Source organism: Enterococcus sp. DIV0436a (assembly GCF_051711605.1).
Lineage (GTDB): Bacteria > Bacillota > Bacilli > Lactobacillales > Enterococcaceae > Enterococcus_B > Enterococcus_B faecium.
Map to the genome: position 1 here is coordinate 2,282,672 of NZ_JBIONA010000001.1, position 57,671 is coordinate 2,340,342.

Annotated in this window: 56 protein-coding genes, 1 tRNA gene, 1 pseudogene and 1 other annotated feature (2 of these 59 running past the window's edge); of the genes and pseudogenes, 15 read left to right on the forward strand and 43 right to left on the reverse strand. The window is 38.3% G+C overall.

Annotated elements, in window-relative coordinates:
• Positions 1-757, reverse strand: the 5' end (the start) of a protein-coding gene (gene metG / locus IGL15_RS11275; protein WP_002289325.1) for a methionine--tRNA ligase. Its footprint begins 1,253 nt before the window's first position; 757 of the gene's 2,010 nt are visible here — the first part of the coding sequence; it begins with the start codon at positions 755-757; its stop codon lies off the left edge, out of view.
• A gap of 267 nt (positions 758-1,024) precedes the next feature.
• Between metG and IGL15_RS11280 the strand changes: the two genes are divergently transcribed.
• Both IGL15_RS11280 and IGL15_RS11285 read left to right on the forward strand, forming a co-directional pair.
• Positions 1,025-1,303, forward strand: a complete 279-nt coding sequence (locus tag IGL15_RS11280; RefSeq protein ID WP_002289337.1) for a hypothetical protein — start codon at positions 1,025-1,027, stop codon at positions 1,301-1,303.
• A 96-nt stretch (positions 1,304-1,399) separates the two neighbouring features.
• Positions 1,400-2,221, forward strand: coding sequence for an NUDIX domain-containing protein (locus IGL15_RS11285; RefSeq protein ID WP_002293995.1), 822 nt, complete (start codon positions 1,400-1,402; stop codon positions 2,219-2,221).
• 283 nt (positions 2,222-2,504) lie between these two features.
• Here IGL15_RS11285 and IGL15_RS11290 read toward each other — a convergent pair whose 3' ends face one another.
• Genes IGL15_RS11290 through opp3b form a run of 5 tightly spaced genes read right to left on the reverse strand, consistent with a single transcriptional unit; the run spans position 2,505 to position 7,531 of the window.
• A complete protein-coding gene (locus tag IGL15_RS11290) occupies positions 2,505-3,515 on the reverse strand; it encodes an RNA-guided endonuclease TnpB family protein (protein WP_104765263.1) in 1,011 nt (336 codons plus the stop codon).
• 11 nt (positions 3,516-3,526) lie between these two features.
• Positions 3,527-4,480 (reverse strand): ABC transporter ATP-binding protein, encoded by a 954-nt coding sequence (locus IGL15_RS11295; RefSeq protein WP_086325024.1) that lies wholly within the window; start codon positions 4,478-4,480, stop codon positions 3,527-3,529.
• On the reverse strand, positions 4,470-5,540 hold the full coding sequence (locus IGL15_RS11300; RefSeq protein ID WP_002327647.1) for an ABC transporter ATP-binding protein: 1,071 nt from the start codon (positions 5,538-5,540) through the stop codon (positions 4,470-4,472). The genes IGL15_RS11295 and IGL15_RS11300 overlap by 11 nt, the downstream gene beginning before the upstream one ends.
• A gap of 5 nt (positions 5,541-5,545) precedes the next feature.
• Positions 5,546-6,589: an ABC transporter permease gene (locus IGL15_RS11305; RefSeq protein ID WP_002293994.1), complete on the reverse strand. Its 1,044-nt coding sequence runs from the start codon at positions 6,587-6,589 to the stop codon at positions 5,546-5,548.
• The gene (opp3b, locus tag IGL15_RS11310) at positions 6,590-7,531 is read right to left on the reverse strand and encodes an oligopeptide ABC transporter permease (RefSeq protein WP_002293573.1); all 942 of its coding nucleotides are present in this window, start codon (positions 7,529-7,531) and stop codon (positions 6,590-6,592) included. It lies immediately after the preceding gene.
• Positions 7,532-7,614: 83 nt separating this feature from the next.
• Here opp3b and IGL15_RS11315 point away from each other — a divergent pair, with 83 nt between their 5' ends.
• Positions 7,615-7,962: a DUF3899 domain-containing protein gene (locus IGL15_RS11315; protein ID WP_002293992.1), complete on the forward strand. Its 348-nt coding sequence runs from the start codon at positions 7,615-7,617 to the stop codon at positions 7,960-7,962.
• A gap of 69 nt (positions 7,963-8,031) precedes the next feature.
• On the opposite strand, the gene IGL15_RS11320 is transcribed toward IGL15_RS11315, so the two are convergent.
• Positions 8,032-9,696, reverse strand: a complete 1,665-nt coding sequence (locus IGL15_RS11320) for a peptide ABC transporter substrate-binding protein (protein WP_002299119.1) — start codon at positions 9,694-9,696, stop codon at positions 8,032-8,034.
• A gap of 178 nt (positions 9,697-9,874) precedes the next feature.
• Here IGL15_RS11320 and IGL15_RS11325 point away from each other — a divergent pair.
• Positions 9,875-9,949, forward strand: a pseudogene (locus tag IGL15_RS11325) (ribonuclease P); the annotation flags it as partial.
• A gap of 292 nt (positions 9,950-10,241) precedes the next feature.
• Here the strand turns inward: IGL15_RS11325 and IGL15_RS11330 are convergent.
• Positions 10,242-10,790 (reverse strand): aminoglycoside 6'-N-acetyltransferase, encoded by a 549-nt coding sequence (locus IGL15_RS11330; RefSeq protein WP_002293989.1) that lies wholly within the window; start codon positions 10,788-10,790, stop codon positions 10,242-10,244.
• Between the two features lie 551 nt (positions 10,791-11,341).
• On the opposite strand from IGL15_RS11330, the gene IGL15_RS11335 reads away from it, so the two are divergent.
• A complete protein-coding gene (locus IGL15_RS11335) occupies positions 11,342-12,445 on the forward strand; it encodes an iron-containing alcohol dehydrogenase family protein (protein WP_104765262.1) in 1,104 nt (367 codons plus the stop codon).
• 7 nt (positions 12,446-12,452) lie between these two features.
• Here the strand turns inward: IGL15_RS11335 and IGL15_RS11340 are convergent, their stop codons facing one another.
• From IGL15_RS11340 to IGL15_RS11370, 7 genes are all read right to left on the reverse strand, one after another.
• The gene (locus IGL15_RS11340; protein WP_104765261.1) at positions 12,453-12,647 is read right to left on the reverse strand and encodes a hypothetical protein; all 195 of its coding nucleotides are present in this window, start codon (positions 12,645-12,647) and stop codon (positions 12,453-12,455) included.
• Positions 12,637-13,704: a 23S rRNA (adenine(2503)-C(2))-methyltransferase RlmN gene (gene rlmN, locus IGL15_RS11345; protein ID WP_002293986.1), complete on the reverse strand. Its 1,068-nt coding sequence runs from the start codon at positions 13,702-13,704 to the stop codon at positions 12,637-12,639. The genes IGL15_RS11340 and rlmN overlap by 11 nt, the downstream gene beginning before the upstream one ends.
• A gap of 229 nt (positions 13,705-13,933) precedes the next feature.
• Positions 13,934-16,381 (reverse strand): DNA translocase FtsK, encoded by a 2,448-nt coding sequence (locus IGL15_RS11350; RefSeq protein ID WP_104765260.1) that lies wholly within the window; start codon positions 16,379-16,381, stop codon positions 13,934-13,936.
• 188 nt (positions 16,382-16,569) lie between these two features.
• Positions 16,570-18,006, reverse strand: a complete 1,437-nt coding sequence (locus IGL15_RS11355) for a glycoside hydrolase family 1 protein (protein ID WP_002289243.1) — start codon at positions 18,004-18,006, stop codon at positions 16,570-16,572.
• A 685-nt stretch (positions 18,007-18,691) separates the two neighbouring features.
• Positions 18,692-19,507: an amino acid ABC transporter substrate-binding protein gene (locus IGL15_RS11360; RefSeq protein ID WP_002289242.1), complete on the reverse strand. Its 816-nt coding sequence runs from the start codon at positions 19,505-19,507 to the stop codon at positions 18,692-18,694.
• 17 nt (positions 19,508-19,524) lie between these two features.
• Positions 19,525-20,160, reverse strand: coding sequence for an amino acid ABC transporter ATP-binding protein (locus IGL15_RS11365; RefSeq protein ID WP_104765285.1), 636 nt, complete (start codon positions 20,158-20,160; stop codon positions 19,525-19,527).
• A gap of 18 nt (positions 20,161-20,178) precedes the next feature.
• Positions 20,179-20,820: an amino acid ABC transporter permease gene (locus IGL15_RS11370; RefSeq protein WP_002289240.1), complete on the reverse strand. Its 642-nt coding sequence runs from the start codon at positions 20,818-20,820 to the stop codon at positions 20,179-20,181.
• Positions 20,821-20,975: 155 nt separating this feature from the next.
• Positions 20,976-21,210 (reverse strand) — a binding site (T-box leader).
• Positions 21,211-21,298: 88 nt separating this feature from the next.
• Between IGL15_RS11370 and IGL15_RS11375 the strand changes: the two genes are divergently transcribed.
• Complete coding sequence (locus IGL15_RS11375) at positions 21,299-21,784, forward strand: prolyl-tRNA synthetase associated domain-containing protein (RefSeq protein ID WP_010728102.1); 486 nt, start codon at positions 21,299-21,301, stop codon at positions 21,782-21,784.
• Between the two features lie 126 nt (positions 21,785-21,910).
• Here the strand turns inward: IGL15_RS11375 and IGL15_RS11380 are convergent, their stop codons facing one another.
• Positions 21,911-22,210: a bacteriocin immunity protein gene (locus IGL15_RS11380; protein WP_002291543.1), complete on the reverse strand. Its 300-nt coding sequence runs from the start codon at positions 22,208-22,210 to the stop codon at positions 21,911-21,913.
• 138 nt (positions 22,211-22,348) lie between these two features.
• Positions 22,349-22,421 (reverse strand) — tRNA-Thr (locus IGL15_RS11385).
• Between the two features lie 120 nt (positions 22,422-22,541).
• On the opposite strand from IGL15_RS11385, the gene IGL15_RS11390 reads away from it, so the two are divergent.
• Positions 22,542-22,784, forward strand: a complete 243-nt coding sequence (locus IGL15_RS11390) for a hypothetical protein (protein WP_002294094.1) — start codon at positions 22,542-22,544, stop codon at positions 22,782-22,784.
• A gap of 138 nt (positions 22,785-22,922) precedes the next feature.
• On the opposite strand, the gene upp is transcribed toward IGL15_RS11390, so the two are convergent.
• The 9 genes from upp to IGL15_RS11435 all read right to left on the reverse strand — a co-directional run bounded on the left by upp (position 22,923) and on the right by IGL15_RS11435 (position 30,496).
• A complete protein-coding gene (gene upp, locus IGL15_RS11395; protein WP_002291540.1) occupies positions 22,923-23,552 on the reverse strand; it encodes a uracil phosphoribosyltransferase in 630 nt (209 codons plus the stop codon).
• A gap of 133 nt (positions 23,553-23,685) precedes the next feature.
• Positions 23,686-24,633 (reverse strand): alpha/beta hydrolase, encoded by a 948-nt coding sequence (locus IGL15_RS11400; protein WP_086325027.1) that lies wholly within the window; start codon positions 24,631-24,633, stop codon positions 23,686-23,688.
• Between the two features lie 162 nt (positions 24,634-24,795).
• Positions 24,796-26,040: a serine hydroxymethyltransferase gene (gene glyA / locus IGL15_RS11405; protein ID WP_002300132.1), complete on the reverse strand. Its 1,245-nt coding sequence runs from the start codon at positions 26,038-26,040 to the stop codon at positions 24,796-24,798.
• Positions 26,041-26,214: 174 nt separating this feature from the next.
• Positions 26,215-27,240, reverse strand: a complete 1,026-nt coding sequence (locus tag IGL15_RS11410; protein WP_086325029.1) for an L-threonylcarbamoyladenylate synthase — start codon at positions 27,238-27,240, stop codon at positions 26,215-26,217.
• Between the two features lie 21 nt (positions 27,241-27,261).
• Positions 27,262-27,441: a hypothetical protein gene (locus IGL15_RS11415; RefSeq protein WP_002300130.1), complete on the reverse strand. Its 180-nt coding sequence runs from the start codon at positions 27,439-27,441 to the stop codon at positions 27,262-27,264.
• Complete coding sequence (gene prmC / locus IGL15_RS11420; protein WP_086325030.1) at positions 27,434-28,273, reverse strand: peptide chain release factor N(5)-glutamine methyltransferase; 840 nt, start codon at positions 28,271-28,273, stop codon at positions 27,434-27,436. The genes IGL15_RS11415 and prmC overlap by 8 nt, the downstream gene beginning before the upstream one ends.
• Positions 28,266-29,339, reverse strand: a complete 1,074-nt coding sequence (gene prfA, locus IGL15_RS11425; RefSeq protein ID WP_104765284.1) for a peptide chain release factor 1 — start codon at positions 29,337-29,339, stop codon at positions 28,266-28,268. Before prfA ends, prmC begins: the two co-directional genes overlap by 8 nt.
• A 2-nt stretch (positions 29,340-29,341) precedes the next feature.
• Positions 29,342-29,926, reverse strand: a complete 585-nt coding sequence (locus IGL15_RS11430; RefSeq protein WP_002289675.1) for a thymidine kinase — start codon at positions 29,924-29,926, stop codon at positions 29,342-29,344.
• A gap of 105 nt (positions 29,927-30,031) precedes the next feature.
• Complete coding sequence (locus IGL15_RS11435; RefSeq protein WP_002307216.1) at positions 30,032-30,496, reverse strand: GNAT family N-acetyltransferase; 465 nt, start codon at positions 30,494-30,496, stop codon at positions 30,032-30,034.
• Positions 30,497-30,600: 104 nt separating this feature from the next.
• On the opposite strand from IGL15_RS11435, the gene IGL15_RS11440 reads away from it, so the two are divergent.
• Positions 30,601-31,203 carry a class I SAM-dependent methyltransferase gene (locus IGL15_RS11440; protein WP_104765283.1) on the forward strand — a complete coding sequence of 201 codons (603 nt, stop codon included), beginning with the start codon at positions 30,601-30,603 and terminating at the stop codon, positions 31,201-31,203.
• 103 nt (positions 31,204-31,306) lie between these two features.
• Here the strand turns inward: IGL15_RS11440 and lepB are convergent, their stop codons facing one another.
• From lepB to IGL15_RS11460, 4 genes are all read right to left on the reverse strand, one after another.
• Positions 31,307-31,876 (reverse strand): signal peptidase I, encoded by a 570-nt coding sequence (gene lepB / locus IGL15_RS11445; RefSeq protein WP_002294105.1) that lies wholly within the window; start codon positions 31,874-31,876, stop codon positions 31,307-31,309.
• A gap of 229 nt (positions 31,877-32,105) precedes the next feature.
• Positions 32,106-32,873 carry a DUF6681 family protein gene (locus tag IGL15_RS11450; protein ID WP_002302142.1) on the reverse strand — a complete coding sequence of 256 codons (768 nt, stop codon included), beginning with the start codon at positions 32,871-32,873 and terminating at the stop codon, positions 32,106-32,108.
• Positions 32,870-33,349 carry a hypothetical protein gene (locus IGL15_RS11455; protein ID WP_002294107.1) on the reverse strand — a complete coding sequence of 160 codons (480 nt, stop codon included), beginning with the start codon at positions 33,347-33,349 and terminating at the stop codon, positions 32,870-32,872. The genes IGL15_RS11450 and IGL15_RS11455 overlap by 4 nt, the downstream gene beginning before the upstream one ends.
• 124 nt (positions 33,350-33,473) lie before the next feature.
• A complete protein-coding gene (locus IGL15_RS11460) occupies positions 33,474-34,211 on the reverse strand; it encodes an epoxyqueuosine reductase QueH (RefSeq protein ID WP_002287242.1) in 738 nt (245 codons plus the stop codon).
• Positions 34,212-34,371: 160 nt separating this feature from the next.
• Between IGL15_RS11460 and IGL15_RS11465 the strand changes: the two genes are divergently transcribed.
• The 3 genes from IGL15_RS11465 to IGL15_RS11475 all read left to right on the forward strand — a co-directional run bounded on the left by IGL15_RS11465 (position 34,372) and on the right by IGL15_RS11475 (position 38,038).
• On the forward strand, positions 34,372-35,772 hold the full coding sequence (locus tag IGL15_RS11465; RefSeq protein ID WP_002307209.1) for a TrkH family potassium uptake protein: 1,401 nt from the start codon (positions 34,372-34,374) through the stop codon (positions 35,770-35,772).
• A 222-nt stretch (positions 35,773-35,994) separates the two neighbouring features.
• Positions 35,995-37,347: a Mur ligase family protein gene (locus tag IGL15_RS11470; RefSeq protein WP_104765282.1), complete on the forward strand. Its 1,353-nt coding sequence runs from the start codon at positions 35,995-35,997 to the stop codon at positions 37,345-37,347.
• Entirely contained in the window at positions 37,340-38,038 is a 699-nt protein-coding gene (locus tag IGL15_RS11475; RefSeq protein WP_002287245.1) for a type 1 glutamine amidotransferase, read from the forward strand. The genes IGL15_RS11470 and IGL15_RS11475 overlap by 8 nt, the downstream gene beginning before the upstream one ends.
• Positions 38,039-38,099: 61 nt before the next feature.
• On the opposite strand, the gene IGL15_RS11480 is transcribed toward IGL15_RS11475, so the two are convergent.
• The 3 genes from IGL15_RS11480 to IGL15_RS11490 are packed head-to-tail and all read right to left on the reverse strand — an operon-like array spanning position 38,100 to position 41,482.
• A complete protein-coding gene (locus tag IGL15_RS11480) occupies positions 38,100-39,251 on the reverse strand; it encodes a mannitol-1-phosphate 5-dehydrogenase (protein ID WP_002287246.1) in 1,152 nt (383 codons plus the stop codon).
• Positions 39,252-39,263: 12 nt separating this feature from the next.
• The gene (locus tag IGL15_RS11485; RefSeq protein ID WP_104765281.1) at positions 39,264-39,701 is read right to left on the reverse strand and encodes a PTS sugar transporter subunit IIA; all 438 of its coding nucleotides are present in this window, start codon (positions 39,699-39,701) and stop codon (positions 39,264-39,266) included.
• A gap of 14 nt (positions 39,702-39,715) precedes the next feature.
• Entirely contained in the window at positions 39,716-41,482 is a 1,767-nt protein-coding gene (locus IGL15_RS11490) for a PTS mannitol-specific transporter subunit IIBC (RefSeq protein WP_104765280.1), read from the reverse strand.
• Between the two features lie 263 nt (positions 41,483-41,745).
• On the opposite strand from IGL15_RS11490, the gene IGL15_RS11495 reads away from it, so the two are divergent.
• Together IGL15_RS11495 and IGL15_RS11500 are read left to right on the forward strand one after the other, a co-directional pair.
• Positions 41,746-42,423, forward strand: coding sequence for an ATP-binding cassette domain-containing protein (locus IGL15_RS11495; protein ID WP_104765279.1), 678 nt, complete (start codon positions 41,746-41,748; stop codon positions 42,421-42,423).
• 2 nt (positions 42,424-42,425) lie between these two features.
• Positions 42,426-43,553 (forward strand): ABC transporter permease, encoded by a 1,128-nt coding sequence (locus tag IGL15_RS11500; RefSeq protein WP_104765278.1) that lies wholly within the window; start codon positions 42,426-42,428, stop codon positions 43,551-43,553.
• Between the two features lie 199 nt (positions 43,554-43,752).
• On the opposite strand, the gene IGL15_RS11505 is transcribed toward IGL15_RS11500, so the two are convergent.
• The 9 genes from IGL15_RS11505 to IGL15_RS11545 form a co-directional block, all read right to left on the reverse strand.
• A complete protein-coding gene (locus IGL15_RS11505; protein WP_104765277.1) occupies positions 43,753-44,193 on the reverse strand; it encodes a PTS sugar transporter subunit IIA in 441 nt (146 codons plus the stop codon).
• Between the two features lie 10 nt (positions 44,194-44,203).
• Positions 44,204-46,237: a BglG family transcription antiterminator gene (locus IGL15_RS11510; RefSeq protein WP_104765276.1), complete on the reverse strand. Its 2,034-nt coding sequence runs from the start codon at positions 46,235-46,237 to the stop codon at positions 44,204-44,206.
• A gap of 1 nt (position 46,238) precedes the next feature.
• Positions 46,239-47,942, reverse strand: a complete 1,704-nt coding sequence (locus tag IGL15_RS11515; RefSeq protein WP_002287257.1) for a PTS transporter subunit EIIC — start codon at positions 47,940-47,942, stop codon at positions 46,239-46,241.
• A 93-nt stretch (positions 47,943-48,035) separates the two neighbouring features.
• Positions 48,036-48,986, reverse strand: a complete 951-nt coding sequence (manA, locus tag IGL15_RS11520; RefSeq protein WP_002287262.1) for a mannose-6-phosphate isomerase, class I — start codon at positions 48,984-48,986, stop codon at positions 48,036-48,038.
• Between the two features lie 38 nt (positions 48,987-49,024).
• Positions 49,025-50,050: a serine hydrolase domain-containing protein gene (locus tag IGL15_RS11525; RefSeq protein WP_087626435.1), complete on the reverse strand. Its 1,026-nt coding sequence runs from the start codon at positions 50,048-50,050 to the stop codon at positions 49,025-49,027.
• 208 nt (positions 50,051-50,258) lie between these two features.
• On the reverse strand, positions 50,259-51,128 hold the full coding sequence (locus IGL15_RS11530) for a VOC family protein (RefSeq protein ID WP_104765275.1): 870 nt from the start codon (positions 51,126-51,128) through the stop codon (positions 50,259-50,261).
• Positions 51,129-51,586: 458 nt separating this feature from the next.
• On the reverse strand, positions 51,587-53,479 hold the full coding sequence (locus IGL15_RS11535) for an ABC transporter ATP-binding protein (RefSeq protein ID WP_104765439.1): 1,893 nt from the start codon (positions 53,477-53,479) through the stop codon (positions 51,587-51,589).
• Positions 53,476-55,203, reverse strand: a complete 1,728-nt coding sequence (locus IGL15_RS11540; RefSeq protein ID WP_002287267.1) for an ABC transporter ATP-binding protein — start codon at positions 55,201-55,203, stop codon at positions 53,476-53,478. Before IGL15_RS11540 ends, IGL15_RS11535 begins: the two co-directional genes overlap by 4 nt.
• Before the next feature lie 15 nt (positions 55,204-55,218).
• Positions 55,219-55,869 (reverse strand): TetR/AcrR family transcriptional regulator, encoded by a 651-nt coding sequence (locus IGL15_RS11545; protein WP_104765438.1) that lies wholly within the window; start codon positions 55,867-55,869, stop codon positions 55,219-55,221.
• A gap of 204 nt (positions 55,870-56,073) precedes the next feature.
• On the opposite strand from IGL15_RS11545, the gene IGL15_RS11550 reads away from it, so the two are divergent.
• On the forward strand, positions 56,074-56,370 hold the full coding sequence (locus IGL15_RS11550) for a rhodanese-like domain-containing protein (RefSeq protein WP_002287271.1): 297 nt from the start codon (positions 56,074-56,076) through the stop codon (positions 56,368-56,370).
• A 191-nt stretch (positions 56,371-56,561) separates the two neighbouring features.
• Entirely contained in the window at positions 56,562-57,182 is a 621-nt protein-coding gene (locus tag IGL15_RS11555) for an NAD(P)H-dependent oxidoreductase (protein WP_002287272.1), read from the forward strand.
• A gap of 91 nt (positions 57,183-57,273) precedes the next feature.
• Here IGL15_RS11555 and IGL15_RS11560 read toward each other — a convergent pair whose 3' ends face one another.
• Positions 57,274-57,671, reverse strand: partial view of an AI-2E family transporter gene (locus IGL15_RS11560; RefSeq protein ID WP_002287273.1) — the 3' end only. Its footprint extends 769 nt past the window's final position; 398 of the gene's 1,167 nt are visible here — the last part of the coding sequence; the start codon falls outside the window, past its right edge; it ends in the stop codon at positions 57,274-57,276.

Sequence of the window (57,671 nt, forward strand, 5' to 3'; positions counted from 1 at the left end):
AGCCATATCCTAGTGCAGTAATATAATTGGATAATGCATCGATCCATACATACACCACATGTTTCGGATCACTCTTGACTGGTACCCCCCAAGTAAAGGTTGTTCTTGAAACTGCAAGATCTTCTAATCCTGGTTTGATAAAGTTGTTGATCATTTCGTTTTTACGAGATTCTGGCTGGATGAATTCGGGATGTTCTTCATAGTATTCCAACAGACGGTCTGCGTATTTGCTCATGCGGAAGAAGTATGATTCTTCTTTTACCAATTCTACTTCGTGTCCACTTGGCGCTTTACCACCGATCACATTACCTTCGTCATCTTTGTACACTTCTGCAAGTTGTGTTTCTGTAAAGAATTCTTCGTCAGAAACAGAGTACCAGCCTTCATATTCACCTAAGTAAATATCTCCCTGTTCTAATAAACGATCAAATATTTTTTGAACAGCTGCTTTATGGTAATCATCTGTCGTTCGAATGAATTTATCATAACTGATATCAAGCGTTTTCCATAATTTCTTGACATCAGCCGCCATTTTATCTACATATTCTTGCGGTTTTACACCTAGTTCTTCTGCTTTTGTTTCGATTTTTTGACCATGTTCATCCACTCCAGTGAGATAAAACACATCAAAGCCCATCAACCGTTTATAACGAGCAATTGCGTCACATGCAATCGTAGTATACGAGTTGCCGATATGAAGTTTGCCGCTTGGATAATAGATTGGCGTAGTGATATAAAAAGTTTCCTTTTCTGCCACGGGGCTCTTCCTCCTTTATCGCATGATGCGAATTCGTTTCCTTGCTAGTATACCATAAAAAAAGCATGCTGTTAGCTTTTTTTCAAAATGAAAAAGACTGGATAAACGACTTCTATCTACGTTCAATCTATCCTTTAAAAGGATGAATAGGTTGAATAAATGCGGGTTTTTGTTTTGTTTCATATCTACTAAAAAACGGCTTTTTATTTCTCCCCTCACACGTGGTATAATAAAGACTATCTATCTTAGTAAGGGACTGGAACAATCATGCAGAAGAAACATCTTTTTTTTACACTTAGTATTGCTTTTCTTTCATTAGCACATTTAATATTCAGCTATTTTTATATTCGTATGTATGGTTATTTTAACCTCCATGGGCATTTGAACAGTTTTATGACAGCAGCTTGGATTTTGCGTTTTATCATTGACGTATATATCGTTATTTGTGGCTTCTTTGCCATTCGTGAAGAGCGGTATAAAGTATTGCCGTTTTATCTGCTTTTCTTTTTATTCAATCTCATACTTCCATTTATTTTTCATATTTAAATGATAACCTAGATTTTTCAAGTAAATCCTTGGTTTTTTTTCAGAGTCTGCTACAATAAGGTAAAAAGTACTTTTACTGTCAATGGAGGTGGTCAGATGAACCGTTTTGCTTCTAAAGAAGAAGAAAAATTATATTATGAACATGAAGCAAGTGAAGAAGAATTTCTTAACTGGTATCAAAAACAGGAACGTCCAGAATATGACAAGCCCTCTTTGACTGTCGATATCGTACTGATGTGCTATAACAAAGAAGAAGATCAGCTGAAAGTTTTGTTGATCCAAAGAAAAGGGCATCCTTATCGAAATTCATGGGCATTGCCTGGTGGCTTTGTCCAAAAGGATGAGTCAACTGGAGAAAGCGTCTTAAGAGAAACAAAAGAAGAAACTGGTGTTGTTATTTCAAAAGAAAATATTGAGCAACTGCATACATTCAGTACGCCTAATCGAGATCCGCGAGGCTGGGTCGTCACAGTCAGCTACTTAGCCTTTATTGGAGAAGAACCGCTAATCGCCGGAGATGATGCCAAGGAAGTACGCTGGTTCACACTAGAACGTCATAGTAACAAGATCCATTTATCTAGCGGAGAAGTGGCTATCTCGCTTGATTTAGTCACTGGAGAGTCTTCTGGCAAAGATACTTTGGCTTTTGACCATAGTCAAATCATCTTGAAAGCATTCAACCGTGTAGTCAATAAAATGGAACACGAGCCGCAAGTTCTACAAGTTTTAGGTAAAGATTTCACGATTACGGAAGCTCGAAAAGTATTTGCTAAATTCTTAGGGATCGATTATAAAACGATCGATCATTCCAATTTTAAGAAAGCTATGCTCCAATATTTCGATGAGATCGGTGAACGTCCTGTAGGAATCGGCCGTCCTTCAAAAATCTATCAGCTCAAGCCGGGGCACCATGAATAAGATTGTGAGCAAAAGATTCAGACCTAATCATTCAAGAAAGAACGCAAAAACAACTCTTTGTGAGTTACGTTTTTTGTTTCAGAATTTTGATGTATTCGTAAACTTTCTGAATAAAAAATTAACAATAGCAGAAAAAGCTCGTACGAACTTTTCTGCTATTGTTTTATTGGTTTGTCATAATTAGTGAGCTTTTCTTCAAAAGAAAAATTCCTAGAAACAAAAGTCATTAAGACTTTTTATTAACAAGGCGAACCCTAACGCTCCTATCAGTTTCATTCATTTTTTATCCCTTGATAACCGAATGTCTGCCCATTTCTTCTACTACCTGGCTCTTTCTTACGGAATTGCTTTCTTCTGCTCCGTCGGTATTGATCAAAAGAAATTTTTTATTATACCATTGGGACTTATAACGCAATTTTGTTATTAATTTATGCCAGTCATGAATAGAAAAATCAGCATGTGCTTCTTCTTTTGGAAAAGATTCTACAAATAAGTAGTCATATTCTTTGACCAATTTCCCAGATAATTGTTCAAGATAATCTTCTCGCTGGTTCTTTTGTTTCAGATAAAGATCCATTACTTTTCTCTTTTGTTTCTGATAATTGCTTGCCTGATCTAACCTGATCTTTCTATGGTGAGCGGAGCGGACTTTCACATTCAATTTCCGCTGTGCATGTTGCAGCTTTTCTTCTGTTTGGTGAAATTTTGGTAAAGTTACTTCTAGAGGTCGAGATGTTTGGATCAATGTCTTCGGATGATAGGCGATCCCGATCCATTTAGCTAAAGATTCTTTTTTTACTGACGAAACATCACAAAGTAGTGCGACATAAAATTCTTCATTATATCGAGCAGAAATCGTAGCGGAGCGAATCGATCCTTCAACTGGCCGATGCTGATTTATCTTGATTAGTTCTTTTTGTTTTGGTAACTTTAAGTAGCCATTTTCCAGATAGATCGTACGGGTTTGGTTGTTGGTCGTATAAGATTGCCACATACTTTTTTTCGTTTTAAGCTTTGGGAAGCTGGCACGTCCCTTGAAATAATTGCGAAAAGCCCGATCCAAATTAAGCTGTGCATTTGCTAAAGCAAGACTGTCTACTTCTTTTAAGAATGGGTATTCTTTTTTTAATGTAGCGGGTGTGAGCGAAAAATCGGCCACTCCTGTTTGTTGCCAACTTTTCTGCCGCTTTTTCAGCAAATGGTTATAGGTAAATCGAGCACATCCAAAAGTACGAATCAATTGCTGTTTTTGTTCTTCTGTCGGATACATACGGAATTTAAAAGCTTTTAGCATCTATGTCCCTCCTAGTTAGCAACCAGAAGAGATTCCTTTTGTCGTTTTAGTTTTTTTGCGTAATATGGGACTTCCTGCTCAGTTGCATAGACAAAATGTTCTGGTGCGATTTCACGAAGATGACGTACTTGTCCGTCATCTGGTTCAGGTTGATATTTGATTCTTCTGCGTTTTCTCTCATGGTCTGGATCTGGTAGAGGAATAGCAGATAACAAACTTTCTGTATAAGGATGAACACCGTGATTATAGATTTCATCACTTGTTCCCATCTCTAATAACAAACCGTTATGCATTACACCGATTCGGTCACTAATATGTTTAACCATCGACAAATCATGTGCAATAAATAGATAGGTCAATTGATGTTCTTTTTGGAGATCTTGCAACAAATTGACCACTTGGGCTTGGATCGACACATCTAGTGCAGAAATTGGTTCATCACAAATGATAAAACGCGGTTTTACTGCCAATGCTCGTGCAATACCAATACGCTGGCGTTGCCCACCTGAAAATTCATGAGGATAACGAGTACCGTGGCTTGGATTCAATCCAACAGTTCTCAATAGATCATCGACTTTTTTTGCACGCTCTTCAGATGATTTAGCTAGTCCATTAACATCAATTCCTTCGGCAATGATATCTCTGACTTTCATACGAGGATTCAACGAAGCGTATGGATCTTGAAAGATCATCTGAACATCATGTCGGAATTTCGTCAATCCTTTTTTGTCTTTGATCTTCGTTATATCTTGACCGTCGAATAATATCTCACCATCAGTAGGTTCATTCAAGCGAATGATTGTACGGCCAGTAGTGGATTTTCCGCTTCCAGATTCTCCAACTAAACCGAATGTTTCTCCTTCATAGATGTGAAAGCTGATGTCATTTACAGCATGTACTTCATTCTTTTTTCCTACATTGAAATACTGTTTCAGTCCTTTAACTTCAAGTAGTTTATTTGGCATCAGCAATTCCTCCTTGACCGTAAGTATGTTTTTGTTTCTCTTTATAGATAGCCCAGCGACGTTGGATTTCTTCTGGCGGTGTCACTTTGGGTGCCTGCGGAGCAAGTAGCCAAGTTGCTGCCTTGTGTGTTTTTGATAGTTCAAAAAATGGTGGTTCTTGTTCTGCATCGATTTTCATCGCGAATTCATTTCTTGGATAGAATGCGTCTCCTTTTGGCGGGTTCAATAAATCCGGTGGAGAACCAGGAATAGCATACAATCGATCGTTCGCACTATCTAATGTCGGCATTGAACCAAGCAGTCCCCAAGTATAGGGATGTTGCGGGTTGTAGAAAATTTCTTCCGATGTTCCAACTTCAACGATTCTTCCTCCATACATGACAGCGACACGATCAGCGACATTCGCTACTACACCAAGATCATGAGTGATAAAGATAATTGATGTATCGATTTTTGTCTGAATTTCTTTCAGCAGCTCCAAAATCTGTGCTTGAATAGTCACATCAAGCGCTGTTGTAGGTTCATCAGCAATCAGGATTTCCGGATAACATACCAGTGCAATCGCGATCACGATCCGTTGACGCTGACCTCCTGAGAACTGATGCGGATAACTGTTGATACGTTTCTCAGCTTCGGGTATTCCAACTAATTTAAGCAATTCTAATGCAGCTTTTTGTCCCTCTTTTTTTGAAACTTTATTATGCTTTCTAAGGGACTCAGCGACTTGCTTCCCAATGGGCATCGTCGGATCTAAAGAGGTCATTGGATCTTGGAAAATCATCGCTATTTCTTTACCACGGATTTTTTGCATCTCTCTTTCTGATTTTCCAACGATATCGTTACCTTTAAAGAGGATTTGACCAGCATCTATATTGGCGTTGCTTGACAGCAAGCGCATGATGCTTCTGGTCGTCACTGATTTTCCACTTCCAGATTCCCCAACGATCGCCAATGTTTCTCCTTTATTCAAATGAAAATTGACACCGCGAATCGCTCGTACCTTTCCAGCATACGTATCAAAAGAGATTTCTAAGTCTTTCACTTCTAAAATTTTCGTCATCGTCTTCACTCTTTCATTTTAGGATCAAAGGCATCACGCAATCCATCAGCAAGTAAGTTAAAGCCAATCATGATAACCGATAAAGTTACTGCCGGAATCCATAACAGATAAGGCAGATACAGGAATGTCTTGTACCCTTCGCTCAACATCGTTCCTAATGAAGCTGACGGAGGCGTAAGACCTAAACCGATAAAGCTTAAAAAGGCTTCGAAGAAAATAGCAGATGGAATACTAAACATCATTTGAATAATAATGACACTAGAGATATTCGGCAAAATATGTTTGAATGCAATTTTCATTCTTGATTCACCTAATGTCAATCCAGCTAAAACATATTCTTGATCTTTTAATTTCATTGTTTGTGCACGAACGATACGTGCCATTGGTATCCAGTTTGTGATGGCCATAGCAGCCACGATTGAAAAAATTCCTGGTTCAAAAACGACCAACATCAAAATCATGACAACGAGGTTTGGAATTCCTGACAAGATTTCCAAAAAACGTTGCATCACGTTATCGACACGTCCGCCTAACAAACCAGAAACCAACCCGTAAGCTACACCAATCGTTACATCTAGTAATGCAGCAATAAATGCGATCAGCAACGAGATTCTCGTTCCCATAAATAAGCGGCTTAATACATCACGTCCCAAACCGTCTGTTCCTAAAAAGAAATTTACGTTTGAAGGGACGTTTGCTTGAGCATATTTATCAACAAGTTCACCACCAACCATTGCTTTTCCATTCAATCCATCGATATTGATTCCCGGAATACGAGGAGGCAAATTGATATAAGCCACGTTTTGGGCAGTTGGATCATGAGGAGAAACAAAGATTGTGATCACAGAGATCAAAATGATGACCAATAGTAAAACCATTGAAATAACGGCAGCTTTGTTTTTCTTTAAACGGCGCCATGAATCTTGGATAAAATTCAAAGAAGGTGCAGTAATCTGTTCACGTTCTTCTTCGGTATTTTTTTGTAATGGAAGAAATTCATCCGCAGGGATATCTGCGACTGTTTCATAACGCTTTGGTATCATTTCCATTTATCCTCGGCTCCCTTCTGAAACACGAATTCTTGGATCAACTAGACCGTACAATAGATCCACGATCAAAATAACAAAAATCAGCATAAATGAGTAAAGGATCGTTACAGCCATGATCGTAGGATAATCATTTGTTGTGATTGACTTAACGAATTGTTCCCCGATACCAGGAATAGCAAAGATATTTTCTACCACCAGTGATCCGGTCATCAATGCTACAGCTAACGGTCCTAATAAAGTCATCAATGGAATCAAACTATTTCGAAGACCATGTTTAAAGGCGATTTCCCAACGGCTCAATCCTTTTGCTTTTGCTAATTCCACATAATCACTATGCAGTACTTCCACCATTTCCGTACGGATAAACCGAGCAGAGTCAGCAAGCGGCGACATGGCCAACGCAATTGTTGGTAAGATTGTGTACACAAAGCCATCCCATTTTGCGATTGGCAAAACTTGTAATTTGATTGCAAAGATATATTGTAATAAAACAGCAAATACAAAGTTTGGAATGGAACGACCTAATATCGCTACGAGTGTAGAAGATGTATCTGCCCATGTATTTTGCTTCATGGCAGAGATCGTTCCTAAAATCGTTCCTAGGACTGTTCCAAAGATAATTGCCTGTAACCCTAATTGCAAGGATGGTCCGATTCTTCCAGCTAACAAATGTGCGACTGGCTGGTTTTTAAATTGGAAGGAAATTCCAAAATCTCCTTGAAGCAAATTAGAAAGATAAATCCCATATTGTACGATAACTGGTTTATCCAAACCGACTTGTTTATTTAGCATCTCGATTGTTTCAGGACTCAAACGTTCCTGATTCGTATATGGCGTGCCCGGCAGCAATTGCATCAAGAAAAAGGTGATTGTTGCAATTAACCAAAGCGTGATGATCATGAAAAAGACACGTTTTAATACATATTTGATATAACTATTCACTAATGTTTCCCCCTAGCTTTTGACTTCTGACAGATGTTTCGCTACATTATTAGATAATGAACCAAAAATAAAGGAGCAATCAAATGAAAAAAAAATCTATCCCCTACGCAGTAGCTTTTCTACTGATTCTGGTTATTTTAATAAAAAATCTTATCAACCATTCCTTTACACTCATTCAATTATCTAATGATCTATTCTTATGGTCATTGCCGTTTCTGATTATCGGCGGTTTTTTATGGGTCTTTTCTTCGGGTTTCTTCGATCATTTTCAGCGATCGGTCCATCTTGCACGAACAAGGAACCGAAAGAAAAAACCAGAATTTTCCTCGCTCTCGTCTGCCAGCTACGGTATGTACAGCTTTTGGCTGATCATTGCCGGAATACTAATTGCTCTTTCTGCTATTTTCATGCTTTTTTCTTTGTTAGGATAAGTGAATATGAGAACGAGGTTGCGACATTTGCCGCAGCCTCGTTTTTTCTCATGCTCACGGTATTAACGATTATTCTTCAACGTATGTCCATTTGTAATCCCATGAAGCGCCTGCCGCATGGTGAACGATACCTTTGATTTTTTCATTCACTAGGTGACCTTCTGCTTTTTGGTACACCGGAACGACACCCATATCATCAGAGATGATCTTGATTGCTTTTTGGAAATCATCCCAACGGGCTTGTTCATCGCCAGCGTCTGTTGATGAAGCTGCTTTAACTGCTTCGTCATATTCTGCATTGCTCCAGCGACCACGGTTGTATGAATTACCTGTGACAAACAAATCAGTAAAGCTGCTTGGGTCTGCATAGTCAGCAGCCCATCCGCCTAGTACTGCGTCAAAATCACCCGAAGTTGAGCGGTCAAGACGTACAGAGAATGGAACAGGTGTTGGTTTGACTGTTACGCCATCCAAGTTTTCTTGGATTGAGTTTTGAACATATTCGATTACTTTTTTCGATGAATCATCATCAGAAGCCATCAAATCAAATTCTAAAGAATCAACGCCCAATTCTTTTTTCGCTTTTTCCCAATATTCTTTTGCTTTATCTTTGTCATAAGAAACTAATTTTCCAGCTTCTTTTGCAAAGTCTTCGTTCGTTGTTGGACTTTTTACCATATCTGATGGGATCAATCCTGTAGAGACAACTGATCCGTCACCTAGTACTTGTTTTACTAAAGCTTCACGATCGATAGAATAAGAAATAGCTTTTCTTAGGTTCACATTGTTGAATGGTGAATTCTTTTCACGTTGATTGAATTCGATATAGCTTGTCCGCGCTTCTTTAACAGAAGTATAAGCTGGATCGTTTGCGTTTTGCTGTGCTAACTCACCAGACAAGATCACGTCATCTGCTTGGCCATCTTTGAATAAGTTCAATGCAGTAGAAGATTCTTTTACTACACTGACTTTGATTTCAGAAAGTTTTACTGTATCTTTGTCCCAGTAATGGTCATTTTTCTTATAAGTCCATTCTGTATCTGTTCCTGGTCCATCAAAATCTTCTAATGTGAATGGTCCATTATAAACAGCTTTATCACTTGCAGATGCATAGGCATCCCCATTTTCTTCCACTACGGATTGTTTTTGTGGGAAAAATGATGGGAAAGCAAGCAGATATTGGAAATATGGTGTTTGTTTCGTCAATTTGATTTCTAATTCATAGTCGCCAACTGCTTTGATCCCTAGTTCTGATTTATCTTTCTTTCCAGCTGTGATGTCTTCTGCATTTTCAACTGGCGCATACAGGTAAGCATATTCAGAAGCTGTAGCTGGGTCTACTGTTCGTTGCCAGCCATAAACGTAATCCGCTGCTGTAACAGGATCACCATTTGACCATTTTGCGTCTTCTCGTAATTTGATTTTGTAAGTTAATCCGTCTTCACTGACTTCTGCCAACTCGCTAGCTCCTGCCGGCTGTGGTTTGCTGTCTTCATCAAGACGGTAAATTCCTTCATAAACGTTATTCAATGCTGTAAAACTGATTGTATCTGTTGCAACTGATAAGTCAGCTGTAGGCATTTCTTGAGGCACGACTAAGTTAAATACGCCTCCTCCATCTGCTGAACCGCTTTTTGCTGAACTACTGTTGCTTGTGGCTGAACTGCCGCCATAACATCCAGCAAGTACAAGGCCGCATACCGCAACCAAACCAAATGTAAATTTCTTTTTCATTTTACGTACCCCTTTATTGGAATTTTCAGAATAATTAATATTTTCTGAAGTTGTTTAAGAGTTTAATGAATAATTATTAAAAAATCAACACTTTTTTTTGTCTTTTTAATAAAATAATGATTTTTTCGTGAGGTTTCAAGGAATTTTTCAGAAAAAATAGCTTTGTACAAGGTTTTCCATGGTCTTCCAAAAGCCATTAAATAATTTTCGTTATATTGTCTATTATTGCCATACAAAGATAAAAAAGAATAAATAAAAAGAAACTGTGACAAAAGTCTTGTCACAGTCCCATATCTGAATAAACGGTGTTCAAAAGCCAGTTTCTCGGTATTAAGCCAAATTTATGCAAAAATGTAGAAAGCCATTTTCACAAAATTTTTCTTACTACTCGAAACTAAGCGACTTTTTCACAACCTCTGGTACACGGTGTTCCAAAAGTAGCTTCTTCGGAAATAAGAAGGAATTTCACAAAAATTCAAGAAGTAATTTTCGTAAATTCCTTCTTATTTCTTGAAGCTGATTACTTCTGTCACAACCTCTTTTTATTATTGAGAATCTGGTCGAGGAATAATCGTTTTTGCCATCCAAATATCCGGTTTGTCCCAGCCATTTGCATTTGGTAAGACACCTACGATTTTATAACCTAATTTTTCATAGAATTCATACGGATGTTCACGAAGGTTCTGGATGGAAGCCACTTTATCAAATGTATGCTCATACAGGTCCGTTTGACTTAACGTTGTTCCATGGTCTAAATCATCCGTACCTAAATAAATCGTGATTCCTCCTCTGGAAGCTACTTCTTTTTCTAAGTAATTGACTAATCGAGTACCTATTTGGTTCTTTCGTCGGGAGCTTTCTACAACTAATGGATGCAATTCCCAACCTGTGATACCGTATTGAGGGATTGCACCAATAAATCCTACTAACTCATCTTGGTCTACCGCTGCTACCGCGATTCGTTCTGGATTCATCATTTCTTCTACTTCTTCTGCCGAGCTGTCTCCATATTCTTCCGGCCAAGTCAGTCTCAGTAAATCAGAAAGCTGATCTTTCAATACTGGATTATTACGGTCAAATTCACTGATTATCATACGTCTTCCCCCTTGTTCTTGCTTATTCTAACAGTCCTTTTGAAAAAACGAAATGTTCTCGCTCAAAAATCTTTAGCTACCAATCAGTATCTCTATTCTTTCATTATTTATCTTACTTATAAAATAAAAAAATTATACAGAAACACTTTATTCAAAATAGGAAAGATCAGGAAAGCCATCAATTGGAGGAAAAAACTCTGTTTGTTCATCATGATATAGATTATCTTTTGCTTTAAAAAAAACCAATTATGAATTGACAAATAAAACCTGTTTCATATATTAATCTTAATTTTTAGAATTTTTAGATAATTACAAAAAAGCAAAGGGAATCGGTAGAAATACTAAGAGGAACAAAAATTCATTATTGTCGTTTTCAATGTTTTTGTACTTGTTCGTTTTTAGGATACTTATTGATGATTTCAAGGTGTTCATGCCACCTTATTCATCACTTATCCTGTCTTAGGTGCACCTCTACTCCATCTACAGCCGCAGTCAGATCGATCACTCTTTAAAATTTTAACCCGTTTCAACGAAGAAAGAAGGAAATGAATATGAGTCAAAGTGTTTTCTTACCAAATTATACCATTGGAACAGATGCGTATGAAAAAGCAAATGGAATCGTCAAAGAATATGGGACAAAAGTAGTGCTGATTGGAGGGAAGACTGCACTTTCAAAGGCAGAAAACAAAATAAAAGTAGCTTTGTCACAGGAAATAGAGGTTGTCGCCAGTCTCTGGTACGGGGGTAATTCAACTTATGGAAATATTGAACAGTTGATCCAGCATGAAAGTGTCCAAAAAGCAGACGTCCTGTTTGCAGTCGGTGGTGGCCGTGCTTGCGATACTGTAAAAGTCATTGGTGAAAAACTAGCTAAACCAGTCTTCACCTTTCCCACTATTGGTTCGAACTGTTCGCCCGTCACTGCGGTATGTGTCATCTATAACGAAGAAGGCGTAATGGACGGACTCTTCTTTCCTTCAAAACCACCTGTACACACCTTCATTGATACAGCAATTATTGCCGAAGCACCTGATAAATACTTATGGGCAGGTATTGGCGATGCTTTATCCAAAGAAGTCGAATCTACTTTTTCTGCTCGTGGCGATGATCTAGGCTACACGGATAGATTAGGAATCCAAATCGGAAAAATGTGCATTGATCGTCTCTTGACTTATGGTACGCAAGCATTGAAAGATAGTGCCGACGATCGTCCCTCATATGCAATTGAACAAGTCGTTTCGGATATCATTGTTACTACCGGATTGGTTTCTGTTTTAGTTAACAATAACTATAATTCTGCTATGGCACACTCATTCTATTACGGTACGACTGTTCTAGAAAAAATGGAGGGATACCTTCACGGAGCATCTGTCAGTTATGGTGTACTGACCTTATTGATGATGGATCAGCAGTTCGATTTGTTTGATAAAATCTATGTGTTTATGAAAAAGAACCAACTTCCAGTATCGTTAACCGACATGAATCTCAATGTCACGACCGATTTAGAAGCAATCTTAGATAAAGCCATGGCAACAAATGATATTAAACATGTGCCTTATGAAATCACCCGAGAAAAATTTAAACAGGCCATTCTTGACGTAGAAACTTATCATGCTACACAAGAAAGCCAGCAAGGATATAAGAAAATCAGTTAAATAATTGCTAAAACCCCATCAAGCAGGCTGTCATCAAATTGAGGACATTTCTTTGCTTGATGAGGGTTTTTCTTGTCAAAAAAATCTTTATAGCTTTCGCTATAGAATCTTTTCTCTTATTTAAGTTGAACAGTTCCTTAATTAAGAAAACTGCTCCTTTTATGGTAATTGAAAAAACGAGTAGGCTACGATTATTTGGCAACTGTTTTTTTCATTTGCTTGCTTCGCAATTGTCCGCAAGCTGCATCAATATCTGTACCATGTTCTTTACGTATCACACAGTTTACGCCGTTTTTCTTCAATACATCATAAAATCTCAATACATCAGCTTTTGGACTGCGAGAATATTGATCATGTTCACTGACTGGATTATATGGAATCAAGTTGACATATGCTAATTTTTTCTTATCTTTTAATAGATCTGCTAATTGTTGCGCATGCTCTGGTCTATCATTTACTTGATTCAACATGATATATTCAAACGTGATTCGACGGTTTGTTTTCTCTAAATACTCATCCACAGCTTCCATCAATTTCTCAATTGGGAAACTTCGGTTGATCCGCATGATCGATGTTCGCACCTCATTATTCGGCGCGTGCAAGGAAATAGCCAGATTGACTTGCAAGCCGTTATTAGCGAATTCCTTGATTTTGTGTGCTAATCCACTAGTGGAAACTGTAATGTGCCGAGCACCAATTGCCAATCCTTTGGCATCATTGATGATATGCAAAAAGTCCATTACATTGTCGTAATTATCAAATGGCTCACCGATCCCCATTACAACGACATGTGAAACGCGTTCGCCAAGATTGCGCTCATCAAAATAATGTTGGACCATCATGATCTGCGCAACAATTTCTCCAGCAGTCAGATCACGGTTCTTTTTGAGCAGCCCGCTTGCACAAAATGTACAGCCGATATTACATCCTACTTGTGTCGTCACACAAACTGACAAGCCATATTCTTGTCTCATCAGTACAGTCTCAATCATGTTTTTATCAGGGAGTTCAAACAAATATTTTACTGTACCGTCCGAAGCTTCTTGGACGACCATCTGTTTTAGAGGATTGATGATAAAATGCTCCGATAATTTTTCGATCAATTGTTTCGATAGATTCGTCATTTCTGTGAAATTACTTACACGTTTTTGATACAACCATTCCCAAACTTGGGCAGCTCGGAATTTTTTCTCGCCGTTTTCTATAAACCAATTGATTAATTCTTCATTCGTCAAGCCATAAATGGACTGTTTTTCCAAAGTATTTTCCCTCTTTTTCTCAAAGTTTCGCTACATACTATACATGATTCATTTCCTTAATGCAATACTTCACAAATAAATCGAATAGAACTTTAATCTCACAAAAACTAAAAAGACAAGACATCATACCGTATTAGAAAAGATGGAAAAAAACCATTTTTTCTTTTGGTATCATCATGCCTTGTCTTTTTATTGGTTATTCGTTTTTCAACCCTTCATCACACAAGTTTTACATGTCATTATCGTCCGGCAACGTTTCTGATGTTTCTTCCTGCTCAATGAATACTTTCCGAGGCTTGCTTCCTTCTGACGGGCCAACAACTCCATGAGCTTCCAGTTCATCTACTAAACGTGCTGCTCGGTTGTAACCGATCCGAAATCTTCTTTGGAGAAGGGAAATACTTGCCGTTTGCATTTCAACGACAAGTGCTTTTGCTTCTTCAAACAGCTCATCTTGTGGCTGTTCTGGAGCACCTGTCGTTTCAACTTCATCTGTCGGCATCATTTTCTCTTCATAATGAGCTTCTTGCTGATCTGTAACAAATTGAACGACCCGTTCTACTTCGTGGTCAGAAATGAATGCTCCTTGCACACGGATCGGTTTATTCTCACCCATTGGCAAGAATAGCATATCTCCTCGCCCTAAGAGCTTTTCTGCCCCATTAGAATCAATGATCGTCCGAGAATCTGTACCGCTTGATACCGCAAATGCCATTCTGGAAGGTACATTTGCTTTGATGATTCCTGTGATAACATCCACACTTGGACGTTGAGTAGCTAGGATCATATGAATCCCCGCTGCCCGAGCCATTTGCGCTAAACGAATAATCGCATCTTCAACTTCATTGCTGGCTACCATCATCAAATCAGCTAATTCATCTACGATCACTACGATGAATGGTAAGGTTGGATGTTTCGTTCCGTTTTCCAAGTTTTTCTGTTGAACAAATTCATTGTAACCAGAAATATTTCTTACTCCGGTTGCCGCGAATTTTTCATATCGTTCTTCCATTTCTTGTACTACTTTTTGTAAGGCTTGCGCTGCTTTTCTAGGGTTCGTCACGACCGGCGTCAACAGATGAGGTATGCCGTTGTACATATTCAATTCAACCATTTTCGGATCGATCATCATCAGTTTTACTTCATGGGGCTTAGCACGCATTAATATACTTGTGATGATCCCATTAATTGCTACTGATTTCCCACTACCAGTCGAACCAGCCACGAGTAAGTGAGGCATCTTCGAAAGATCAGCCGTTTGTACCCGTCCAGAAACATCACGTCCTAAAGGTACTTCTAGTAATTTATCTGGGTGGTTTGGTTGTGCTTCGATGATTTCTCTAAAGGAAACCATACTGATCTTTCCATTTGGTACTTCAATACCAATCAGTGATTTACCTGGAATCGGTGCTTCCATCCGGACATCTTTCGCCGCTAAAGCAAGCGCGATATCATCTGTTAAGTTCACAATTTTACTTACTTTTACCCCTACAGCCGGCTGGACTTCGAATTTTGTGACGGATGGTCCTAAGCTGGCTTTGACGACCTTGGCATCGACACCGAAACTTTGGAAAGTTTGTTCTAATACGCCGATATTTTTTTCAATTTTTTTATACTCATCACTTTGATCCACAGTTGGTATAGAATCAAGCAAATCAACTGTCGGTAATTCATAGTCTTGGTTTTCCTGTTCTGCTTCAATCTCAAATTCTAATGAGGTACCGTCATCCTCTGGCAACTCATCTGAAAAACCTTCTGCTGTATTGGTCTGTTTTGGTGTATCTGGTACTGGTTTCTCTAGATTCGCAGGATGGATATTTTCTTGAAAACTGTCGATTGGAACAAAACTTAGCTGCTCCGGCTCTGTATTTTCTGGTTCCTGCCATTCATCAGCAGTATTTTCCCTTTGCTGGCTCACCGCTTTTTTCTTCTCATATTCTGCAGCTTCTTTTTCTGCAGCTTCTTTTGCAGCTAAGCGCCTTGCTTCTTTCACTTCTGCGCGCTGTTTCATTCTCTCTTCCTTTGCCGCTTGCTTTCGAGCTTGCTTGGCAGGATCACCTTCCAATAATTCCTGTACTCGTTCTCCAATTGATTGGATACCATTTAACAGCTGATAGCCTTCCAGATTACTGAACAGGAATGCTCCTCCTGCCAGTAATAGCACTGCTGCTAAATAACTTCCAGGCTGTGCAATCAAGAAGTAAGTAAAATGATAAAGGATTGCTCCAATCATCCCACCACCAACGTTATTGTCTACTTGACTTTGTTTTATATCACTGGCTAACAAATCCCATGTCGTCCCCATGATATTTGGTTCCCCAGTATGGAGTTTGCCAAATAAATGGGCATGTAACAATAATAAGATACCGAAATAAAAGAGTATGCCGCCAAACCAGCGTCGGTTTTTACCAATTGAAAACTCTGTATTCTTAATGACAATCCAAAATCCTAATACGGCTAATAAAAGACAGAGGATTTGGTAAGTATTTCCTGCAATGATCCGAAAGCCGTTTGCAATCAATATTCCTAAAAAACCTAATTTTAAAAAGCCGAAGACAGCAAATAAAATCAAGGCAAACCCAACACCAATCGTCAGCATTTGTTCCTGCTGCTGTTTTTGCTTTTTCGTTTTTTTCGACTTTTTCCTTTTTTTAGTAGGCCGTTTCTTTTGTGCCATTTATTATCCCTCATTTCATCAAGTTTCATTATACAAAAAAAAGTAAGGGAACTAAAGTTTTGTTTGAAAGAACTGACGCTTTCTTTCATTTTTCAGCTTATTTTACAGTTTTTCTTAATTTCTAAATGATTTTATCAAGAAAAGGCACGGCCATATCCAGCCGTACCTTCTTGTTTTAAGTATGTGAACTAAAGGTTCTCTCCATTTTCTTCAATCAGTTTTTGGTACCAGTAATAACTGTCTTTCTTATATCGTTCCAAAGATCCTTCTTGTGTTTCATCTTGATCAACATATACAAATCCATATCGCTTTTGATAACCGTTCAGCCAGCTAAGCAAATCTGTATAAGACCAGGTGCAATAGCCTAGGACTTCTGCTCCATCCGAAATTGCTTCTTTGATGGCTTTGACGTGGCTTTGTAAGTAATTGATTCGATAGTCGTCATGGATTTGTTTATCTTCTGTCAACTTGTCATACTCTCCTAAGCCATTTTCCGTAATCAGTACCGGCATGCGGTAACGGCTTGTGATACGACGCAGTCCGATCCTTAATCCTTCTGGGTCAATCTCCCAGTCCCAATTTGTTCGTTCGACAAATGGATTCTCAACTTTTTTATACATTCCAGGAACTCCAGTTTCTTCTGATGAACCTTTTTTTCCTGTCGTATTCATTTTTCCTGCACCAACTCCGTTTAATGGATTGAATGCATTCGTCGCCGTTTGATAGTAATTGATCCCAAGAAAATCTGGTTTAGCAGATTCTAGCAATTCTGCATCGCCAGCTTCAATCGTTGGTGCCCATCCTTTTTCTTCTAAGAACCTCATGGCAGCAATCGGATATTTTCCCCACATATAGACATCCATCCAATAATTGGCCATCAGGTCTTCTGCATTTTCAGCAGCCAGAACATTTTCAGGATTACTGTCAATTGGATAATTTGGCGTATACGCAAAGCTTGGTCCGATTTTTCCAGGCATTTCTAACTCGTGAAATTTATTGATGACAGATGCATTTGCTAAATTAGCAATATGGTTAACTTCATACATTCGTTTCGGGTCTGTCACACCTGGCGGATGTGCTGCTAACAAATAACCTAATGAAGTGAAGATATTTTGTTCATTCAAACTAATCCAGTAATGGACTTTCCCGCGGAATGCCTCAAATAATGTTTCTGCATAATGAGTGAAATCTTCAATGATCTGACGTGATTCCCAACCATTATATTCATCTTGCAATGCTTGTGGAAGATCCCAATGATATAAAGTCAACATAGGTTCGATATCGTTTTCAATCAATTCGTCGATCAATCTCTCATAAAAAGCGAGCCCAGCTTGATTGACTTCTCCTCGTCCATTAGGAAAAATCCGTGTCCAAGCTACAGAGAATCGGTAAGCTTTCAGACCTTGTTCTTTCATTAAAGCAATATCTTCTTTATAACGATGATAGTGGTCTACTGCCAAATCACCGTTCGTTCCTTTAAATGTCTTTCCAGGTATCCGTACAAATCGATCCCAGACTGATTCTCCTTTCCCATCTTCTTGCCAAGCTCCTTCTACTTGATACGCTGCAGAAGCAGAGCCCCACAGAAAATCTTTTGGAAATGAGGTAAGTTCTTTGTGTTCCATTCATCTCTTCCTTTCCTATAACCTTCAATCGTTCCTCTTTTAGAATAACACGAAACCCCTTCCACAACAAAATAAAATTATGTAAAGGAGGTTGTGACAGAAGTGGTCAGCTTCAAGAAACAAGAAGTAATGTACGAAAATTGCTTCTCAAAGTTTTGTAAAATTTCGGCTTATTTTTCGAAGAAGCTACTTCTGGAACACCGTGTATAAGAGGTTGTGAAAAAGCTGCCCTGCATCAAGTAATAAGAACAGCCAAATAAAAACAGCTTCTTATGTTTTTACTTGGCTGGATTTATTACCGCAGATGCAAGCTTTTGAACACCGTTTACCAAGAGGTTGTGAAATCAGCACTTTGACCTGAGTATTAGAGAAACAAACGGCAAAATAGTTCCTCATATTTTGCCGTTTTTTGAGCTAATACCGAGAGTCAGCTGATTGAACACCGTTTAAGAAAGAGGTTGTGAAAAAGTCGCTTAGTTTCGAGTAGTAAGAAAAATTTTGTGAAAATGGCTTTCTACATTTTTGCATAAATTTGGCTTAATACCGAGAAACTGGCTTTTGAACACCGTTTACCAAGAGGTTGTGAGCCTGCCATTCAGCTCCGAGTCACAAGGAGTTGGCAGGAGAACACTGTTTATTCGGAAAAAGGGACTGTGACACGTCTTTTGTCACAGTCCCCTATTTGTTAATTTCTCGGCGTAACATCTTCGCCAAACCATTTATCGGATATTTTTTGGAATTCACCTGTTTTCTCTAGTTGATCTAGGGCTTCATTGATTTTTTTCACTAATGTACTATCTGACTTTCGTGCACCAACTGCAAAATCCTCACTTTCATAAGAACCTTTTGTTATGTTGAAGTCTTCTAGTTCGTTTCTTTGTTTCAAATAATAGTCTGCGTATACTTTATCCATCAGCAGACCATCGACCCGTCTGCTTTTCAGATCGATCAATGCTTCATTAAAACTATCATACAAAACAGCATCTTGGTTTTTGACTATCTCTTTTAATACTTCTGGTTGTTTCGTAAATACATCATAACCAGATGACCCATTTTGCGCACCTAATCTCTTATTATTCATTTGTCCAAAGTTTGTGATTCCTGATTCTTTAGGTGTGATCAGCACTTGATCGTTTTCCATATAAGGTTTTGTAAATTGCACTTTCTTTTCTCTTGCCGGCGTTTTGGAATAGCCGTTCCATATCAAATCGATCGTTCCATTGTTCAGTTCAAATTCCTTCATTGACCAGTCAATGGGCTGAAAGTCTACCGTAATCCCATATTGTTCAAAGACTGCTTTGGCTAAATCAATATCAAATCCTGTGAGCTTCCCGTCTTTATCTCTAAATCCCATAGGAACAAATGTATCGTCTAAACCTATAACGATTTTTTTCTCTTCGTTGATAGTCGCCCAATTATCTGCTGAAGTTTTTTTGTTCGAACAGCCTGCAAAAAGAAGAAGACCTGCGATCAAAGCGAATAGAAAACTGGTTTTTTTCATCTCTATCTTCTCCTTTCTTAATGAATTGGGGAAACTTTTAGTAATTGATCACCGACATTTTCTGCAAATACTAAATCATGGGTGACAATAATTTGGGTTACCCCATCTTCTTTCAATGATAGGATCAAACGCTCGACTTGCTGGCGTAATTCAGGATCTAAAGCACTTGTTGGTTCATCATAAGCCAATACCCGTGGATTCATAGCCAATGCTCTGGCAATCGCTACCCGCTGTTTTTGTCCGCCAGAAAGCTGATAAGGATAGTTATTCAATAAATCACTAATCCCTAATGAAGCCGCTAATTCTTCTGCTTTTTTGGTGTATTCTTCTTTTGTCTGTTTCAATACCATTTTTGGTGCTAAGGTAATGTTTTCAAAAATATTCAGATGTAGAAATAGCTGGAAGTCTTGGAATACGACTCCTACAACTTGTTCTTTCATTTTAAGCTCGAATGGGTTGAACGGTACACCATCTAAATAAAATTCTCCGCTGTCAGAACTTTCTAAGCCAGCCAAGATACGTAAAAGCGTGGTTTTACCGCCACCGGAAGGCCCTACGATAGCTAATGTTTTCCCATCTGGAATGATTAGATTCAAATCTTTGATTATTTTTTTTTCACCAAATGCTTTGTTCACTTTCTTCAATTCAATCATATTTCTTCCTCCTATCAGTTAGCGGTAATAATTTAATTTTCCTTCAACTTGTTTCATTACGATTGTTAGAATACCAGTCAATGTAAGATAGATGATTGCCACGCCTAGCAAAGGCAGTAAAGTCGCGTCGCGTTCCATCGCGATTTTCCCAGCACGCATTACGTCACCTAAACCTAATATATAGATCAAGGAAGAATCTTTGACCAAGTTGATAACTTCATTCCCTACAGAAGGTAAAACAATCTTTGTCACTTGTGGGATGACGATTTTCGTCACCGTTTGAAAGGGACTTAATTGCAAAACTTGCGCTGCTTCATATTGACCTTGAGGAATCGATTGTATCCCTCCACGAAAGATCTCTGCAAAATAAGCTGCATAGTTTAAGATAAAGGCAATGAGTGCTGCTTCGAAACGATCAAAAACGATCCCAATCGTCGGCAACCCATAAAAAATAAAAATCAGTTGCAACAACAGCGGTGTTCCCCGCATAACCCACACATATGTTTGAAGCAAGTAGCGTAGCGGCTTAAAATGCAAAGACAATCCTAATGCTAAAACAATCCCTAATGGTAATGAGCCAATCAAGGTAAATAAAAATAATTTCAATGTTGTGAGTGCTCCTACTAATAATTGCGGCATAACTTCAATCAAATACTCCATCTTCTTTTCCTCCTTTAAAATAAAAAAATCCTCTTGGCAAATGCCAAGAGGACGTATTATACGTGGTTCCACCTCTGTTTATTTTTTCCTTGCAGAAAAAACCTCACACAGTCGTTGCCGTTCAGATGAAAACAAAAAGTCCTTTGATCCGAAGATCAAAGGACGTTAATCACGTGGTTCCACCTTTTTTTACCGGCTCCTCACGGAAAAGCCAGCCTTATCTGGTCATCTAGCAACGACCGCAGCTGTAACGGGCTCCCCGGATTTTCCTACTATACGCTTCAGAAAATCGACTCCAAGATGTGTTTCACGGTTAACTGCTGCCTCTTTCCACCAACCAGAGACTCTCTAAAAACACCTAACGGCTACTCTTCTTTTCGATGTCATTTATTTTAACTTTACGTGTAATTTACATGATTATTTTTCATTTGTCAACTCTTTTTATGATACACTAATAAAAAAAGGAGGGTGATGCGCGATGAGTCGTGCAACCGAACAAGAAGCTTATGAACTACTAAAAAAACTGGATATCTCTTTTCAAAAAGTCGATCATCCTGCGATTACGTCAGTCAAAAATGTCCCTTTTTCCCTACCTGGTCCGCAAGTAAAAAATCTATTATTGAAATCAAGAAAAGGAAAACAAATCTATCTTGTCATCTTGCCTGATGAAAAGCATGCCGATTTAAAAGAACTAGCTGAACAATTAAAAGAAAAGCGCTTATCTTTTGTTTCTGAAGAACAGCTTCCTGACCTCCTAGGCGTTCCAGCAGGTACAGTAACTCCATTAGCATTGATGCACGACAAAGAGAAACAAATCCAAGTCGTGATCGATGCTGCTATTGATCGTCAAGATACCGTAGGCTTTCATCCAAATATCAATACCACTACGTTGATCATAGATTTTTCCGACTTTGAAAAAATACTTGCTTACTTAGAACATCTGCCAGTTTATGAAAATTTGTAGCAAAAAATTCCCCAAAGTTAGATAAATCCATTTAACTTTGGGAATGAATAGAATCATTTGAACCTAGCGTTATTTGAAAAAACTACAATTAAATTAGTAGAAAACTTTTGATTGATACAAATCTTTTTATAAATGCCCAAAAGTAATCGGTGCCGAAGCCATTCCTCGACCTAATTCTTTTTCAAATTTTCCTATTGTTGATATCTCCATATAAAACGGTGAGACTGGTTTAGACAATTCTCCCTTGATTGCTAACGGACGTAAACTACGTTCCAAATTATTCATGACTTTAGGATAATACTGACCTTTTTCTAAGCCTGTTTTTGCTTCTATCAGAAGTATACGTTCCTTTTCATTGATCTCTGGATTTAAAACGAGATCATATAATTTTAGTACCATGTTTTCTATTTCTTCACTTTTAGACATCACGATTTCCTCCCAGAAATATATTTCTCCCCACTACATTCTATAAACAAAGTATACGCCATTTTTAGTGGTTTTTAAATCACACAGACATAAAGAAAAAAGACAGATACCCAACCAGGGTATCTGTCTTTTGCTTTATGCCAGCTATAGGGATCGAACCTACGACCTACGCGTTACGAGTGCGTTGCTCTACCAACTGAGCTAAGCTGGCCTTATCCAAAAGAAATTATATACTCTATTTGGCTGATTGTAAAGAGTCCGATGGAAAATTAGTTTAATTTCATGATATTTTTCATAAAACGTGGTATAATTGATGTGAAAGGCAGGTTTTATGAAAATGGCAACTTTTGGAAAATTTGATACAACTATCGTACCATCGGAAATTGGTGAAAAATTCAAGATCAATACTCACGTAATGTTCACAATTCACGGCAAGTCGCAAACTGGAACGATTTCAAAGCAATTGAAAAATTCCGCTGTTGTTGAGATTGATGAAACTGCAGAAAATGCGAACTTGATGACGCAAAGTAAGGGTGTAGTAATCGTTAACTACAAAGAACTAAAAAAGATTTGAATTTGACCATCTCTGCATTTTTGGGATGGTTTTTTTATATGCAAACGAAAGCTGTGAAAAAGCTGTTCTGCATCAAACGTTAAAAATGACCAAAAAAGGATGTGACAAAAGTTGTGTCACACCCTTTTTCGTATTTACTTATTTTGTACCAAACAAACGGTCACCCGCATCCCCTAGTCCAGGAACGATATAACCATGTTCATTCAATTTTTCATCTAGAGAAGCTGTATAGATGTCAATATCAGGATGCGCTTCTTGCAAAGCTTTTACTCCCTCAGGTGCTGCTACCAAACAAACGAATTTGATGTTCGACGCGCCACGTTCTTTCAATGCATCGATTGCCATGATTGCTGATCCGCCTGTTGCCAACATTGGATCTACTACAAACAACTGACGTGCATCAATGTCTTCTGGAAGTTTGACGAAATATTCATGTGGCTCAAATGTTTCTTCATCTCGATAAAGACCGATATGACCCACTTTAGCAGCTGGAATCAATTCCAAGATACCATCAACCATTCCGATACCTGCGCGCAAGATTGGAATAATCGCTACTTTTTTACCGGACAACGTTTTTTGTGTTGTTTCAGTGATCGGTGTTTCGATCACGATGTCTTCCAACGGCATATCCCGTGATACTTCATATGCCATCAACATAGCGATTTCATCGACTACTTCACGAAAAACCTTTGTTCCGCAGTTTTTGTCCCGAATAATAGTTAGTTTGTGTTGAATCAATGGATGATCGATCACTTGAAATTTGCCCATTTTTTAAGCTCTCCTTTGTTCTGTCGTTTCTTTTTAATTGTAAAACAAAATCAAGTGATTGACTAGTCAAACTCGCCATTTTTCCTAAGAAAATCCGTTTTTGAAAAGAAGTTTTCCTGCGGACAAGCAAAGCTTATTCTTTTTTCTTGATCCAAGAAGTAGATAATGCCATTGCTGCACGCGTTGCCTTTGTCTGATCCATAGCATTTACCATGACAAAATCATGGATGATTCCTTGGAAGCGTACTTGTGTAACAGGAACCCCTGCATCACGAAGTTTGCGCGCATAAGCCTCACCTTCATCTCTTAATACATCCGCTTCTCCCGTTAAAATCATTGCTGGAGGAAGATCTTTTAGTTCATTCAGGTCTGCTCTCAAAGGCGAAGCTGTGATTTCAGCACGCTCTTCCTCATTCGTCGTATATTGGTCCCAAAACCATCTCATTCCATCTCTTGTCAAAAAATAGTTTTCTCCGAATTCATGATAGGAATCTGTATCGAAATCAGCGTTTGTGACTGGATAATACAGCAATTGCTTGGATATTGGGAGGCCCTTTCGTTCTTTTGTTAAGATCGTCATGACTGTAGCCATGTTACCACCTACTGAATCTCCTGCAACGATTAGATTCTCGAGATCCAGATTTTTTGACTTGGCTAATTTATTCAGCTGTTGCAACACAGCATAATTTTGTTCAATTGCTGTTGGATATTTTGCTTCTGGTGATCGACTATATTCTGGAAAGACAACGACGGAATTCGTACGAACCGCAAGTTCTCTGATCAATTTATCATGGGTTTGAGCACTGCCAAAAACCCAGCCTGCTCCATGAATATAAAAAATAACTGGTAATTTATCCATATTCCCTTCTGGTCGTACGAGACGAATATTGAGTTTTCCCCATTCGCCAGTATCCACCATCAAGTCTTCAATATCGACGGAATATTTGTTCACAGGTGATTCTTGTACTTCTTCTAGTAAAGCTCTTCCTTCTTCCGGTGCTAGTTCATAGATACGCGGATGAGGCGCATTTGCATCACTGAATGCTACTGCTTCCTTTTCTAACGAGATACGATCAGTCATGACTTTTCCTCCCTGAGATTTAGTGTGAAGACTAAAATTACACCTCATATACTAGAGAGCATCACCGATATTGTCAAAGAATCCGTTTTCCCAAAAAATAAACAGAAAAAAACAGAAAAGCCCAACATTGAACTTTTCTGTTTACTAATGGAATTTAAATTTTTATTTTTTATGCAACGGAAATTTTTCAGTTAATTCGCGTACACCTGTTTTGACTTCGTCTAGTTGAACGTTATCATCTTTTGCTTGTAATGCTTTGACAACTAGTTCAGCCACTTTTACAGCATCTTCTTCTTTGAACCCGCGAGTAGTGATTGCTGGCGTGCCGATTCGAATACCGCTTGTTTTGAATGGACTTAGTGTTTCAAAAGGAATCGAGTTTTTATTTACAGTGATATTCACACTGTCCAAAATGCTCTCTGCTTCTTTTCCATTTATACCTAACTCGCGAACATCGATCAACATCAGATGATTATCTGTCGCCCCTGAAATGACTCTGGTTCCAATTGCTTGATTGAAAACTTTGACCATTGCTTTTGCATTGGCGATGATTTGTTCACTATATTCTTTAAATGCAGGATCTAATGCTTCTTTGAATGCTACTGCTTTACCCGCAATCACATGCTCTAGAGGGCCGCCTTGAATACCAGGAAATACCGCACTATTTATTTTTTTTGCTAATGCTTCATCGTTTGTCAAAATCATGCCGCCTCGAGGTCCGCGCAGTGTTTTATGAGTGGTAGTCGTTGTGATATCTGCATAAGGAACTGGATTAGGATGAAGTCCTGCTGCTACTAATCCTGCGATATGTGCCATATCTACCATCAGTTTTGCGCCTACTTCATCTGCGATTTCTCTGAATTTCGCAAAGTCGATCGTTCGTCCGTAAGCACTGGCACCTGCTACGATCAATTTTGGTTGATGTTTTCTAGCTAAAATACGTACCACATTATAATCAATAACTTCTGTTGTCGGATCAACACCGTAAGCAACAAAGTGATAGGTTTTGCCACTGAAGTTGACTGGTGATCCATGTGTTAGATGTCCGCCTGCGGAAAGATCCATTCCTAAGATCGTGTCCCCTGGTTCTACCAAAGCGAGATAAGCAGCCGTGTTGGCTTGAGAGCCGGAGTGAGGCTGGACGTTCGCAAATTTCGCTCCGAATAATTCTTTTGCACGGTCAATCGCTAAATTTTCAACGATATCGACAAATTCACACCCACCATAATAGCGATGCCCTGGATAACCTTCTGCGTATTTATTTGTCAAGATACTTCCTTGTGCAGCCATCACTGCTTCGGAGACAAAGTTTTCAGAGGCAATCAGCTCCAAATTATGTTCTTGTCTTTCTTCTTCTTTGGCGATCGCAGCCCAAAGATCAGGGTCAAACGTTTTGTAATCTACCACAAACAACAGCTCCTTTTTATTTTCCTACAATTTTATTTTTCCCATCAAAAACAAATTGCCAAATATTCGTATCTCTTCTATTACGATTAGTTACGCTTAGTTTTTCGTTCACTGATAGAAGATTTACTTGATAGCATTGTATCATACTAAAAGAATGCGACAATAACCAATTGATCATTTTTCAAAATAATTTTGTCCTGCTGCTTTTTTCAAGCGGTTCATATAAGCATTCCCCAATCCAGTTTCTGGATATACTTGTACAAAAATCAAATCTAATCCAAGTGTTGGTTCATCTAATCCTCTTAGACCTGCAAACAATCCTTTAGCCGCCGCTTCTACTGAGTTGTCGTTATACATATAAACTGCTGCAGTATCTGTCCGCACTTGATCCGCAATTTCGGGGCTTGCTATGACACCTGCACGGATCTTCTTATTTTTTGCCCATTGAACTGCAGTTGACCAATCGCCATCTCTGACCATCAGAACACGTGTATCGGGTGAGTAGTGTTTGTATTTCATCCCAGGCGCTTTTGGTGTTTCATTTTCTTTTACAAGATGCTGATCAATAGCAACAGGAGATTCGATGACTGCTTCGATTTGTTCTTTCGTTACTGCACCTGGTCGTAAGATCATAGGCATGGCTGTTGGATCACTTAAATCAAGAACAGTGGACTCTACACCAATTCGCGTAGCACCGTCATCAATAATCCCGGTAATTTTTCCTTGTAGATCATGATATACATGATCTGCAGTCGTTGGACTTGGTTTTCCCGACGTATTTGCACTTGGACCGACAAGCGGAACACAGGAAAGTTTGATTACTTCTAGCGTTTTTTTGTTATCCGGCATACGAAATGCAGCTGTGGATAATCCTCCCGTCACAACTGAGGGCAAAGTGTCTTTTTTGATCTTAAATATCAAAGTTAGTGGTCCAGGCCAGAAGTTCTTCACAATCTTCTCTGCTGTCGGATGAAAGTTGTCCACATACTCTTTTACTTGTTCAAAAGAGGCGACATGGACGATTAATGGATTATCTTGCGGTCTCCCTTTTACAGAAAACACTTTCTTGACAGCGTTTGGTAAAAGAGCGTTGGCGCCCAATCCGTATACTGTTTCGGTAGGAAAAGCAACAAGTTCTCCTTCTTTCAGTGCTTCGGCTGCCTCTTGCAATTCTGTTTCATCATATCGTTTCGTTTCCACAGTTTATCCACAACCCCTTTTTCATACATTCTTATTTTGTCTGAGTTTATCCTCAAGTTTTCCACTGTTTGTGGATAATCTATTTGTCAATAGTGGATAAACTTGTTGATAAACCAAAAAGTCGTTTACATCCTTGTCAAATAAGTGTTTTTTTATAATAAAAAAACAAATAAAAAATTTTTCATCCACAACTTCAACCATAAACTTGGATCATTCGTTCATTGCCAAAAAGATCCTTTTTTATCGCCACTTTTTTATCTGGAAATGCTTGCTGAAATATTTTTTTTACTGCTTCACCTTGGCGAAATCCGATTTCTAAAAAAATCTTTCCATTTGATTTTAGTACGCTTGGTGCTTCAACTGCTATTTTTTCATAAATAGCTAATCCATCGTTCTCAGCAAAAAGGGCCATTTTAGGTTCGAATGACCGGACACTTTCATCCATCAGTTCCCATTCATTCCGACTGATGTACGGCGGATTAGAAATAATCACATCAAATTGCTGATCCATTACTGGTCCTAATGTATCTCCATGATAAAAACTGATTTTCGTTCCTTCTTTCTGAGCATTTTCTTTCGCTACTTCTAATGCTTCTTCTGAAAGATCCACAGCAGATACATGCCAATTTCTTCTTGCTGCTTTCAAACTAATAGCAATTGCTCCAGTCCCTGTCCCAATATCTATCACTTCTAACGCTACATCAGGCGTCTCGTCTAAACACCATTCGACTAACTCCTCTGTTTCTGGTCGAGGGATCAGTGTTGCTTCAGTTACCTTTAACCGATGATCATAAAAATCTGCATATCCTAGCAAATACTGAGGTGGATGATCTGCAAGCAGAAGTCGCAGATCGGTTTCGATCAACCGCTGTTCTTCTTCTGAAATCTCTTCGTTCATATGAAGGAGCCAATCAAGTTTTTTCCATTGTTTTCGTTCCAAAAATAAAAATTGGATACTATATGCTTCTTTCCCATGATCCTCTAAAAAAGAAGAAGCCCGTGACAGGACTTCTCGATAGGTCATTTTACCCATTTTGCATAGCTTCCAGTTTTGATGTTTGATCATACATGATCAATGCATCAACGATCTCATCTAATTTCCCTGCTAAAATCTGATCTAATTTTTGGATAGTTAATCCGATACGATGATCAGTCACACGATTTTGCGGGAAATTATACGTCCGGATCCGTTCTGAACGATCCCCAGTTCCGACTGCTGATTTTCGATTGGCATCATACTCGCTTTGTGCTTCTTGCTGGATCTTATCGTACACACGAGCACGCAAGATTTTCATTGCTTTTTCACGGTTCTTGATTTGAGAACGTTCATCTTGCATAGCAACAACGATCCCTGTTGGTAAGTGAGTCAAACGTACAGCAGATGCTGTTTTATTGACGTGCTGTCCGCCAGCACCTGAAGCATGATAGATATCTGTACGGATATCTTTGTCTTCAATATCGATCTCTACTTCTTCAGCTTCTGGCATCACGACAACTGTTGCGGTGGAAGTATGGATACGCCCTTGCGATTCAGTTGAAGGAACACGCTGGACGCGGTGCGCACCACTTTCATATTTTAATTTCGAATATACGTTGTCTCCGGTGATCATCATGATCACTTCTTTATATCCACCGATTCCGGTAACGTTAGCTTCCATCACTTCTGTTTTCCAGCCTTGTGCTTCAGCATACTTTTGGTACATATTGAAAAGATCGCCAGCGAATAATGCTGCTTCGTCTCCGCCTGCTGCTCCACGGATTTCCATGATGATATTTTTATCGTCATTTGGATCTTTTGGTAAAAGCAAGATCTTGATTTTTTCTTCTAAGACTTCTTTTTCTTTTTTTAATTCAGATAATTCTTCTTTTGCTAGTTCAGCCATTTCATCATCCAGTTTTTCACCAAGCAGTTCTTCTGTATCGGTGATTCCTTGTACTACTTCTTTATAACGACGATAAACTTCGACTGTTTCGCGCGTGTTTGCTTCTTCTTTTGAAAGCTGCATAAAACGCTTTGTATCAGAAATCACTTCTGGGTCACTTAAAAGTTCTCCAAGCTCTTCATAACGGTCTTCAATTGATTGTAATTGATCGTACATGCTTATTCTCCTTCTGTAATCATTGATGGGTGAAAGTAATGTTTTCGACAAACGGGGTAATAAGCTTCATTTCCGCCAATTTGCACTTGATCGCCTTCATAAACAGGGTTTCCATCAATATAATGTAAATTCATGATTGCTTTTTTGTGGCAGAACCAACAGATTGTTTTCATTTCTTCGATTTTGTCTGCATAAAGCAATAAATATTTTGATCCTTCAAATAACTCGTTTCGAAAATCATTTTTCAAACCAAATGCCATAACCGGAATATCCAATTCGTCCACAATTCTCGTAAAAGCAATGACATGTTTCTTTTTTAAGAATTGCGCTTCATCGATCAGCACACAATAGGGTTTGCTTTCCATTTTCTGAATTACGTCAAATACGTCTGTTTCTTCAAATATCGGCATCGCATTACGTTTCAGTCCGATTCGGCTTGAAACAACGCCTAAACCATCTCTTGTATCAATACCGCTTGTCATTAAGACAACTGGCTTATTTTGTTCTTCATAATTATGTGCGACTTTTAGGATCTCGATCGTCTTGCCGCTATTCATTGCGCCATACTTAAAAAATAGTTGTGCCATGCTCTTTTTCACCTTCCAGTTTGTTCCTATGGTATTATACTTGATTTTCAGCATTTTTTACAGTGAGAATTTTCATCAAGCACAGATTAGTATTAAATCTATTGCTCACTTTTGTTCCAATTTTTTGACAAGAACTAAACATGGGTTCCATTCATCCCATAAATTTGGAAAAACTTCCAACCTTGAAAATCCTAATGATTCGTAGAAACAAATAGTTTGATCATATATAGAGTAGTGCCCCTCGTCTACAGTCTTCACTTGCAAATATTTGTAATGTTTTGCTGCGTAACCTTCTGCTTCTTTAAAAAGTTTTGTTCCTAATCCTTGGTGATGATAGTCTTTTTTTATTCCCATACAATAGATTTCGGCAGTATCTTCACTTGTCTGTGAAAGAGTGATAAAGCCTAAATATTCTTCTTTTCTTTTTTCACACCATAAAGGTAGTTTACTTGATTCCTCGATATATTTTTCCGTTGATTCAGGAAGCCCAAACCACTCAGGCAAGTCTAGTAATATTTCTCGGACACACTTTCCTTTTTCCTCTCTATCTTTTACAAACGATATCGGCATTTCTTTCTAGATTCTCCCTTTTTGAATTGAGTATAGCATGCTTTCTTTCTTTTCACGTGCTATAATAAGTTAAAATTTCAAAGTTTTACGTAAGGAGCTATTTGATGACAAAAAATATTTTTGATTCCATCGCTAACCATTATAATTCCCCTGACCGTCAAGCATTAGCCAAGATTATTCGCGAAGAACTAACTACTTATCTACCGCGCGACAGCCACCAAAAAGTCCTGCTGGATTACGGAGGCGGAACTGGGCTTGTTAGTTTACCGCTTGCGGAAAGATTCAAAGAACTGATCATTGCCGATGCTTCGGAAACTATGCTGAAAATGGCAGAAGAAAAGATCCAAGCAGCAGATCTGAAAAATGTCCGAACGATCCACGCTGATGCTTCTGTCGAATTTCCTGCTGTCCAAGCTAATCTCATCCTTCTATCACTTGTACTTTTACACATTCCTGATACGGAGAATATTCTTACAAAACTTTATGAACTTTTAGCTCCTGGCGGTCAATTGATCATCGTAGACTTTGACAAGAATGAACAAATTAGTCATCCGAAAGTCCATAATGGCTTTAGCCAAGAAGAATTGAATAATCGATTGGAAAAAATGGGCTTTGTCTCTGCTACTAGTCATACCTTCCATCGTGGGGAAAAGCTATTTATGAACAAAAACGCTTCGCTTTTCTTATCCATCAGCCAAAAAGCTTAAAATGAGATTGCAAAAAAAGTGAGCAACTCCAAGAAATAAGAAGGAATTTTCGGAAAAAGAAGCTGTGACAAAAAACATGTCACAGCTTCTTTTTATTTTTTCATCACATGATTTTAATTTCTGAAAGAGGCCAATAACGGAAAACAACTTTTCCTTGGATCATATCTTTGTCGACTAACCCAAACATTCGGCTGTCTTTTGAAATCAAGCGGTTATCGCCGAGAACAAGATACTTTCCTTTCGGCACAGTATATTCAAAGTCACTCGTAAAGGTGGATGAACTTTCTGCTTGTGCTTGGAATCCTGAGCTATAAGCATATTCTCCTTGTAACTTATCTTCTGAAAATTCTTTTTTGAACTCATCCAGATAAGGTTCATCATACTTTTTGCCATTAATGGTCAACTGGTCATTTTCCATCTTGACTGTATCTCCAGGCATACCGATGATCCGTTTAACAATCATCCGTTCTTCATCCCCCGGTTCCTTTGTAGTAATAATATCCATTCGTTCATAGTTTGAGATCTTAGATGAAATCAATCGTTGTCCATCACTTAATGTAGGGTCCATCGAATGCCCGTTTACAGTAACTGGTGTAAACACGTACACTCTAGCTAATAAAATAGCCGCTAATACAAGGATCAAAATCCCCCAATTTTTCAAAAATTCTTTCACAGCTTACCTCCTACTTGTATTTTTCTCGTTATTTATTACGTTTTTTCACAATACTTCGTTGTACTTTCTTTATTCTACAATGTTTATAAATGAAAGGAAAGAATAAGTGATGTGTTCGTCTTATCTTTCTCGTTATATAAAAAAGGAACGTGACAAAAGACGTGTCACATCCCCCTTATTCCGAATAAACGTTTTTATCGCAACCACTGATACACGGCGTTTCATCACATTATGAATGTCTTCTTCTTTGGCTACGACTATAAACCACTGGTTCTTCCTGCGACTGTGCCTTTTTTGCAATCAATTTCAGACGATAAGGCTCATGATAGCGTAACCCGTCTTTGACAAAATCACCGCCGACGATGAACAATCCTACAGGTTCCAATGTGTCTTCTGTTGAGTCAAGTCGAATGGTCCCTACTTTTTCCATGTCCGAGTAGCTTCGTCCAATATTTAGAACATACTCTTTCTCTCCTGTTTTCTTGACATAGTAATAAGGATACAATGTATTTCTGTCGACCAGAAATCCATCCATGCGACCGAGTTCATTTGTTTTGATCTCACCATTTCCAATCAAATACCGCATATTCTCGGCTAATTTCAATTGATAATCTTCGTCATAAGAAACCATGACCTCTTGTGTATTCACTTTATCGATCGAATTTCCATTATCTATCGATTCTTCTGTCTGGATGTTGAACGCTTCATCAGGTAAATACTTCACAAAAAGCTGAGTGACATCGGCTTTCGTGTTTTTATCTAAAAAGTAATAAAATACATTTAAAACAGTAAAATAAACAAGCACTAGAAATGCAAGTCCATATAAGAAAAATTGAAGATAGTTTTGGTTTTGCCAAAGTCCATAAACAATTCTCAATAAATAAAGCGTGGGAATCACACTTAAAATCGTATATCCACGGTTAAGATATTTAGGACTGATGTCTAAATAGCCAAGGAATTTATGCACCCCGTTGATAAGGTCTAGTAAAAATGTCATTGAGAATCACCTGCTTGCTGGTTATACGTTTGGGTATTTCCTGAATCTTGGTTTTGCTGTGCTGTACGTGCTGCATCATCATTTTGCGTGTTATCATCTACAGTCGTACTGCTTGGTATCGTTTCGGAGCTAGCACTTGTATCCGGACTTGTACTTGGATTGGTTGAATCCGATGGAGTGCCATCTGGTACCGTATTACTTGTTTCGCTTGAGCTGTCAGTTGTATATGTCTCATCATACGACGAACTAGTTGTTGTATCGTCCCATGTACTTGTCGTAGTGGTTTCATTCAAACTTTCCGTTGTTGTTGGTTCAGATGTCGAGACTGAAGTAGTTGGTGTTGTTTCTTCTACAGTACTAGAACTTGAACTTGGTGCACGGTAGCTGGAACTATTCACAATACCTGTAGTAGTCGCGACAATCGTCGAGATTGTTAATACAGCGATTGGCTTCAAAATAGGTGCTACTTTTCGCATCTTATCTCTTCCTTCATTGAAATTTATTCTTGTTTCCTTACTTTACTACGGACAAATTATACAGTCTACCTTATTTCTACCATAAATTCTTTATTTTTTTCTTACGTTTTTCCGAAAGATTTCTTTAATTTTCCTCAAAAACTACGGTTGATGTTTTTAAGTAAGCTTTTGCTTCCCGATTGATTTCTTTCAGATCGCATCCTTGCTGCTTGGCAGCGAACACGCAACCACAATAACATTGGCGATAAATATCATACTCTTTGCACATTTGCAAAGAGCGTTCATAGCCTTTGTTTTTCTTGAAATCACTTGGCAAGTATTGTGTCCCGTAAATCTTTTGGATATCCATTCCGATCTGATTGATCAAAGCTGCATTTTTCTTTGGCGAGATGGTCAGGGCACTTCCAAAGTAATCGTATCCTAGTTCTTGCGCTTTTTGCGCAACAAGATCTAATCGCATATTGAAGCATGCACTGCAGCGAGCACCACCTTCTTTTTCGTTTTCAAGATGGTTTGTTAAAACCATTTTGGTGAATTCATTTGGACGGTATTCATCAACGATTAGCGCAACATGATGGTCAGTTTTCTCATTAAATTGGTCTACAAATCGTTTTTGTTCATGTAATCTTCGCAAATACTCACTTTTAGGATGAATATTCGAATTTGAAAAAAATAACGTGATCTCTGCATATTGAGACATGAATTCCAATGTGTGCGTACTGCAAGGAGCACAGCATGTATGTATTAATATCTTAGGCTTTACTTCTTCTTTCTCCCATTGCATGATCATTTTTTTCAGAACTGTATCATAATTTATTTTTTGATTTTTCATTTTCTCTACGATTTGTTGAGCATTAATCAATTTGTTATTCCTCCTCCTTCTTTTTTCTAGGATTTGCCTTATTATAAGCCATTTCTATTTTAATCGAAAGCTGTATTGTTATCTGTTTAATAATTTCTTTGAGTATTCCTAATTCCCCTTGTATACTGGTAGAAACGACTATTGTCAGGAGGATAGTACTGTGCATGTTGATTTATTCTTTCGAAGGCTGCAGCGGCGAGGACAGAAGTTTGCTGCCAATCATTTCTCATCGATCCAAATCATCGTTTTTTATTATATATTGATGACGGTCTTATCACTCGTTCTATTTTATATGCCGATTTTTCGCGAACCAGATAGCCATGTTTCTTTTGTGGACATGCTGTTCATGGCAATCAGTACAGTGAGTGTGACTGGACTATCGACTTTTGATATCAATTCTGTGTTCAATGATAACGGTATTATACTGCTGGAAATATTATTTCAAGTTGGTGGTTTGGGGATCATGATGATTTCTACTGCTTTTGTCATTTTTTCTAAACGACGGATCACACTGAAACAGCGACAGCTGATCATGACGGATATGAATCAACCGCGTTTGTCTGGTATCGTCCGACTGATTCGGATCACTTTTGCTATTTTAATCTGGTTTCAATTACTTTTTGGGACATTCTTTTCTATTTATTTTTATTACAGAGGCTATTTTGATCGTTGGCGTGATGCCGTTTTTTACGGTTTTTATCAGGCGATATCGGCTGTCACGAACTCTGGGTTTGACGTCACTGGGGATTCCATCAAGCCCTTTGCACATGACTATTTTTTCTTGATCCTGATCATGTTTTTGATTTTTGTCGGAGGAATTGGTTTTCCTGTATTGATGGAGTGCCGGGAATGGCTATTATACAAACGTTCCAATGCGAAGCTTCCGTTTCGTTTTTCCTTGTTTACCAAATTAGCTGTGTTAGCTTTTGTTATCTTGTTTGTTTCGGGAACTGTCTTGATTTATCTATTGGAAAAGGACCATTTATTCCAAGATTCCAATATGAGTGTCAAATGGATCAATTCGATGTTTTATTCGATTACGACTCGTAATGCTGGTCTGCAGATTCACGATTTGGGTGATTTTCAAATCACAACACTGATCATTTTTTCTTTACTGATGTTTATCGGATGCAGTCCTAGTTCTGTAGGCGGCGGGATTCGAACAACTACTGTAGCAATCATCGGTTTGTATCTATATTCCTTCCTCAAAAGTGAAGATAACATCAATATTTTTGGACGGAGAATCGATCAAGATGATGTGCGAAAATCAGTCGTTGTCTTTATGCTTTCTCTTGGTATGTGTTTCTTTTGTATCGTTTTTTTATCTGCTACAGAAGAACAAACGCTAATCTCGATCATCATCGAAGTAACTTCTGCTTTTGGAACAACTGGTTTATCTTTAGGGATTACCGGAGACTTGTCTGTTGTGGGCAAAATCACGATTGCTGCACTGATGTTTATTGGGCGGATCGGAATGCTATATACATTGATGTTATTCGTACCAAAAGAAACACGAGATCTAGGCTATGAATATCCAAGCGAGAAAATTATTATCGGTTAAAATGGGAATATAGGTAAGAGGGAATAATAAAATCACAGCAGCTTGAAACAATCATTTTGTTTCAAGCTGTTTTTTTGTTAAATCATGCGATTTTGTCCGATTTCATGCACTTTCAGCCGTAACCTTTTCTTAAGAATAAGAAAAGCAATTTAACCTTTTTTTCAACATATGGTATGATTAGTTGAATTTATTCGTCAGCAAATCGTTTTTGGAGGTTACATAATGGGAATACGCAGTCATTTTGCGATTGCAGTTGGAAAAACGTCGCAATGGGCATTAAAAACTATTTTTAACGGCGGATCAAGTTTACCAGGTAAACTAGCGCTGAAAGTCGATCCACATATACTAGATAGTTTGGCAAAAGACTACCAAGTCGTCGTTGTCACCGGAACAAACGGTAAAACATTGACTACCGCTTTAACAGTCAATATTTTGCGCCAGCAATTCGATGAAGTTCTAACCAACCCTACTGGTGCGAATATGGTACAGGGAATTGTATCGACTTTCTTGCAGGCAAAACCAAAAAAAGGACAGAAAAAGTTTGCTGTCCTAGAAATAGATGAAGCAAGTTTGAGCAAAGTCACAGAATATATGAAACCAGAACTGTTCTTATTTACAAATATTTTCCGTGATCAAATGGATCGGTATGGAGAAATCTATACGACCTATAAAATGATTGTAGACGGTGCCGCAAAGTCACCAAATGCAACGATTATCAGTAACGGTGATTCACCAATCTTCAATTCTATCGAAACAGTCAATCCTAGAAAATATTATGGCTTTGACCATGAAGAAGATCGTGAACAAATGGCTCATTACAATACAGACGGTGTCTTATGTCCAAATTGTCATCACATTTTGCATTATAAAATGATCACTTATGCAAACTTAGGGAAATATTACTGTCCAAATTGTGACTTCAAACGTCCTGAATTGGATTATCGATTAACTGATATGGTACGGATGGACAATGTGTCAGCAGATTTCGTGATCGATGGTCATGAATACGGAATCGAAGTTGGCGGTATGTATAATGTCTACAATGCTTTAGCAGCTACTGCAGTGGCAGAGTACTTCAATGTCGATCCTGATAAAATCAAACAAGGTTTAGGATATGACGAGAAAGTGTTCGGCCGACAAGAAGTCATCAATATCAATGGGAAAAAATGTACATTAGTACTTGTCAAAAATCCTGTAGGTATCAATCAAGTAATCGATATGATTGGTCTAGCTCCTTATCCATTTTCTTTAGTGGCTTTATTAAATGCCAATTACGCAGACGGAATCGATGTCAGCTGGATTTGGGATGGTAATTTTGAAAACTTTGCCGATATGGATATCCCAGCTGTTATTTCTGGAGGAGACCGTCATACAGATATGACTTTACGTCTAAAAGTTGCCGGGATTCCAGAAAATAAATTGACAGAAACAAAAGAATTACCAGAAGTAATCGAAAAAATCAAAGAATTGCCAACTGAGCATGTCTATATTTTAGCTACTTACACTGCTGTATTGCAGCTTCGTAAAGAACTAGCTGCTCAAGGATTTATCAAAGGAGGAATGAACCGTGGCTAATTATGAACTCAATATCGCCCACCTTTATGGAAATTTGATGAACACATATGGTGATAACGGAAACCTTTTGATGTTGAAATATATAGCAGAAAAAATGGGGGTTTCTTGCCATACGGAGATCGTTAGTATACATGAACCTTTTGATGCTGATAAATATGACTTGGTTTTCTTTGGCGGTGGTCAAGACTTTGAGCAATTAATCATTTCAAAAGACATCCAGAAAAAGAAAGATTCTTTGATCAACTATATCGAAAATGATGGCGTCATGTTAGCCATTTGTGGTGGCTACCAATTGCTAGGTCACTACTACATGGGAGCTAATGGAGAAAAGATCCAAGGAATCAGTGCACTGGATCACTACACGTTAAGTCAGGAAAATAACCGGTTTATCGGTGATATCGTTATCCATAACGAAGAATTCAATGAAACTTATTATGGATTTGAAAACCACAATGGTCGGACTTTCTTAGGTGAAGGTGAACGACCTTTGGGGAAAGTGGTACAAGGTCAAGGAAATAATGGTGAAGACCAATCTGAAGGTGTCATTTACCGAAATGTCTTCGGTTCTTATTTCCATGGACCTATCCTTGCAAGAAATGAGAACCTGGCAGCTCGTTTGATCCGCCTAGCTTTAGAACAACGTTACGGTAAAGAATTGGATCTGCCCTATCTTGAAGGACAAACAGCCTAGTTATTCGAAAAAGGGGAATGTGACAAAAATTTCGTCACATTCCCCTTTTTCGTATCCTATTTTAAGCGACTTGCTTGGCATAACGGTTCACGTTTTGCTTGATATTCCCGATTGTTTTCGGATCATTGATTCCTGTGACTTCTTGAATCAATTGTTCCAAGTTTTCATGGATCTTCATTTCATGCAATTGACGGCTTTGTTCATCTTCAGGATCATAGTAATTAAAAATAATCCCCATTGTTGCCGTCAAATGTGGGCAAGTCAAGTTATGTTCTTGTAGTTCTCTCACTGGACGTGTAAATCTTTCTTGATAACCTAACTTACGTAATGGTGTCCGAGCGACACGTGTGATCGCATCAGAGATATTTTTGTTTTGGAAGCGATGAATGATTTTTTCAATATACGCATGATGCTGCTCTGCATCAAACCCCCATTTGGCAATCAGCAAACTTCCTGTTTCCTGCAAAACTGATTTTAATTGTGCCACAACTAACGCATCTTGCATTGCTTCATCAATGGTCTGGTAACCTAACAAGGCACCTGTATAAGCGACAGTCGCATGACCAGTATTGACACTAAATAGTTTGCGTTCGATATATGGTTCTAGATCATCTACATATAAAACCCCTTTTAATTGGATTTTTTTATTTTTTCTTTGGCTATCGTCAATGACCCATTCTTTGAAAGGTTCCACTTGGACGAATAAAGGATCTTCATGGTGTTGTAATGGGACGATTCGATCGACTGCTGCATTTGGAAAGCCGATATATTTGTCAGTAAATGATGTTTCCGGAAGATATTTATACACTTCTTTTTCTAGAAATGCTGAACCGCCAATCATATTTTCACAGGCAATGATATCTAAAGATGTTGTGCTTCCTTCCTTTTCTCTTTCTTGGATACCTTTTGCAATCAACTCAGCAATAAAAGGTAAGATATTCGGGCCAATGGCGGTAGTAACTAAATCTGCTTCAGCGATTTCTTGGATTACTTTTTCTGGATTTGTTTGATTGTTGATTCCTTTGACATTTTTTACAGTGATTTTTTCTTTTGATTCATCTGCTAATTCGATTTCGTATTCTTTTCTTTCATTTAAAGCATCAATAATCGTGTGATTCACATCTACGAAAGTAATCTCAAATCCATTAGCTGCCAAAACCTCTCCAATAAATCCTCGACCGATATTTCCTGCACCAAAATGTACTGCTCTCATTTTTCTCTCTCCTTAAGCAATTGCTAGATTTTCCGTTACTTCTTCTTTGCTGAGCGCGTCTGCTAGCTGGACAACATTGTCCATATCACTGCAATAAAGTGCGATTTGCTGTACAAGTTGCAGATGCTCATCGCCGACTCCTGCTATACCGAACAAAACAGTCGCAATCTTTTCTTCTTCTTCCGTACCAAAATTGACACCGTCTGGCACCTGTACGACACAAATGCCGGATTTTTTCACATATTTTTTTGCTTCATCTGTTCCATGAGGAATCGCGATAAAATTTCCCATATAAACAGATAACATTTTGTCTCTATCTACCATGGCATCGATATATTCCTCATCAACGCACCCTGCTTCTACAAGCATCTTACCGCAATAGCGGATCGCTTCTTCTTTGGTTTTAAAAGATCGATTGAGCTCGATCATGTCGAATGGCAAACTTTGCATGCTGTTTTCCTCCCTTAAGCTGTCTGTTTCAAATATTGTGCAATCGATTCGTATTTTTGCGGATTGACCATGCTGTTGACTGATAAATGAATGGATTGAGGCGCAGCCATCTGTACTTTTTCCGCTAAACTTTCTTTGGCTACGATCAGTGAATCAGGTTCATCTTTTAAATCTTGGATATTGACTTTTCTTAACGGGACAGTTAAATGGTTCTTGTCTAATATATCTTTGAGCACGGTCATCCCCATTGTTGCTGATCCGGAACGATCATCGTGGACAAGTAGAATCTCTTTGATTTGTTTGATGTTTGCTGAAAGAAACTCTTCTGCTGGCTCATTCTCAATTTCAGAAACTGATGGTTCCTGCTTGCTGCTTAATTCTTGAATGATTTCATCATATCGAGGTGAATTCAAAAAGTTTTCTACTGAGACAAAACGCGCGCTCGGTGCTTTTTGTTTTGCTCTTTCTTGTAGTTCGACCTGAGTAACGATCAATGTATTCGAGTCATCTGTCAGTTGGCTGATTGCTTGATTGGTCACCGTTTGAGGCAAGTCTGCTTCCTGTACTTTTTTTCTCAAGATCGAAGCGCCCATCGCACTTGATCCCATCCCTGCATCACAAGCAAAAATGATTTTTTGTACGCCAGAGAATGTAGCTCCTTGAGGAATACCTTGGGCACCTTTGGAAGCTTGCTTAGCTGCCTTTGTCTCTTGAACAGATTTTTCGAAGTCTTCATTTGTATCTTTCGCATCCGCTTTCAAAATTACTGCAGAAATACCAAACGAAACAGCTGCGGCAACAATCACGCCCAAAATAACAGGAAGGTAAGAATTGAACGGTGTCATCGCTAGAATCGCAATGATCGACCCTGGAGAAGCTGGCGCTCTTAGTCCAGCATCCATCAATTGGAAAATGAAACTTCCTGACATTCCTCCGCCTATAACTGATAAGAATAATAACGGTTTCATCATAACGTAAGGAAAATAGATTTCATGGATCCCGCCTAAAAAGTGAATGATCATGGCTCCTGGTGCTGAAGATTTTGCTGCTCCTTTGCCAAACAAAGTAAAAGCAAGTAATACGCCAAGTCCTGGACCAGGATTTGCTTCAAGCAAGAATAGAATAGATTTTCCAGCCTCTGCTACTTGTTCAGTTCCCAATGGTGTCAAAATCCCATGATTGATTGCATTATTCAAAAATAAGATTTTTGCTGGTTCAATAAAAATACTTGTCAATGGAATCAAATGGGCAGATAAAATGATCTCTACACCTTTTGCCATTGCTTGAGTCAATGCATCGACAACTGGACCAATCGCAGAAAAACCTAATAACGCTAATCCAAAACCGATAAGACCTGCTGAAAAATTATTGACTAGCATTTCAAAACCGGATTTGATCCGTTTTTGGAATAGCTGATCAAATTTCTTGATGGCATATCCACCAAGAGGTCCCATGATCATCGCGCCTAGCATCATTGGAATATCTGTTCCGACAATCACACCCATCGTTGCAATTGCCCCAACAACTGATCCGCGGTCACCAGCAATTACTTTTCCGCCAGTATAACCGATCAATAAAGGAATCAGATAAGTTAGCATTGGGCTTACCATGGTAGCGAAAGCCTCATTTGGTAAATAACCATCTGGGATAAATAGAGCCGTTAATACACCCCAGGCAATCAGTGCTCCAATATTTGGCATGACCATGCTTGATAAAGTACTGCCTAATTTTTGTACCCTCGCTTTTAGCGAAATGTTGTTTTTGGGAATCGTCCGTTCCATTTTGTCTCTCCCTCTCTCCTTTTGATACTCTAATTGTATCCGCTTACTAAAAAGAGAAATAGTCGTACTTTGGCACGAAACTTTGTGCCAAAGGTTTGAGTATGTCAGCAAAATAAAAAGATTTCGGTATTAGAAAACTTCAATTTTAAATAAAACTGTTATTTTAATTTTTTTATAATATGCAAACAATAACTTTTGTTAGCATTTCATTTAGATGTTTTTCATTCTATTATGTTATTAAATTTTATATTGGAGGCCTATCTATGACATTACTGATCAAAAACATGAACATGAAACGTGGTAAAAAACGTGTGATTCGACAATTAGATCTTTTAGTAGAATCAGGAGAAGTAGCTGCTTTGATTGCCCCGAACGGATTTGGCAAAACAACTTTGCTGAATGGTATTGCCCAACTGCTACCAACAACTTATGATCAATTGTCCCTTCACAACATCTCTCCTACTGCTTATACAGATTATCGCCGGTCTTTCTTTTTTCTAGAATCAACGAATCAGTTATCCGACTATCTATCGGCTGTTGATTATTTGACTTTGATCAAATACTATTGGCAGAGCAAAGTAGAATGCCAAACTGTTTTCCAACGATTGAAGATGACTGAGTACCTTACTTTGCCGATTGGAAAAATGTCTCTAGGAATGAAACAACATGTCTTGCTTGCTGCTTACTTGATCAGTGATTCATCTGTCATGTTATTCGATGAACCGTTGAACGGATTAGACCCAGGAAGTATTGATATCTTGAATAGCCTCATCAGACAATGGCAGAAAGAGGGGAAGACGATTCTTCTTTCTTCCCACGCTATCGCGAATATCCAATCGATTTGTTCTAAAGCATGTTTTCTAAAAAATGGAGAAATCGTCACAGAATCCTCAAATATGGAAGAGATTTTAGCTATTTATCGTAAATTATATGAGGTGTAACTATGTCTTTACTTACATTTGAACGCAATCTCTTACTAAAAAACAAAGTAAACTTTTTATTTCCTCTATTGTTGGTCGTGCTCTTTGCATTCCCACTTTTTTTTGATCATAAACTTGCTTATACAGAATTCGATGAACTGAATCATAACTATGAAGAGATGCAACGTTTGATTGAAACGTTGAAAGAAGATGAGAATGAGAAAGAATTTGTGGAAAGTTTAGAGAAAAGCAACAAACTGATCGAAGCAATCTTACATGCAAAAAACACAGGGAATGTCCAGGAAATGGTCGAAGCAACTTATCATTATGAAAAAGATATACTGGATCGACTGATTTCTGGTCAAAGACAAGGAATTCCAATCATTGAACAACAAAAACGTGTCGAGTTGCTCCGTTATATGAAAGAACATCAGATCCAAAGATATTCTATTTTTGACTTGCCAGCGCATCTCCCTTTAGCGAATTACTACGAAAATATTTTTTCAGGAATGATTTCTAGTTTTTTGATTTTATGTATAACCGCCTTGTTTCTTTCTTCCATCATCTCTTATGAAAAAAGAAAGCAGGTAATCTCTCTAGTCAATCTATTACCGGATAGTATGGTAAAGAAACATAGCATCCGTTTTACCGTTTATTATGGTGCAGCTATGCTAAGTCTCGTGATGCCATTTTTGATCGTCTCTATACTAGTAATAATCAAAAATGGTTTGGGAGACTTCCGTTATCCTGTAGGAACGATCATTGGTCAGGAGATACGAATCCTTCCGATGTATGCGTATCTTTTCCAGAGCTTTCTGTTCCTGTTGTTGTGGGTGCTCTTTTTAAGTACAATCAGTTTTCTTCTATCTGCTTTATTTGAACATTCTCTAGTCAATCTTTTAGGTACACTTCTTTGTCTTTTCTTAGCAGAGTATCGCTTGTTTTCTTCGATTGGATGGATAGAATCAATCAGTCATTACTTGCCAACTTCTTATGTTGATTTTCAAAATGTGATCATAGGAGGAGATATTTTCTCGCCACTAGCTTCAGAACAGATTACTTTCATGAATGGTATCTTGACACTTGGTATATGGAGTATCGTTTTATTATTCATAGGTATGGGCGCTATCTATATAAAAAAGAGCTATTAAAACACAAAAATAATAGGGGCGGTGACAAAAACCTTGTCACCGTCCCCTATTTCAAATAAACGGTTTTCTAGAATAAATAGTTTTCAAAAGCTTGCATCCGCAGTAATAAGAACCTCCCAGCAAAAATAGCTCCTCTTATTTTTATCTTGGTTGAAGTTATTACTTGATGCAAGGCAGCTTTTTTTACTGAGAACATTGGTTATATATGTCCATGTTCAAAAATCATTTGGACTTCTTCAATGGTTTCCGCATCACTGAGCGCCATTACTTGGTCGATGTCTGAACAGAAAAAGGCTAAATCTTGGAGCACCGCTAACTGATGTTCTTTTTTTAAAGCCACTACAAATAAGAGTGTCGCGATTTTTGGTTCCTCTTTTGTTCCAAAGTCCACACCATCAGGCACTTGGACTAAATAGATTCCTTCTTCTACTACTTCTTCATCTTTGTCAGTCCCATGTGGCAAGGCTACGAAATTCCCGATATAGACACTCGCTTTTTCTTGTCTTTCGATCATTGATTGGATATATGCCGGTTTGATTCCCCCTTGTTGGGTCATCCACTGGCCAATCTCGGTCAACGCTTCTTTCCAATCTTGATAGGATTGATCGAGCAATATTTTTTCTGCTGGTAGCTGGATCATCTTTTCACCCTCATTTCTTTATTTCTTCAATCAGGATTTTCGCTAACAATTGATAAACGATTTCTTTATTTCCTGAGCGGAAGATCTCGGTGTTCAAATCGTTCATGATGATTGCTCCACTGATCTTTCCTAAAAGAATCCCGTCTTTTTCTTGGATTGGCGAAGGCGCCAGCATAACTAACATACGGGACAAATCGACTGGCTGTCTATCCATCCCTTCAATGGTCAACGGATGTTTCAAATTGAAAATACAAAAGATCGGTTTAGAAATCAATGAGCTGGATGTATGGAATAACCCCATATTTGTATGAGGAATACCGATAGGTGCTTGTTCATATCGCTTAAGCAGCCGGCGATGAACCACCTCTTCATCCGTTACTAGTCCTTCAGGAAAATAAGGAAATAAGCTGCGAATCGTTTCGGAAATCGTCTCAGGATTATCCAGTTCTTGGATAAAAAAACGATCAAGTAATTGATTGATTTGATCCATGAAATGCATTGTTTCCTCATAAGTATCTTCTATCATCCACTCGTTATTGCTGTTATACGTAATTTTTTGCCTTTTTTTCTTCTCAATATGCGAAAAAGCTTCTTTTAGCTGCTTGACTTCATCTTCTAGCAGTAGCGGGGAGACTAAAATATATTTTCCACCGTATCCTGGTAAAATAGATGTAGAAATAACAACATCATATTCTTCTTGTAAATCGATTTTTTTTAAATCAGCAATCCGATAGAAATGAATTTGTTGGATGAAGGGAAAATACCTTTTCAATCGTAGTTCCAACATGCTAGTAGAAGCTAATCCACTTGGCGAAAAACCTGCAATACTGATATTGCTTTCTTTCGGACTTCGTTCCAATGAATTCGCAAAATGAAGGACCATATAAGCGATCTCTTCTTCGGATAATTTTTTTTCTTGAAAAATCCGCTCTACTGCTTTACGGATTGCATTCGCAACTTCCTCGTATTGAACCATGATTTTTTCTAAAATCGGATTGGTCAGTGTCTCTTCTTGTAAAACGGCTCTTGAAAACACACCAGATAAATGAGTCAACAGCATTTTGTACAAAGTTTCATCTTCATAAAAATGGACATTCGTCTCTTCACTTACTTCTTGAATCAGTTGTTTTACTAAATAAGCAAGCTGTGTATCGAACGTCTCTTCAAAGAAATTCTGATCAAATGAGTTCGTGAAGTCATTTAATAATCCTGCAAAAAAGACGATCTCATTTACTGGATAAAGTTGTTTTGTCTCAGAAGCGATCCGTGAAAACAATCGTTTAGCTGTCTGTAGTAATTCTTTGTTTGCCAGACCATTATATGTCTCATTTGTCAGTAAATGATTTTTCGTCACACGCTCCATCGTCAATGTCAGCATCAAAACCAAATGTTCAAGCTTTCTATCACTTAGATTGGTCTTTTTTTGGATCAATTCTTCCCCGATTACTTTGCGTGCAAGAGATAGATGTTGCGGATCAACGAATCGAAAAAAATAATTCAGTGATGCATCGAAAGAAATACTATGAAAAAGTTCATATTCATTGATTTCTAATTCTAATACATTCGCGGTCAGAAGCCGGCGGTATTTTTCCGGTCCTTCGATCTCGTATCCCTGGTTCCGAATGATTTCCAAAGGCAGTTGGCGAATACTTTCTTCCAACTGTTTGATATCTGCATAAAAAGTGGTATTACTGATGCGATATGATTCCATGAAATGAGCAAGACTCAACGGCTCTGTCGTCAGTAACAACTCGGCTAAAATCGCGTGTTGTCGTTTAGCAGTGGATAAGTCATTACTTTTCCCATCTGTATTTTCTTTTAATTGCTCTAATACTTCTTCTGATGCCTCAATGACAAATGAGCCTCTAGCTGCTTTTTTCAAAGAAGCATTTACCGATTTCAATGAGACTTCAAGATTATCTAATTCGCGGTAAATAGTCCGTTTACTGACCTTCAATAAATTCATCATTTTTTGGATAGATACAGGTGACGGGCTACTGAGAAATTCTGCTAATAATTGTTTTTCTCTGGGCGATAAATACATCTTATATTTCTCCCTTCACGAGTTTTTCGTATTCATTCGTAGCTACCCAATGTTCAACTAGAACTAGCCGAGGGATCTTTTCTTCTAGCTGTTCAGTTACAGCTAGTTCTCTTTGTGCGATATAAATCGTTTCTTCTTGGATTTTGATTTTTTCTATTGATTCTTTTGAGATAACAAACTGTTTTTTCGCTTTTTTTGCTAATTGACTTAAAATCGTCATGCCCATAGTTTGTGAGCCGCGTCTGTTGTTTTTATACAAAAATACAATATTAGCAGGCGACGTTTTTTGTTCTGTGATATCTGCTATCTCTTTTTTTTCTTCCCGCTTTGGAAATTGGATCGCTTCTTTTATTCGTGACAGCAAGATATCTGTTTCCAAAAAGTGATCCAGTACATAGATTTGACTTTGAGGTACTTTTTCTCTTGCAAGACCCGCTAGTTCATGTTGCACGATAACCAGCTGATTTACTTGGTTATTCAATTCATAGATAGAGCTGTATCCGACAGAAAGATCGATTTTTTCTGCTGCTAATTTCTTTTTCAGCAGGGCGGCTCCCATAGCACTTGATCCCATACCTGAGTCGCAAGCAAAAATGACGGAATGAATGATAGATGGTTCCAAGATTTCTCCCCTTTCTTTGACCGTTTTGTTCTCTTTTTCTTTATTTGGTAATTTCAATAGTATCGCTGCACAAATGAAGGTCACAAATGTACTGATTGCTATCCCTATACTTACCCCAGCTAGTTGTGGATAAGGCGCATTGGCAAAAATCACGAGTAGTGACCCAGGCGATACAGGTGCAGCTAATCCCGTATCTAACCATTGAAATATCAACGTGCCGCTTGCCCCACCAGCCATTACAGCTAAAAATAGATACGGTCGCAGCAAGACAAATGGAAAATAGATTTCGTGAATCCCGCCAATCGCATGGATCATCAATGCTCCACTCGCATTTACTTTTTCCTGTTTTTCTGCAAAACAAAGGATAGAAAGTAAGATCCCTAAACCAGGTCCAGGATTTGCCTCCATCAAAAATAAGGAAGAGTACCCGACTGTTTGTGAGAATTCGATTCCTAAAGGTGTCAATACACCATGATTGATTGCATTATTGAAAAATAGTACTTTTAGAGGTTCTAAGATCAGACTGACAAGTGGTAACAGATTCATTGTGACTAGCCAAGACACAACGGAGGCGAGCAACAAGTGAACACTATTTAAAACTGGTTCAATAAAAACGATTCCAATTATACAAATAACGCTACCAGTCAGTCCTACTAGTAAGTTGCTGACAAGCATTTCATATCCAGCCTTGAATTTCACATGGAATCTAGAAACAAATTGTTCATATACGATGCCGGCAAGCGGCCCGATAATCATCGCTCCTACGATTTGTGGAGCATTGGAACGAGCGATTAACCCTAAAGAAGCAATTGCACCGGCGACTGCCCCTTTTTGTCCCCCTACCGATTTCCCGCCTGAATAACTGATCAAGATGGGTAAAAGCAGCTGGATCATCCAATGGCATACCTCTTCTAATGTGGTGTGCAAATCGCCAGACACACCTTTTGTTGCTAATGACAAGATTCCCCAAGCGATAAACAGACTTAGATTTGGCATGATCATTTCATTTAAGTGATGTCCAGCTTTTCTCAGTTGTTTCATAGACACGCGACTGCTGTTGTTTGCTTTCCATTTGTATTCCATCTTTTTCACCATACTTCTATTTATTGATGGACGGATTTTATGTAGAAAAAGCAGCAAACGAAAAACCGTCTGCTGCTTTCAGCTATCTGGGAACTATTTGCCTGGTTCAGACGCAATGATTGCTAGTTCACCTTGGACCGCCCACTCAGAAACGCCATTTGGAATAATACAGCTTGTTCCTTTTTCTAATGGATATGTTTTTCCGTCAACGACAAGGTCTCCTGCTCCTTCGATTACCGTCATCAATGTATAAGGGGCTTGTTTTTTGAAAGATGTGATTCCTTTAATATCCCACTCATATACATTGAAAAACTCAGTTTCTAAATAAGTGACGATCGATGAATTCCCTTTTCGGACTTCTTTGATTTGTAATTCTGGTGTTTTCGCAGGGACAGTTGTTACATCGATCGATTGTTGGATATGCAGCTCTCTTGTTTGTCCTTGCGCATCTTTTCTGTCGTAGTCATACACGCGGTAAGTCGTGTCAGAACTTTGCTGTGTTTCTAAAATCATGATTCCTTTACCAATAGCATGGATCGTTCCGCTTGGTACATAAAAGAAATCACCTTTTTTAACTGGTACTTTCTTCAAAAGGTCATCCCAGCGCCCATCTTTGATCATCTCAGCTAGTTCTTCTCTTGTCTTTGCATGATGACCATAGATGATTTCTGCACCAGGTTCAGCATCGATGATATACCAGCATTCAGTTTTTCCTAATTCACCTTCATGTTTCATCCCATAGGCATCATCTGGATGTACTTGTACAGATAGATCATCTTCTGCGTCTAAGATCTTGATCAATAATGGAAACACTGGTTCTGAAGGATGGCCAAACAATTCCTTGTGTTCTGACCATAGTTCATCTAATCTTTTCCCTTTGAATTCGCCATTTTCTACTACACTGACACCATGAGGATGCGCACTGATCGCCCAATCTTCTCCGATTTTATCGTTAGGGATATCAAAACCGAAGACTGAACGTAAACGACTTCCTCCCCAAATTTTTTCTTGAAAAACTGGTTTTAAAAACATAGGTTCCTGCATAATTCAAACTCCTCTCATTTTTCATAGCTATTATAGCATTATTTCGGTAATACCGCTTTCTCTTTCAAAAAGTTTTCAACAATTTCATCTCGACATATGAGATACTCCGCACGATGATCGACAGGATGTACGCGATTTGACAAAAATATCAACGCTTCTTGTGTTTTTATATCAATCAAGAAAAACGTACCTGTATAACCAGTATGAAAAAGAATCGCATGACCGTCTTCTACATCTTTTTTTAAATCCCACCCTAGAGAACGATAGCCATTTTTTTCTGGAGTGTGGTCTTGTAGCAAAGAATCAATCGTTTCTTCTTCTAAAAACCGACCATTACGGATTTTTCCCTTGTTCAAATACATTTGGACAAAAGTAATGCTGTCGTTCAAATCGATAAAGAGCCCAGCATTCCCTGCATGTTCAGCTAAAACTCTTGCTTTCGGATCATGAGTTTGTCCACGCAAAACCTCACCCGAAGGCAGTTGTTCTGTGGGAACGATTTTTTTGGAAGGAAAAGGAAGAAATAAGCTGTTCATCATTCCTAATGGTTCCAATACTTGTTCTTGAAAGATTTCCACTGCAGTTTCTTGGTAAATTTTTTCCAGCATCAATCCAAGAAGAATCGTTCCGGCATCTGTATATTTTACTTCTTTTCCTAGTTGCTCACCTGGTTCTAGCTTCAAATAAGCGGCGATCAATTCTTCCTGAGATAGCTTATCTCTGTTTGGTATCCATGTTTTGATATCAGAAGTATGTGTCAGTAAATGACGCAAAGTGATTGTCTGATTTTCAAATTCAGGAAGATATTTATGAAGCGGTTGATCGAGTTCTATCTTTCCATCTTCTAATAGACGTAAAACTAATGAAGTGGTTGCAACGACTTTCGTCAGTGAGGCTGCATCAAACAACAGATCTTCTGTCATCAGCTGCTTTTCAGGAACGACTTGGGCAAAGCCGGCTGTAAATGTTTCTACTTGATTTTCTTTTATGAAGGCGACTGCTACACCTGGATAAAATCCTTCTTCCATCTTTTTCAAAATAAGCTGTTTCGTGTGTGGATACATCTTTTTCTCCTGCTTTTCTATCAGATTCTTACAGTCCAAGCTTAAAGCTTAATCTATGAGGAATCAACCTTTTTTACACAAAAAAACTGCGCGAAAAACCGCGCAGTTTCCTCCGGTATACTATTTTCTCTTTCTATCTCTAGAATAAGCGATAGTATGACCGTTCATAAAATGACGAGACATGCGACAATCGTTAAGAAAGAAAAAGTTAAGCGTCGCATCGAATGTCAGTTTTATTCTTTTCTTTTGGCTCACTGACGAACCACCATTCGATTCCTATAGCATCATAGATTGTGAGTACTGTGTGCTTTTTGTCTAAGAAGAAATCAACTGATAGTTGCTGCAAGTGAGCAATCAGTCCTTCCATGCTTTCAGTATCGATCATGAATTTCAGAAAATCAAGTCCAATCACTTCATCTGTAGGCAAATCAATTGCGCCTCCGCTAGCTTCTGTCAAACCAACATGGAAATCTCCTTCATTCAATACATGGATGCCCTCTTCTTCATTATGTACCTTCAAACCAAGTACATGATTAAGAAATTGGCGTTCTTCTGTTAAGTTAGTAACATTTAAATGGATTTTTTCAAAATAAGAACCTGTTGATAGTTTACTGAATTTTTCTTCAGATTTTCTTAATAATGCTTCTTGATCCATTGTTTCCGGAATTTCTCTTTGGTCGTTCTTATTCTCTTCATGGTAAATTTCCAATTCATTCTCTTCTGGGTCTACGAGCAAAATCCCCATACGTCCATGATCTTCTAAAGCTTCTTTGATTGGATAATTCATTTTACGGATACGACAAAGGATATCTGCCATTTCTTCTGTGCTAGGGATAATCAATGAAAAACGGTTCAGCTTTTTGATCTCCCTCATGTGATCATTCGCTCTAGGACTTTCTTCCAGCAGCAACATTTCACTTCCAGCTTCTTCTGTTCCTAAAATGGCTAATTCGTTTTCTTCTCTTTTCAAATCAAAGCCAACAACGTTCTTGTAAAAATTAATCATTTTATCTCGGTCTTTCACCCGAATGGCTACACTTTTTAAATAGGTGGCAGCCCCCAATTGAAAATCTTTCATATTTCTTGCTCCCCTCTACGTCAAGCTTTATTTTAACGATGGATTCTTCTTCTTTCAAGCAATAACTTTGATTTTGTTAAAAAAAATGTGAGAAAATTCGCATTTTGCTTGTTTTTTGTAAATTAATGAGTAAAAACTCTTATAAAAAGAGGTTGTGAAAAAGCTGTTCTGCATCAAGTAATAAGAACAGCCAAACAAAAATAGCTCCTCCTATTTTTCGTTTGGTTGGGCTTATTACCGCAGATGCAAGCTTTTGAACACCGTTTAAGGAAGAGGTTGTAAAATCAGCGGTTTGACCTGAGTATTAGAGAAACAAAACGGAAAAATAGCTCCTCATATTTTGCCGTTTTTTGAGCTAATACCGAGGGACAGCTGATTGAACACCGTTTATTCGGAAAAAGGGACTGTGACACGACTTTTGTCACAGCCCCTAAAAAAAATAATAAATTTGTACTATTCTATGAAGCTTCTTTTTCAGAAAACTGACTGTTATAAAGATCTGCATAGAATCCATCTTTTTCCATCAATGTATCGTGGTTTCCTGTTTCTACGATCGAACCATGATTCATCACAATAATGTTGTCTGCATCGCGTATTGTAGACAAGCGGTGAGCAACAACGAAACTTGTCCGGTTTTCCAATAGGCGGTTCATCGCTTTTTGAATCAGTATTTCTGTTCGTGTATCTACACTAGATGTTGCTTCATCAAGGATCAGGACATCCGGATTTGCTAAGAATGCCCGCGCAATTGTGATTAGCTGACGCTGCCCTTGCGAAATATTGCTTGCATCCTCGTTTAATACAGTGTTATATCCTTCTGGCAATTTACGAACAAAATCGTCTACGTGAGCAGCTTTAGCAGCCTCAATGATTTGTTCGTCTGTTGCATCGTCGTTCCCATATTTGATATTGTCATAGATACTTCCTGTAAACAGCCAAGTATCTTGCAGTACCATTGAAAACTGTGCGCGCAATTCATCACGTGAAAGATCACGGGTATCTACACCATCGTAACGAATACTACCTCCAGAAACATCGTAGAACCGTTCAAGAAGGTTGATCAGTGTCGTCTTCCCTGCACCAGTCGGACCTACAATAGCGACCATCTCACCAGGTTTGACATCCAAGTTAAAATCAGTCATTAGCAAGTTATCTGGTGTGTAGCCGAATTGAACATTTTCAAAACGAACTTTGTATGGTGTATCTTTTTCTTCTGGAAGGCCAGATTTTTCATTGGACATCTCTTCTTCATCCAACACTTCAAATACCCGTTCGGCTGAAGCAACTGTTGATTGGATAGTGTTCATCAAACTTGCAAGTTGAGTGATTGGTTGAGAGAACTGTGTTGTATATTGCAAGAACGCTTGAACATCCCCTAATGTCATGTTCCCATTTGCAACTTTTACTCCGCCTAGTACAGCGACGAACACATAGCCTAGATTTTTAACGAAATTCATCAACGGCATGATGATTGCCGAAATAAATTGAGCTTTCCAACCAGCGGCATACAGATTCTGATTTTCTTTTTCAAATACTTCCTGGTCTTTTTCAGTATGATTGAATGTTTTAACAATGGTATGACCACCATATGTTTCTTCTACTTGGTTATTCAATAAACCTAAACTTTTTTGCTGATCTGCGAAAAACACTTGTGATTTCGGCGCTACGATCATCACGATGATCAAGCTTAAAGGGATCATCAATAACGCGACTAACGTCAATTGCCAGCTGATTGAAAGCATCATCACGATGACCCCAATCAATGTGACTGCACTAGTTACAAATTGAGTCAAATTTTGCTGCAGCGTGCTTGCGATGTTATCCATATCATTGATTGCTCGAGACATGATATCCCCATTTGTATGTGTATCATAATAGGAAATCGGTACACGATTCATTTTGGCTTCCAAATCATGACGTAATTCATAAACTGTTCGTTGGGAAACACGTGTCATAATAAATTGTTGTAAAAAGTTGAATACAGCAGAAATCAAATACATCACGATTACTGTCGCAATGATCTGCGCGATTTTATCAAAGTCTATCGGAAATTTTGTTACTTGTTGGCCTTGTTGCATCTGTTGAGCGCCAGCCATTACACCTTTGAATATTTCTGTGGTTGCTTTCCCCAAGACCTTTGGTGTTTGGATTTGGAAGATCACGGCTGCTATTGCTAGTACAAATACAGCGATGATCGCAACCATACGTTTAGACATATAGCCAAACAATCGGCGTACCGTTCCCCAGAAATTTTTAGGCTTTTCACCTTTTACACCGAGATTTCTGCCAGGTCCACCATGTCCTGGACCGCCTGCTGGTCCATGAGAGGGACGTGTGTTTGTTTTACTCATGCTAAGTCCTCCTCTCTTAGTTGTGAATGAACGATTTCTTGATAAGTTTCGTTTGTTGCTAATAGTTCTTCATGTGTTCCTTTGCCAACCAGTTTTCCTTCATCTAGCACAAGGATCATATCTGCATCCATTACTGTACTTACTCGTTGAGCAACTAAAACGGTGATACTTTCTTTCATATTCGTTTTCAATGCTTGGCGAAGATTGGCATCCGTTTTGAAATCCAACGCTGAGAAGGAATCATCAAACACATAGATATCTGCTGTTTTGACTAATGCCCGTGCAATTGCCAGACGCTGTCTTTGTCCACCAGAGAAGTTTCCTCCTCCTTGTTCCACATGGCTATCTAAGCCATCTTCCATCTCTGAAACAAAATCTTTAGCTTGTGCGATTTCTAATGCTTTCCAAATCATTTCATCTGTTGCATCCGGCTTACCATACTGCATATTGTCTCGGATCGTTCCAGAGAACAGAACTGCTTTTTGAGGAACAAAGCCCATTAATTCTCGCAAATTATATTGAGTCATGTCACTAATGTCCGTTCCATTTATTTGGATCGAACCAGATTCGATGTCATATAATCGAGGGATCAAATTGACTAAGGTCGTTTTACCTGAACCAGTCCCCCCTATGATTGCGACGATCTCGCCCGACTTGGCTTGGAAATCAATATCTTCCAATGCAAGTTTTTCTGCTCCATGATATCGATAATTGACATGATTGAAGGCCAATGTTGCGTTTTTTCCAGCAAAAGAAACTGTTTTAGGATTTTCAGGGTCATGGATACCGATTTTTTCATCCAACACTTCATTAATACGGTCAGCTGAAGCTTGTGCACGAGGCACCATGATAAAAATAGCGGAAAGCATCATAAAGCTGATCAAGATCTGCATCGCATAAGTCATAAATGCAATCAGATTACCGACTTCCAAAGTCATATCTGCTATGTAGTGTCCACCAAACCAAGTGATTGCTACGTTTGTACCGCTCATGATCAATGTCATCATTGGCATCATCAATGCGACGATCGTATTAACTTTGATTGCCGTATTTGTATAATCTTTATTCGCTAAATCAAAACGATTTTCTTCAAAGCGTGTCTTATCGAATGCTCGAATCACTCTGACCCCTGTCAATCCTTCTCGAAATACCAGGTTTAAACGGTCAGTTTTCTTTTGCATACTTTTGAATAATGGAACAGCAAAGTACATGATTCCGCCGATCAAAATAATCATTACTGGGATGACAACTAAGAAGATTTTTGTCAACTGATGATCTTTTTGATAAGCAAGTATGCTCGCGCCAATCAACGTGATTGGTGCATTGATCATCATACGTAAAAACATTTGTGTAACCATTTGGATTTGAGTCACATCATTGGTCGTTCTTGTGATCAAAGAGGCCGTTCCATATTTATCAAACGCATCTTTTGTCAGACTCTCTGATTTTTTATAGACATCCGTACGCAATTGCTTACCCAGTTTCTGTGATTCACGAGTAGCAAAAAATGTATTTGCGATAGCAGCTAAGATACTGATCAAAGAAAAGCCGATCATCACAAAACCTGTATGCCAAATATAATCGACATCTCCTTGCGCTACCCCTTTATCAATAATATTGGAGGTAAGTGTCGGCAAATATAAATCTGCCAGTACTTGGATCACCATGAAAACTGCAGCTGCAATTGCTGAAGTCAAGGAGATCCGTTTTACGATTTTTAGCATCTAGTTCCCTTCTTTCTATTTATATACTCCGTTTTTCAGCCAAGAAAGTTTCAAATTGAATTCACTGATTGCTTGCTCTACTGAGTAATCTTCAGATGTTGAAAATAAGCGATACGAATGCGCAATTGTTGTAAATACAGTATTCATCACTAATTGGATCAGTAATTCCAATTCATGATCATTTTTTACTTTCAGCTTCGTCCGATCGATCAATTCAAACAACTCTTTTGCATCTTGTTTGTGTTCTTTATGTGGATCGTGAGGCGTTTTTTGGCGACTCGTATGAGGAGCGACTTTTCTTGAGGCACGGTAATCCATGTTCATAAACAAGTTACGATAAAAAGAAGCATTCTCGCCTTCCAAAATCTCATAAATCATTTTAGAAAAATAGGATTCGAATCCTTTGAATAGATCACCATCGGATTCTTTCATTAGTTGTAACATATCTTTAGAGCTGTCACGTCTCATTGTCTCAAAGTAATAAAAATAAAGATCCTCTTTATCTTCAAAATACTGATAGAAACTGCCTCTAGGGATATCCGCTAATTTGACGATATTAGCAATCGAAGCTTCTTTTAAGGGTACTCTAGAAAACTCGATTCTCGCAGCCTCGATTAGTCTTTTTTGTTTTTCTTTAGGCAAATGGAAAAATGTCTGTGTCGGCATATGGATCCTCCTTTCTTTCAAGATGACACATTGTCATATGACGCTATGTCATTATAACACCTCCTACCTGTTTTGCAAGACATTTGCATAGTTTTTTTTCATTATCATCCGATACATTAAAAAAGTGATAAGAGGAATCCTTCCATTTGAATTAATGAGAGTTGCCCATTAAAATAGCCACATACTAAACAAAGGATGAGATAAATGGCCCAATCAATTAGTGTCCAAGACTTCAATAAATTGCCTCTCGATGCTGACAGCATCGTTTTAGATACAAGAAATACCTTAGATTACACAAAAAACCACTTAAGCCACTCGCTTTCTATCCCCGCTGCTATCTTGCCAAGACAATTAAAAAATCTAGATCCAAAGAAACTTTATTATATTCTAAGCTATACAGGCAGGCGATCAGAAGCATTAGCCGATCAACTTACTGCTAATGGTTTTCGTGCTGTTTATATCATTGGTGGGATGGAAGCTCTTCAGTCGAGTGTTGCTTGAATATTGCTTGTTAGATTCAAAAGAGGCTGTGACAAAAAATCGTGTCACAGCCTCTTTTATACCCTGTCTTTTTTTAGTTATTTATTCTTCAACCTTATCAATATGACTTGATAGCCTTTTCTTTTTCGAGTAAACTGATTTTGTTAGTCATAGTTATAACAATCATAGCAATAAAAGGAGAAGGTAAGCATATGGCATCTGTTTTAGTAGTCAAAGGTCATCCCCTAACTGCAGAAGAATCGCGCACAGTTAAGGCATTGACGTCTTTTTTAACAAGTTATAAAGAAAATCATCCAGATGATGAAGTGACTGTTTTGGAACTTTATCGCGATGATATTCCGGAAATCGATGAAGAATTATTATCAGGTTGGGAAGCATTACGTGCTGGTGCAGAATTCACTTCCTTATCAGAAAGTCAACAACAAAAAATTGCTCGTTTCAATGAATTGACTGATCAGTTCCTTGCTGCTGATAAAATCGTTATCGCAAACGCCTTATGGAATCTAAATATCCCAACAAAATTAAAAGCTTGGTTCGATACCGTCAATGTAGCTGGAAAAACGTTCCGCTATACAGAAAACGGGCCAGAAGGATTAGTGACAGGTAAAAAAGCACTGCACATCCAATCTAATGGCGGTGTATACAACGGACAAGACTTTGCCTCTCAATATGTAAAAGGTATTTTAAACTTTGTAGGCATCGATCAAGTAGATCAGCTATTCATCGAAGGAATCGATTATGACCCTGACCGTGCAGATGAGTTGATGCAAAATGCATTAGATAAAGCTGCTGCTTTAGGTAAATCATTTTAAAAATTGAGATAAATGCATACAAAAGAGACAGAGGAAAAAATCTTCAAAGCAGCATTTGTGCCTTGGATATTTTCCCATCTGTCTCTTTTTGTTATTCTTTCTGCTTTTTCAACGGATTTTCTTCATAAAGAGAAGAGATTGTTGTGTACCATTCAAAAACATGAGTAATCACTACTTTAGCTGCTGCATAAACAGGAATCCCCAAGATCACACCGATGATTCCGAACAATTTCCCAGAAGTCAGCAGAACTAATAAAATCGTTACTGGATGGATTGCTAACTGATTCCCTAGTACTAATGGAGAGATCAAGCGTCCTTCTATTGTCTGCTCTACTGCAAAAACGATCAGTACTTTGATGATCATGAATGGACCTGCTACAATGGCTAAAAAGATAGCCGGAATCATCGCTAAAAATGATCCTAAGTAAGGGATCAGGTTCAAAAAACCCGCAATAATCCCCAACGTGACAGCATACTCTAAACCAATGA

Excerpts from the sequence above, each read along its gene's own strand:
- IGL15_RS11375 (WP_010728102.1), top strand. The coding sequence starts at position 21,299 with ATGAGTCGTGCAACCGAACAAGAAGCTTATGAACTACTAAAAAAACTG.
- IGL15_RS11390 (WP_002294094.1), top strand. The coding sequence starts at position 22,542 with ATGAAAATGGCAACTTTTGGAAAATTTGATACAACTATCGTACCATCG.
- IGL15_RS11440 (WP_104765283.1), top strand. The coding sequence starts at position 30,601 with ATGACAAAAAATATTTTTGATTCCATCGCTAACCATTATAATTCCCCT.
- IGL15_RS11525 (WP_087626435.1), bottom strand. The coding sequence starts at position 50,050 with ATGTATCCACACACGAAACAGCTTATTTTGAAAAAGATGGAAGAAGGA.
- IGL15_RS11400 (WP_086325027.1), bottom strand. The coding sequence starts at position 24,633 with ATGACTGATCGTATCTCGTTAGAAAAGGAAGCAGTAGCATTCAGTGAT.
- IGL15_RS11550 (WP_002287271.1), top strand. The coding sequence starts at position 56,074 with ATGGCCCAATCAATTAGTGTCCAAGACTTCAATAAATTGCCTCTCGAT.
- IGL15_RS11470 (WP_104765282.1), top strand. The coding sequence starts at position 35,995 with ATGGGAATACGCAGTCATTTTGCGATTGCAGTTGGAAAAACGTCGCAA.
- IGL15_RS11365 (WP_104765285.1), bottom strand. The coding sequence starts at position 20,160 with ATGATTGAATTGAAGAAAGTGAACAAAGCATTTGGTGAAAAAAAAATA.
- IGL15_RS11495 (WP_104765279.1), top strand. The coding sequence starts at position 41,746 with ATGACATTACTGATCAAAAACATGAACATGAAACGTGGTAAAAAACGT.
- IGL15_RS11360 (WP_002289242.1), bottom strand. The coding sequence starts at position 19,507 with ATGAAAAAAACCAGTTTTCTATTCGCTTTGATCGCAGGTCTTCTTCTT.
- IGL15_RS11535 (WP_104765439.1), bottom strand. The coding sequence starts at position 53,479 with ATGAGTAAAACAAACACACGTCCCTCTCATGGACCAGCAGGCGGTCCA.
- IGL15_RS11435 (WP_002307216.1), bottom strand. The coding sequence starts at position 30,496 with ATGCCGATATCGTTTGTAAAAGATAGAGAGGAAAAAGGAAAGTGTGTC.
- IGL15_RS11480 (WP_002287246.1), bottom strand. The coding sequence starts at position 39,251 with ATGAGAGCAGTACATTTTGGTGCAGGAAATATCGGTCGAGGATTTATT.
- IGL15_RS11285 (WP_002293995.1), top strand. The coding sequence starts at position 1,400 with ATGAACCGTTTTGCTTCTAAAGAAGAAGAAAAATTATATTATGAACAT.
- IGL15_RS11555 (WP_002287272.1), top strand. The coding sequence starts at position 56,562 with ATGGCATCTGTTTTAGTAGTCAAAGGTCATCCCCTAACTGCAGAAGAA.
- IGL15_RS11300 (WP_002327647.1), bottom strand. The coding sequence starts at position 5,540 with ATGACGAAAATTTTAGAAGTGAAAGACTTAGAAATCTCTTTTGATACG.
- manA (WP_002287262.1), bottom strand. The coding sequence starts at position 48,986 with ATGCAGGAACCTATGTTTTTAAAACCAGTTTTTCAAGAAAAAATTTGG.
- IGL15_RS11315 (WP_002293992.1), top strand. The coding sequence starts at position 7,615 with ATGAAAAAAAAATCTATCCCCTACGCAGTAGCTTTTCTACTGATTCTG.
- upp (WP_002291540.1), bottom strand. The coding sequence starts at position 23,552 with ATGGGCAAATTTCAAGTGATCGATCATCCATTGATTCAACACAAACTA.
- prfA (WP_104765284.1), bottom strand. The coding sequence starts at position 29,339 with ATGTACGATCAATTACAATCAATTGAAGACCGTTATGAAGAGCTTGGA.
- IGL15_RS11450 (WP_002302142.1), bottom strand. The coding sequence starts at position 32,873 with ATGACATTTTTACTAGACCTTATCAACGGGGTGCATAAATTCCTTGGC.
- IGL15_RS11320 (WP_002299119.1), bottom strand. The coding sequence starts at position 9,696 with ATGAAAAAGAAATTTACATTTGGTTTGGTTGCGGTATGCGGCCTTGTA.
- IGL15_RS11530 (WP_104765275.1), bottom strand. The coding sequence starts at position 51,128 with ATGAAAGATTTTCAATTGGGGGCTGCCACCTATTTAAAAAGTGTAGCC.
- IGL15_RS11515 (WP_002287257.1), bottom strand. The coding sequence starts at position 47,942 with ATGGAATACAAATGGAAAGCAAACAACAGCAGTCGCGTGTCTATGAAA.
- IGL15_RS11350 (WP_104765260.1), bottom strand. The coding sequence starts at position 16,381 with ATGGCACAAAAGAAACGGCCTACTAAAAAAAGGAAAAAGTCGAAAAAA.
- IGL15_RS11485 (WP_104765281.1), bottom strand. The coding sequence starts at position 39,701 with ATGCAAAGTTTGCCATTCGACATGATCGAGCTCAATCGATCTTTTAAA.
- IGL15_RS11355 (WP_002289243.1), bottom strand. The coding sequence starts at position 18,006 with ATGGAACACAAAGAACTTACCTCATTTCCAAAAGATTTTCTGTGGGGC.
- prmC (WP_086325030.1), bottom strand. The coding sequence starts at position 28,273 with ATGGGTAAAATGACCTATCGAGAAGTCCTGTCACGGGCTTCTTCTTTT.
- IGL15_RS11505 (WP_104765277.1), bottom strand. The coding sequence starts at position 44,193 with ATGATCCAGCTACCAGCAGAAAAAATATTGCTCGATCAATCCTATCAA.
- IGL15_RS11330 (WP_002293989.1), bottom strand. The coding sequence starts at position 10,790 with ATGATAATCAGTGAATTTGACCGTAATAATCCAGTATTGAAAGATCAG.
- IGL15_RS11510 (WP_104765276.1), bottom strand. The coding sequence starts at position 46,237 with ATGTATTTATCGCCCAGAGAAAAACAATTATTAGCAGAATTTCTCAGT.
- IGL15_RS11540 (WP_002287267.1), bottom strand. The coding sequence starts at position 55,203 with ATGCTAAAAATCGTAAAACGGATCTCCTTGACTTCAGCAATTGCAGCT.
- IGL15_RS11290 (WP_104765263.1), bottom strand. The coding sequence starts at position 3,515 with ATGCTAAAAGCTTTTAAATTCCGTATGTATCCGACAGAAGAACAAAAA.
- IGL15_RS11305 (WP_002293994.1), bottom strand. The coding sequence starts at position 6,589 with ATGGAAATGATACCAAAGCGTTATGAAACAGTCGCAGATATCCCTGCG.
- IGL15_RS11500 (WP_104765278.1), top strand. The coding sequence starts at position 42,426 with ATGTCTTTACTTACATTTGAACGCAATCTCTTACTAAAAAACAAAGTA.
- IGL15_RS11370 (WP_002289240.1), bottom strand. The coding sequence starts at position 20,820 with ATGGAGTATTTGATTGAAGTTATGCCGCAATTATTAGTAGGAGCACTC.
- IGL15_RS11280 (WP_002289337.1), top strand. The coding sequence starts at position 1,025 with ATGCAGAAGAAACATCTTTTTTTTACACTTAGTATTGCTTTTCTTTCA.
- IGL15_RS11415 (WP_002300130.1), bottom strand. The coding sequence starts at position 27,441 with ATGGTTGAAGTTGTGGATGAAAAATTTTTTATTTGTTTTTTTATTATA.
- IGL15_RS11335 (WP_104765262.1), top strand. The coding sequence starts at position 11,342 with ATGAGTCAAAGTGTTTTCTTACCAAATTATACCATTGGAACAGATGCG.
- IGL15_RS11380 (WP_002291543.1), bottom strand. The coding sequence starts at position 22,210 with ATGTCTAAAAGTGAAGAAATAGAAAACATGGTACTAAAATTATATGAT.
- IGL15_RS11430 (WP_002289675.1), bottom strand. The coding sequence starts at position 29,926 with ATGGCACAACTATTTTTTAAGTATGGCGCAATGAATAGCGGCAAGACG.
- IGL15_RS11455 (WP_002294107.1), bottom strand. The coding sequence starts at position 33,349 with ATGCGAAAAGTAGCACCTATTTTGAAGCCAATCGCTGTATTAACAATC.
- IGL15_RS11545 (WP_104765438.1), bottom strand. The coding sequence starts at position 55,869 with ATGCCGACACAGACATTTTTCCATTTGCCTAAAGAAAAACAAAAAAGA.
- IGL15_RS11295 (WP_086325024.1), bottom strand. The coding sequence starts at position 4,480 with ATGCCAAATAAACTACTTGAAGTTAAAGGACTGAAACAGTATTTCAAT.
- IGL15_RS11490 (WP_104765280.1), bottom strand. The coding sequence starts at position 41,482 with ATGGAACGGACGATTCCCAAAAACAACATTTCGCTAAAAGCGAGGGTA.